55 protein-coding genes and 3 tRNA genes (1 of these 58 running past the window's edge) are annotated in these 57,671 nt (G+C 43.9%); 34 read left to right on the top strand and 24 right to left on the bottom strand.

Annotated features, from left to right (window positions below):
- Positions 1 to 230 carry the 5' portion of a gamma-glutamyltransferase gene (ggt, locus tag L876_RS0100705; RefSeq protein ID WP_037427686.1) on the bottom strand. Its footprint begins 1,507 nt before the window's first position, so only the first 230 of its 1,737 coding nucleotides appear in the window; the start codon lies at positions 228 to 230; the stop codon falls past the left edge of the window.
- A 77-nt stretch (positions 231 to 307) separates the two neighbouring features.
- On the opposite strand from ggt, the gene L876_RS0100700 reads away from it, so the two are divergent.
- Positions 308 to 1,480 (top strand): GNAT family N-acetyltransferase, encoded by a 1,173-nt coding sequence (locus L876_RS0100700; protein ID WP_028762014.1) that lies wholly within the window; start codon positions 308 to 310, stop codon positions 1,478 to 1,480.
- 11 nt (positions 1,481 to 1,491) lie between these two features.
- Here the strand turns inward: L876_RS0100700 and L876_RS0100695 are convergent, their stop codons facing one another.
- The 3 genes from L876_RS0100695 to L876_RS0100685 all read right to left on the bottom strand — a co-directional run bounded on the left by L876_RS0100695 (position 1,492) and on the right by L876_RS0100685 (position 4,525).
- Positions 1,492 to 2,109: a LysE family translocator gene (locus L876_RS0100695; protein ID WP_028762013.1), complete on the bottom strand. Its 618-nt coding sequence runs from the start codon at positions 2,107 to 2,109 to the stop codon at positions 1,492 to 1,494.
- Positions 2,110 to 2,227: 118 nt separating this feature from the next.
- The gene (gene hppD, locus L876_RS0100690) at positions 2,228 to 3,268 is read right to left on the bottom strand and encodes a 4-hydroxyphenylpyruvate dioxygenase (RefSeq protein ID WP_028762012.1); all 1,041 of its coding nucleotides are present in this window, start codon (positions 3,266 to 3,268) and stop codon (positions 2,228 to 2,230) included.
- Positions 3,269 to 3,364: 96 nt separating this feature from the next.
- Positions 3,365 to 4,525, bottom strand: a complete 1,161-nt coding sequence (locus L876_RS0100685; protein ID WP_028762011.1) for a homogentisate 1,2-dioxygenase — start codon at positions 4,523 to 4,525, stop codon at positions 3,365 to 3,367.
- A 153-nt stretch (positions 4,526 to 4,678) separates the two neighbouring features.
- On the opposite strand from L876_RS0100685, the gene L876_RS0100680 reads away from it, so the two are divergent.
- Positions 4,679 to 5,596 (top strand): LysR family transcriptional regulator, encoded by a 918-nt coding sequence (locus L876_RS0100680; RefSeq protein ID WP_028762010.1) that lies wholly within the window; start codon positions 4,679 to 4,681, stop codon positions 5,594 to 5,596.
- 225 nt (positions 5,597 to 5,821) lie between these two features.
- Positions 5,822 to 6,178 carry a DUF6508 domain-containing protein gene (locus tag L876_RS0100675; RefSeq protein ID WP_028762009.1) on the top strand — a complete coding sequence of 119 codons (357 nt, stop codon included), beginning with the start codon at positions 5,822 to 5,824 and terminating at the stop codon, positions 6,176 to 6,178.
- Positions 6,179 to 6,241: 63 nt separating this feature from the next.
- Here L876_RS0100675 and L876_RS0100670 read toward each other — a convergent pair whose 3' ends face one another.
- A complete protein-coding gene (locus L876_RS0100670; protein ID WP_028762008.1) occupies positions 6,242 to 7,234 on the bottom strand; it encodes a cytochrome-c peroxidase in 993 nt (330 codons plus the stop codon).
- Positions 7,235 to 7,450: 216 nt separating this feature from the next.
- Positions 7,451 to 7,681: a PGPGW domain-containing protein gene (locus L876_RS0100665; RefSeq protein WP_051412825.1), complete on the bottom strand. Its 231-nt coding sequence runs from the start codon at positions 7,679 to 7,681 to the stop codon at positions 7,451 to 7,453.
- Between the two features lie 331 nt (positions 7,682 to 8,012).
- On the opposite strand from L876_RS0100665, the gene L876_RS0100660 reads away from it, so the two are divergent.
- Positions 8,013 to 8,717, top strand: a complete 705-nt coding sequence (locus tag L876_RS0100660) for a substrate-binding periplasmic protein (protein WP_245687032.1) — start codon at positions 8,013 to 8,015, stop codon at positions 8,715 to 8,717.
- A 51-nt stretch (positions 8,718 to 8,768) separates the two neighbouring features.
- On the opposite strand, the gene L876_RS0100655 is transcribed toward L876_RS0100660, so the two are convergent.
- A complete protein-coding gene (locus L876_RS0100655; protein ID WP_028762005.1) occupies positions 8,769 to 9,176 on the bottom strand; it encodes a YccF domain-containing protein in 408 nt (135 codons plus the stop codon).
- A 202-nt stretch (positions 9,177 to 9,378) separates the two neighbouring features.
- Here L876_RS0100655 and L876_RS0100650 point away from each other — a divergent pair, with 202 nt between their 5' ends.
- A complete protein-coding gene (locus L876_RS0100650; protein ID WP_028762004.1) occupies positions 9,379 to 10,311 on the top strand; it encodes a pyridoxal-phosphate dependent enzyme in 933 nt (310 codons plus the stop codon).
- Between the two features lie 147 nt (positions 10,312 to 10,458).
- Here L876_RS0100650 and L876_RS22865 read toward each other — a convergent pair whose 3' ends face one another.
- Positions 10,459 to 10,632, bottom strand: a complete 174-nt coding sequence (locus L876_RS22865) for a hypothetical protein (protein ID WP_139151924.1) — start codon at positions 10,630 to 10,632, stop codon at positions 10,459 to 10,461.
- Between the two features lie 456 nt (positions 10,633 to 11,088).
- Between L876_RS22865 and L876_RS0100640 the strand changes: the two genes are divergently transcribed.
- Positions 11,089 to 12,711: a mechanosensitive ion channel family protein gene (locus tag L876_RS0100640; protein ID WP_028762003.1), complete on the top strand. Its 1,623-nt coding sequence runs from the start codon at positions 11,089 to 11,091 to the stop codon at positions 12,709 to 12,711.
- Positions 12,712 to 12,820: 109 nt separating this feature from the next.
- The gene (locus tag L876_RS0100635; RefSeq protein ID WP_028762002.1) at positions 12,821 to 13,759 is read left to right on the top strand and encodes a chemotaxis protein CheV; all 939 of its coding nucleotides are present in this window, start codon (positions 12,821 to 12,823) and stop codon (positions 13,757 to 13,759) included.
- Between the two features lie 67 nt (positions 13,760 to 13,826).
- On the opposite strand, the gene L876_RS0100630 is transcribed toward L876_RS0100635, so the two are convergent.
- Together L876_RS0100630 and L876_RS0100625 are read right to left on the bottom strand one after the other, a co-directional pair.
- Positions 13,827 to 14,471, bottom strand: a complete 645-nt coding sequence (locus L876_RS0100630) for a hypothetical protein (RefSeq protein WP_028762001.1) — start codon at positions 14,469 to 14,471, stop codon at positions 13,827 to 13,829.
- A 46-nt stretch (positions 14,472 to 14,517) separates the two neighbouring features.
- Positions 14,518 to 14,877, bottom strand: coding sequence for a DUF2750 domain-containing protein (locus L876_RS0100625; protein ID WP_028762000.1), 360 nt, complete (start codon positions 14,875 to 14,877; stop codon positions 14,518 to 14,520).
- A 257-nt stretch (positions 14,878 to 15,134) separates the two neighbouring features.
- Between L876_RS0100625 and L876_RS0100615 the strand changes: the two genes are divergently transcribed.
- The 4 genes from L876_RS0100615 to L876_RS0100600 all read left to right on the top strand — a co-directional run bounded on the left by L876_RS0100615 (position 15,135) and on the right by L876_RS0100600 (position 18,158).
- The gene (locus L876_RS0100615) at positions 15,135 to 16,322 is read left to right on the top strand and encodes a lytic murein transglycosylase (protein WP_028761998.1); all 1,188 of its coding nucleotides are present in this window, start codon (positions 15,135 to 15,137) and stop codon (positions 16,320 to 16,322) included.
- Between the two features lie 63 nt (positions 16,323 to 16,385).
- Positions 16,386 to 17,261: a WYL domain-containing protein gene (locus L876_RS0100610; RefSeq protein ID WP_028761997.1), complete on the top strand. Its 876-nt coding sequence runs from the start codon at positions 16,386 to 16,388 to the stop codon at positions 17,259 to 17,261.
- A 111-nt stretch (positions 17,262 to 17,372) separates the two neighbouring features.
- On the top strand, positions 17,373 to 17,855 hold the full coding sequence (locus L876_RS0100605) for an FKBP-type peptidyl-prolyl cis-trans isomerase (RefSeq protein WP_028761996.1): 483 nt from the start codon (positions 17,373 to 17,375) through the stop codon (positions 17,853 to 17,855).
- 78 nt (positions 17,856 to 17,933) lie between these two features.
- Complete coding sequence (locus L876_RS0100600) at positions 17,934 to 18,158, top strand: DUF3389 family protein (RefSeq protein WP_028761995.1); 225 nt, start codon at positions 17,934 to 17,936, stop codon at positions 18,156 to 18,158.
- Here the strand turns inward: L876_RS0100600 and L876_RS0100595 are convergent, their stop codons facing one another.
- On the bottom strand, positions 18,159 to 19,151 hold the full coding sequence (locus L876_RS0100595) for a glutathione S-transferase family protein (protein WP_028761994.1): 993 nt from the start codon (positions 19,149 to 19,151) through the stop codon (positions 18,159 to 18,161). It lies immediately after the preceding gene.
- 167 nt (positions 19,152 to 19,318) lie between these two features.
- Between L876_RS0100595 and L876_RS0100590 the strand changes: the two genes are divergently transcribed.
- From L876_RS0100590 to rplY, 12 genes are all read left to right on the top strand, one after another.
- Positions 19,319 to 19,990 carry an alpha/beta hydrolase gene (locus L876_RS0100590; RefSeq protein ID WP_028761993.1) on the top strand — a complete coding sequence of 224 codons (672 nt, stop codon included), beginning with the start codon at positions 19,319 to 19,321 and terminating at the stop codon, positions 19,988 to 19,990.
- A gap of 346 nt (positions 19,991 to 20,336) precedes the next feature.
- Complete coding sequence (ushA, locus tag L876_RS0100585; RefSeq protein WP_028761992.1) at positions 20,337 to 22,052, top strand: bifunctional UDP-sugar hydrolase/5'-nucleotidase UshA; 1,716 nt, start codon at positions 20,337 to 20,339, stop codon at positions 22,050 to 22,052.
- A 352-nt stretch (positions 22,053 to 22,404) separates the two neighbouring features.
- Positions 22,405 to 23,049: a UvrY/SirA/GacA family response regulator transcription factor gene (gene uvrY, locus L876_RS0100580; protein WP_028761991.1), complete on the top strand. Its 645-nt coding sequence runs from the start codon at positions 22,405 to 22,407 to the stop codon at positions 23,047 to 23,049.
- Between the two features lie 31 nt (positions 23,050 to 23,080).
- Entirely contained in the window at positions 23,081 to 24,910 is a 1,830-nt protein-coding gene (gene uvrC, locus L876_RS0100575) for an excinuclease ABC subunit UvrC (RefSeq protein WP_028761990.1), read from the top strand.
- Positions 24,911 to 24,957: 47 nt separating this feature from the next.
- Positions 24,958 to 25,515, top strand: a complete 558-nt coding sequence (pgsA, locus tag L876_RS0100570; RefSeq protein WP_028761989.1) for a CDP-diacylglycerol--glycerol-3-phosphate 3-phosphatidyltransferase — start codon at positions 24,958 to 24,960, stop codon at positions 25,513 to 25,515.
- A 139-nt stretch (positions 25,516 to 25,654) separates the two neighbouring features.
- Positions 25,655 to 25,730: transfer RNA gene (locus tag L876_RS0100565), tRNA-Gly, on the top strand.
- 29 nt (positions 25,731 to 25,759) lie between these two features.
- Positions 25,760 to 25,833 (top strand) — tRNA-Cys (locus L876_RS0100560).
- A 37-nt stretch (positions 25,834 to 25,870) separates the two neighbouring features.
- Positions 25,871 to 25,956: transfer RNA gene (locus L876_RS0100555), tRNA-Leu, on the top strand.
- Positions 25,957 to 26,098: 142 nt separating this feature from the next.
- Positions 26,099 to 26,701: a type II secretion system protein gene (locus L876_RS0100550; protein ID WP_282705580.1), complete on the top strand. Its 603-nt coding sequence runs from the start codon at positions 26,099 to 26,101 to the stop codon at positions 26,699 to 26,701.
- A gap of 109 nt (positions 26,702 to 26,810) precedes the next feature.
- Positions 26,811 to 28,199 (top strand): L,D-transpeptidase family protein, encoded by a 1,389-nt coding sequence (locus L876_RS0100545; protein ID WP_028761987.1) that lies wholly within the window; start codon positions 26,811 to 26,813, stop codon positions 28,197 to 28,199.
- Between the two features lie 90 nt (positions 28,200 to 28,289).
- Positions 28,290 to 28,838, top strand: a complete 549-nt coding sequence (mepK, locus tag L876_RS0100540) for a peptidoglycan L,D-endopeptidase MepK (RefSeq protein ID WP_028761986.1) — start codon at positions 28,290 to 28,292, stop codon at positions 28,836 to 28,838.
- 123 nt (positions 28,839 to 28,961) lie between these two features.
- Positions 28,962 to 29,252, top strand: a complete 291-nt coding sequence (gene rplY, locus L876_RS0100535) for a 50S ribosomal protein L25 (RefSeq protein WP_028761985.1) — start codon at positions 28,962 to 28,964, stop codon at positions 29,250 to 29,252.
- Positions 29,253 to 29,305: 53 nt separating this feature from the next.
- Here rplY and L876_RS0100530 read toward each other — a convergent pair whose 3' ends face one another.
- The 4 genes from L876_RS0100530 to sodB form a co-directional block, all read right to left on the bottom strand.
- Complete coding sequence (locus L876_RS0100530) at positions 29,306 to 30,829, bottom strand: SpoVR family protein (protein ID WP_028761984.1); 1,524 nt, start codon at positions 30,827 to 30,829, stop codon at positions 29,306 to 29,308.
- 8 nt (positions 30,830 to 30,837) lie between these two features.
- Complete coding sequence (locus tag L876_RS0100525; protein WP_028761983.1) at positions 30,838 to 32,106, bottom strand: YeaH/YhbH family protein; 1,269 nt, start codon at positions 32,104 to 32,106, stop codon at positions 30,838 to 30,840.
- Between the two features lie 49 nt (positions 32,107 to 32,155).
- Entirely contained in the window at positions 32,156 to 34,090 is a 1,935-nt protein-coding gene (locus L876_RS0100520; protein ID WP_028761982.1) for a PrkA family serine protein kinase, read from the bottom strand.
- Between the two features lie 238 nt (positions 34,091 to 34,328).
- Positions 34,329 to 34,913 (bottom strand): superoxide dismutase [Fe], encoded by a 585-nt coding sequence (sodB, locus tag L876_RS0100510; RefSeq protein WP_028761980.1) that lies wholly within the window; start codon positions 34,911 to 34,913, stop codon positions 34,329 to 34,331.
- Positions 34,914 to 35,144: 231 nt separating this feature from the next.
- Here sodB and grxD point away from each other — a divergent pair, with 231 nt between their 5' ends.
- Entirely contained in the window at positions 35,145 to 35,495 is a 351-nt protein-coding gene (gene grxD / locus L876_RS0100505; protein WP_028761979.1) for a Grx4 family monothiol glutaredoxin, read from the top strand.
- 79 nt (positions 35,496 to 35,574) lie between these two features.
- On the opposite strand, the gene L876_RS0100500 is transcribed toward grxD, so the two are convergent.
- The gene (locus tag L876_RS0100500) at positions 35,575 to 36,813 is read right to left on the bottom strand and encodes a uracil-xanthine permease family protein (protein WP_028761978.1); all 1,239 of its coding nucleotides are present in this window, start codon (positions 36,811 to 36,813) and stop codon (positions 35,575 to 35,577) included.
- Between the two features lie 195 nt (positions 36,814 to 37,008).
- On the opposite strand from L876_RS0100500, the gene L876_RS0100495 reads away from it, so the two are divergent.
- Entirely contained in the window at positions 37,009 to 38,115 is a 1,107-nt protein-coding gene (locus tag L876_RS0100495; RefSeq protein WP_028761977.1) for a DUF2066 domain-containing protein, read from the top strand.
- Between the two features lie 70 nt (positions 38,116 to 38,185).
- The gene (gene hda, locus L876_RS0100490) at positions 38,186 to 38,896 is read left to right on the top strand and encodes a DnaA inactivator Hda (protein WP_028761976.1); all 711 of its coding nucleotides are present in this window, start codon (positions 38,186 to 38,188) and stop codon (positions 38,894 to 38,896) included.
- A gap of 36 nt (positions 38,897 to 38,932) precedes the next feature.
- Here the strand turns inward: hda and L876_RS20825 are convergent, their stop codons facing one another.
- From L876_RS20825 to bepA, 5 genes are all read right to left on the bottom strand, one after another.
- Positions 38,933 to 40,687, bottom strand: a complete 1,755-nt coding sequence (locus L876_RS20825; RefSeq protein WP_345939956.1) for a PKD domain-containing protein — start codon at positions 40,685 to 40,687, stop codon at positions 38,933 to 38,935.
- A gap of 5 nt (positions 40,688 to 40,692) precedes the next feature.
- Positions 40,693 to 40,854 carry a hypothetical protein gene (locus L876_RS23225; RefSeq protein WP_345939955.1) on the bottom strand — a complete coding sequence of 54 codons (162 nt, stop codon included), beginning with the start codon at positions 40,852 to 40,854 and terminating at the stop codon, positions 40,693 to 40,695.
- 185 nt (positions 40,855 to 41,039) lie between these two features.
- Positions 41,040 to 41,411 carry a DUF2069 domain-containing protein gene (locus L876_RS0100480; RefSeq protein WP_028761975.1) on the bottom strand — a complete coding sequence of 124 codons (372 nt, stop codon included), beginning with the start codon at positions 41,409 to 41,411 and terminating at the stop codon, positions 41,040 to 41,042.
- A gap of 14 nt (positions 41,412 to 41,425) precedes the next feature.
- Positions 41,426 to 41,773 (bottom strand): arsenate reductase (glutaredoxin), encoded by a 348-nt coding sequence (arsC, locus tag L876_RS0100475; RefSeq protein WP_028761974.1) that lies wholly within the window; start codon positions 41,771 to 41,773, stop codon positions 41,426 to 41,428.
- A gap of 87 nt (positions 41,774 to 41,860) precedes the next feature.
- The gene (bepA, locus tag L876_RS0100470) at positions 41,861 to 43,318 is read right to left on the bottom strand and encodes a beta-barrel assembly-enhancing protease (protein WP_028761973.1); all 1,458 of its coding nucleotides are present in this window, start codon (positions 43,316 to 43,318) and stop codon (positions 41,861 to 41,863) included.
- A 196-nt stretch (positions 43,319 to 43,514) separates the two neighbouring features.
- Here bepA and L876_RS0100465 point away from each other — a divergent pair, with 196 nt between their 5' ends.
- The gene (locus L876_RS0100465; RefSeq protein ID WP_028761972.1) at positions 43,515 to 43,742 is read left to right on the top strand and encodes a sulfurtransferase TusA family protein; all 228 of its coding nucleotides are present in this window, start codon (positions 43,515 to 43,517) and stop codon (positions 43,740 to 43,742) included.
- A 31-nt stretch (positions 43,743 to 43,773) separates the two neighbouring features.
- Positions 43,774 to 44,868, top strand: coding sequence for an AI-2E family transporter (locus L876_RS0100460; RefSeq protein WP_028761971.1), 1,095 nt, complete (start codon positions 43,774 to 43,776; stop codon positions 44,866 to 44,868).
- Positions 44,869 to 44,908: 40 nt separating this feature from the next.
- Here the strand turns inward: L876_RS0100460 and L876_RS0100455 are convergent, their stop codons facing one another.
- Positions 44,909 to 45,799 carry a LysR family transcriptional regulator ArgP gene (locus L876_RS0100455; RefSeq protein ID WP_028761970.1) on the bottom strand — a complete coding sequence of 297 codons (891 nt, stop codon included), beginning with the start codon at positions 45,797 to 45,799 and terminating at the stop codon, positions 44,909 to 44,911.
- A gap of 167 nt (positions 45,800 to 45,966) precedes the next feature.
- On the opposite strand from L876_RS0100455, the gene L876_RS0100450 reads away from it, so the two are divergent.
- Positions 45,967 to 46,530: a LysE/ArgO family amino acid transporter gene (locus L876_RS0100450; protein ID WP_211237639.1), complete on the top strand. Its 564-nt coding sequence runs from the start codon at positions 45,967 to 45,969 to the stop codon at positions 46,528 to 46,530.
- Between the two features lie 147 nt (positions 46,531 to 46,677).
- On the opposite strand, the gene bcp is transcribed toward L876_RS0100450, so the two are convergent.
- Positions 46,678 to 47,145, bottom strand: a complete 468-nt coding sequence (bcp, locus tag L876_RS0100445; protein ID WP_028761968.1) for a thioredoxin-dependent thiol peroxidase — start codon at positions 47,143 to 47,145, stop codon at positions 46,678 to 46,680.
- 9 nt (positions 47,146 to 47,154) lie between these two features.
- Positions 47,155 to 47,697 (bottom strand): glycine cleavage system transcriptional repressor, encoded by a 543-nt coding sequence (locus tag L876_RS0100440; protein WP_028761967.1) that lies wholly within the window; start codon positions 47,695 to 47,697, stop codon positions 47,155 to 47,157.
- Between the two features lie 240 nt (positions 47,698 to 47,937).
- On the opposite strand from L876_RS0100440, the gene dapA reads away from it, so the two are divergent.
- The 5 genes from dapA to L876_RS0100415 all read left to right on the top strand — a co-directional run bounded on the left by dapA (position 47,938) and on the right by L876_RS0100415 (position 56,808).
- Positions 47,938 to 48,822, top strand: a complete 885-nt coding sequence (gene dapA / locus L876_RS0100435) for a 4-hydroxy-tetrahydrodipicolinate synthase (protein WP_028761966.1) — start codon at positions 47,938 to 47,940, stop codon at positions 48,820 to 48,822.
- A 3-nt stretch (positions 48,823 to 48,825) separates the two neighbouring features.
- Positions 48,826 to 49,944, top strand: a complete 1,119-nt coding sequence (gene bamC / locus L876_RS0100430; RefSeq protein ID WP_028761965.1) for an NlpB/DapX family lipoprotein — start codon at positions 48,826 to 48,828, stop codon at positions 49,942 to 49,944.
- 156 nt (positions 49,945 to 50,100) lie between these two features.
- Positions 50,101 to 52,473 carry a bifunctional diguanylate cyclase/phosphodiesterase gene (locus tag L876_RS0100425; RefSeq protein WP_028761964.1) on the top strand — a complete coding sequence of 791 codons (2,373 nt, stop codon included), beginning with the start codon at positions 50,101 to 50,103 and terminating at the stop codon, positions 52,471 to 52,473.
- A gap of 157 nt (positions 52,474 to 52,630) precedes the next feature.
- Positions 52,631 to 53,716: an efflux RND transporter periplasmic adaptor subunit gene (locus L876_RS0100420; RefSeq protein ID WP_028761963.1), complete on the top strand. Its 1,086-nt coding sequence runs from the start codon at positions 52,631 to 52,633 to the stop codon at positions 53,714 to 53,716.
- Complete coding sequence (locus tag L876_RS0100415; RefSeq protein WP_028761962.1) at positions 53,713 to 56,808, top strand: efflux RND transporter permease subunit; 3,096 nt, start codon at positions 53,713 to 53,715, stop codon at positions 56,806 to 56,808. The genes L876_RS0100420 and L876_RS0100415 overlap by 4 nt, the downstream gene beginning before the upstream one ends.
- Positions 56,809 to 57,671 lie beyond the last annotated feature (863 nt).

Below are 57,671 nucleotides of genomic sequence, written 5' to 3'. Positions count from 1 at the left end.
ACCGCGACGGCTGCATCGACGGCATTACCGCCTTGTTTGAGAATATCGACACCAACATGGGTTGCCAGCGCTTCTTGGCTTGATACCATGCCATGTTTAGCCCAGATGGGTTGGACAGTGGCACTATTACTGTATATTGATGATTCGTTAGCGTGAACAAATTGCCCTGAGATTAGCGGCAAAGAGAGAGAGATGGCGATAATGAGGGTCTTAATTGGGCGCACAATCATTCCTTTGTATCTTGATTTGTTACTAAATGTGCCGATTAATGCTGTTAAAAGCAAGGTGTTGTCGTAAGGAGTTATGGGTGTCAGTGGAATTTAGTTTTCAATACGTTAATCAGATTGAGCAGATTGGTAAGCAGGCTTGGTCTAGCTTAATGGGGCAAAGTAACCCGTTTACCCGCTATGATTTTTTACACTCGCTTGAGGTGAGTGGTTGTGTTGGTGGGGCGAGTGGATGGCAACCTATGCACGTTAAAGTGACCCATGCAGGGCAAAGCGTTGCAGTAATGCCCTTGTACTTTAAGACTCACTCCTATGGTGAATATGTGTTTGATTGGGCGTGGGCGCAGGCTTATGCCCGACACCAGCTCGATTACTATCCAAAACTTGTCAGCGCGATTCCATTTACTCCCGTTTGCGGTAAGCGGATAGCCATCGCGCCAAGTGTGCAGGTGGGGGAACAAACACTGTTACTGCAGCAGTTAAGTCACTATTTAGATGGCTTACTTGATAAACTAAGTGCATCAGGTTGGCATAACCTATTTCATGATAGCGAGGCCCAGCAAAAGTTCAGGAAGGCGAGTCACCTTACGCGCCTCGGTACCCAATTTCATTGGCACAATCGTGGTTATAGTGACTTCAATGACTTTGTTGCCACCATGAGTAGCCGCAAGCGTAAAAATATCCTTAAAGAGCGTCGTCAGCTAGACGATAAAGGGTTGAGTTTCCGCTTTGTTAAGGGTGAGGATGTCACAGAAAGTGACTTACTGCACTTTGTGGCGTGCTATCAAGCGACCTACGATAAACGCTCTGGTCACAGTGGATACCTAAATCATGCTTTTTTCAGCCAATTGCTAGCTTCGATGGCGGATGCCATCTTGTTGCTTATTGTTGAGCAACAAACGTCGCATGGCGTTATTCCTATTGCCGCAGCCCTCTATTTTACCTCAGCGACCACACTTTATGGGCGTTATTGGGGCAGCTTGGTAGAGATGGATGGGCTGCACTTTGAAACCTGTTATTACCAAGGGATTGATTATGCGATAACCCATGGGGTTCAGATATTTGATGCAGGCGCCCAAGGAGAGCATAAAGTCTTGCGTGGATTTGAACCGGTAGCAACCTACTCAGCACATGAAATCAAGCATCCTGGTTTTCGCGTCGCTATTGAGGATTTTACCCAACAAGAGCGACAGCAAATTAACCATTATATGGCGCAATTGCGGAAAGTCTTACCGTATAAAAAGGGCGACTAACAGACTCTGCGTTAACCTAGCGCCAACCATAAGCCAACACAGATCATTAAACTCCCTGCTATGCGGTTCATCCACTTGATGTTATCGCCTCGACTTAAAAACAGTTTAAGGGTTTTTCCGCCGCTCGCATAAGCAAGCATGCTGAAGAACTCTGTCATCATAATAATTGACAGTAATACCATTAATTGTGGTGCAATCGCTTGGTCAACGCTGATAAAAGGGGGGAGCAGCGAGATCATAAAGGCCCAGCCTTTTGGATTAGCAATTGCGGTGACAAAGCCTTGAGTTATTAGCGCTCGATTACTGATCTGACTGGAGGTATTGTCAAGGTTGGCCATTTTCCCTTTGGCCCGCCACATGCTAATGCCGATGTAACCAAGATAGAGCCCACCGACCCATTTTAAAATATCGAAGAGTTGTGGATAGTTCAGCATCATACTGGCGACACCCATTACGGCGGCAATCGCCACGAGGGCAACGCCTGCTAGCTCACCAACCATCATCCATAAGGTTCGGCGCACACCGATACTCATACCGAGAGTCATGGCCAGTGTCATACACATACCTGGTGTAATTGAGACGAAAAAAAAGGTCGGTAAAAATACCGCAATGAGAATATGTTCTGACATGAAAGCGTTAGGCCAGTGAGTAGATAATTAAGTGTGCTAGTGTAGAGGTTTATTGTTGTGCTGCAATAAAAAAACCAGCGCGATGCTGGTTTTTTGAGGTTGGATCACTGGGTGATTGTTAGAGTACGCCGCGACGCACCTGATCACGCTCAATCGATTCAAATAGGGCTTTAAAATTACCTTCGCCAAAACCGAGATTGTTTTTACGCTGGATGATTTCGATAAAAATTGGACCAAATAGATTTTTGGTGAAAATTTGCAGTAAGTAGCCATCTTCATCGCCATCTACCAGGATTTGATGATGCTTGATGCGATCTCTGTCTTCAGTGACTTGAGGCAGCTTTTCAAAGATAGTGTCGTAATACTCTGGAATTATGTCCAAGGTTTGAATGGAGCTTCCTTCCATGGCATCCAGTGAGGCAACTATGTCGCGGCTACGGAACGCTAAGTGTTGGACACCTGGGCCATCGTACTCTTTTAAGTACTCATCAATTTGGTTACGATCATCGCCTTTGCCTTCGTTAATTGGAATGCAGAAACTACCATCTGGCGAGCGCAGGGCGTAAGAGATAAGAGCTGTTTGTGAGCCCTTAATGTCGAAGTAACGCACTTCTGTAAAGCCAAAAATGTCTTTGTAGAAGTTTGACCAATATTCCATGGTGCCCTTATGGACATTATTGGTGAGATGGTCGACCTCAATGAAGCCTTTCTCTTGGGTGATGATAGGCTCATCTAACGCTTCAAAATCAGAAGTGTAGATATTGTTGTCATCGCCAAACGTATCGATAAAGTAGATAAGGCTGTCACCAATGCCATAGATAGCGGGATAGGGAAGATCTTTCACCTCATCTGCTGCGGGTTTAGCCCCACGGGCTACAGCACCTTCAAAGGCAAAGTTGGCATCTTCTACACGCCAGCCCATAGAACTAATGGCTGGGCCATGCGTTTTGGCAAACTGGGCTGAAAAGCCCTGTTTTTCATTGTTGAGTAAAAAGTTAATATCATTTTGTTTATAGTAAACAATATCTTTCTGCTTGTGTTTTTTAAGTTTTGAGAAACCAAAGTCGATAAAAACTTTATGCATAAAATCTAGATCTGGTGTAGCAAATTCAGTGAATTCGATACCAAGTAGACCCAGTGGGTTTTGTTCGCTTGCCATGTAATTATCCTCTTTCAACTTATTGCAACCAAGGACACTCTTCGGTGTCACCTCTGGTGTTATATTTATTAGATGTTCAGCACTGGCTGAACGCTTTTACTCTTCTAGCCAGGAACGGTTGTAATCTTTGCTCATGCACGCATTGACATGCTGGGTCAGTTGCAGTGGTGCAAAGGTGTCCACCATTACTGCATACTCATAGGTTTCAGTTTTGCCCACTGAGGCTTCAGTACGACCAGGTTGTGGTCCATGCGGCACGCCTTTTTGATGTAAGGTCATGTAGCCCGCTTCGATACCTGTGCGACTCATAAAGTCACCGTCGACATAATAGAGCACCTCATCGCTATCAATATTGCTGTGATAGTAAGGCGCTGGAATTGACTGTGGGTGGAAGTCGTAGGGGCGCGGGACAAAATTGCAGATTACGAAATTATGGGCGGTAAAGACCAAGTGGTCGGAAGGCGGTAGATGGATCTGACCGACCTTTGGCGCGTAATCTTGAATATTAAATGCCCAGGGATAAACGCAGCCGTCCCAGCCCACTAAATCGAAGGGATGCCATTCAAGTGTCGTTAATTGGTATTTATTACCAAATTTACAGATCAGTGAAAACTCACCTTTTTCAACCACCGCTTGTTGCAAACTCGGTACTCTAAGGTCTCGCTCGCAATAGGGAGCAGATTCGAGCAGTTGACCATATTCATTTCGGAAGTGCTTAGGCACTTCAATCATGGAAAATGATTCAATCACGAATAGACGAACCGCTTGATAGTTATCGAATTTCAATTGATACGTAGTGCCGCGAGGGATCACTAGGTAGTCCCACTTCTTAACTGCTAAGGTGCCATATTCACTGTATAAAGTGCCTGCCCCCTCGTGGACAAAAACCACTTCGTCTGCATAGGCATTACGGTAAAACGCTTCTGTGTCTTCAGTTACCTTGGCCGTATACATGGCAACATCGGCATTGTGAAAGATCTTATTGCGTGCAGAGAAGAAATTACCTTCGCAGTCGGCTTGTTTTGAATCGAGCTTGTAGTTTTGGATAAGCGAATCTTCCCAAGTCTCACCATGATTGAGCTGATAAGGCGCAACCTGCAATGCTTTGGTGGGCATATTGTGATGATATTTATTGGAGTAAATATTGGAAAAACCGTGGGTCGAAAACAACTCTTCGCGATAAAGCTCACCATTCTCTTTTTTAAACGTGATATGGCGTTTATGTGGGATCTCTCCCTGTCTTACATAAAATGGCATCGCTTAAGTCCTTGGGTGCTCTGCTGGCACACTTATCAATTTGTGATCTAGGTATCAATTTAGTTGCTAGAATGAACAAAAAAAAGAATAATAAATAGCTTAACTCCATCTAATTTATAGATGGTGGTATTTGCTTTACAGTGAGTGATGCGTATGAAGATTGATGTTGAAGCGTTTAAAGTACTGGAAGTTTTAGTGGAAGAGGGCAGTTTTGCTAAGGCTGCAGAGCGATTGCATAAGGCTCAGTCGGCGGTCAGTTATCAAGTAAAAAAGCTAGAGCAACACTTAGGTGTAAAGTTATTTTGTCGTGATCAGTACCGGGCGGAATTAACAGCCGAGGGCAAGGTCATTCTGGCAGAAGGACGAAGATTGCTACAATATCTCAATAATATCGAACATTTAGCGAGTCGATTCAGTGAAGGGTGGGAGCCTAAGCTTGAAGTTGTAGTTGATGGGTCTTTGCCTATGGAACCCATTATGAGTGCACTAAAACAGCTATCAGAACATAATATCCCGACCAAAATTCAGTTAAACATGGAGTTCTTGGGCGGTGTACAGCACAGATTTGAGCGTGATAAGGCAGATCTGATGCTGGTAAAAGACTATCGGACCGGCCCCAATTATCGCCCCAAGTCGTTACCGGAAATTCGCAGTATGTTGGTCGTATCTGCACAGCACCCACTTGCGAGTGCGACTGATGTAAGCTTGTATGAGTTACTGCAACATGTGGAGTTAACCATCGAAGATTCTTCGCCCGCCAAGCACAACAGTGATGAGTTGCAGTTTGGTGGAGATAAGGTGTTTTTTCTGTCGGGGTTCATTATGAAAAAAAATGCACTGCTGATGGGATTGGGCTTCGGTTGGATGCCTGAGTTTCTTATTAAAGATGAACTTGCTCTGGAAAGCCTTGTTGAGTTGGATTTCTTAGGGGGCAGCCGCTTCAGCTTTACCCCCCAATTAGTGTCGACTATGGACCGCCCGTTGGGCCGTGCTGGTCGTCTATTTACCGATCTGATATTAAAAGAGTTTAGCCGATTTCATAATCTACCCACAGGCTCGACAATCAGCTAAGTAGATTGATAGCTATAAGATAAGTCCTCACTTACGTCTTATTGATAGATTTCCTTAGATAGAGTCTCTCCTGCAATCGTTAAGCGTGTGTTCAGTAAGCGTTCCATACACTTGTCAGCAACTAAGTGGTATGGGTTATGCAGATTAAATATATTGGCGAGCGACCGTCAATTTAGCCGTTTAAGGATAGGCTTAATTGCGATCTGCAATAATGAGGAGATCGATATGAATGGGTTATCATCAGTCCAGATGGCAAACATCAATAGTCAATATAGAACCAAGCTGACACCTGGAGAACATCTGGTCTTGGCCGAGCATTTATATGGTTTTATGGAAGCGATGGATCATAATGGGTTGCTACTCGCGCAGTTAAATTGGGATGAGTGGTATCAGCATAGCTATCTCGTCGATAGGCCTGATTATATAGGCGATGCAAGCTTTTATGAATGTCAGTTGTTGTTGACTGCAATGGCGCGTTTAGAGCGCTTTAGCCCTGGGGTGCTTAATAACATGCGCCGCCAAGGTGTGCTAATTGCGATTGTAGACCGTTTGACTCAGCTAAGTTATCAAGTCGCCGTATAAATGGTGTAAACGAGGTTATCCCGACATTGGCAATAACCTCCACGTGTTTTTAGTTAACCTAGACTAGTTAGTAAACGGCAGTGGTCTTGGAGTATTAGCATTGGACGGCGGTAAAATAGGTAAGGTAATTTGCGGCTGCTCACCTGTAAGACTTTTTAAGAAGCTGACCATCTCTTTGGTTTCTTTTTCTGTCAATGCTGCACCAAGTTGGATGTCGGCCATTGTATTAACTGCTTCTTCTAAGGTCCAAGTTTCACCATCGTGGAAGTAGGGGTAGGTTAGTTCAATATTTCTTAGGGTTGGCACTTTAAACACGTGCTTATCCGATTCCTTACCGGTTACAGCGATGCGACCTTCTGCTGGGTTATTCGTGTGGAATGGCTTAACAAGTCCCATTTTCATGTACATAGTTCCTCCAACCGCAGGGCCATTATGGCAACTGCTACACCCCTTATCTTTAAACAGCTGGTAACCTGCTTGCGCACTTTCACTGATCGCCTCTTTGTCACCTTCAAGGTACTTGTCAAAAGGGCTATTTGGGGTGACTAAGGTCTTTTCAAACTCAGCAATGGCATCGGTGATATTGTCAATATTTACGCTATCTTTACCATAAATCGCTGCAAAACGGCTCTGATACCCTGGCATAGAGTCGATGGTAGATACGGCCAATTCGTGGGTAAAGCCCATCTCTTTGGGATTTGCAATCGGGCCTGCTGCTTGCTCTTGCAGATCTTTTGCTCTGCCGTCCCAAAATTGGGCTAAACCATATTCAGCATTGAGGACCGTGGGAGAGTTAATAGGGCCCTGTTGCCAGTTGTGGCCAATAGAGGTTGGCAATGCATCAACGCCACCTAACGAAAGGTTGTGGCACGAGTTACAAGAGATGAACCCAGATTTAGATAGGCGTGGTTCAAAAAATAGCATTTTACCTAACTCAACTTTTTCAGGCTGAGTGATTTTGGCTGGTTCGATTATTGCGATGGGCTCTTGGGCAAACAAAGAGTGGCTGGCCAGTGTGGTGATTACGGCAATACTAAGTGTACTAAGTTGCTTCATCTAAAAACCTCATATAAATACATGCTAAATGTAGGGTTATTAACTTGAGGCTAGTGTAGATTTTTTAACTGAGTACTTATAACGTATTGTTTAGATTGAGACTATCGCTATTTTGGATTGAGGTTATACGATTTAGATCACAGACAGGGGTTATCACTAAGGATAGGCTCATTGCAGTACCTCACGCTTATGGGGTAATGTGTGATATTGACCGCTTTATGGCTTTCGGTAGCGATAATCCCTAATCTTCTTATCAAGCAAATTGGCGCTATGGCTCATGAAGCGCTGACTCTTTTTTAGCCAACGTTTTGCCCATGAGTATTCTAGACTCAGCACTGCTAGCCCGATAGGGAGTAATAACCAAGCAGGCCCTGGTAAGACGATCAAAGCCGTACCTAACAGGGTTAATCCGCCTCCCACAATCGTAATAACTGTTTTTCGTAACATGTTTACCCCTTGTAATGCAGATATTAACTATACTTGTTGTGCATCATTTTTCCCCATATTGCGAATCAATATTTGTAACAAAAGGATTTATGGGTCAACGTTAGTTATAGTGTTGTGCTTTTTGAAAGAGCCTGCAGTATAAGTGGCAATGGTTCAATTGCTTGCTGGTGGAGTTAATTAGATTATTAAAGAAGGAGGGTTACTGTATCTCTTTTATGAAAGATGACTTTAAAAGTAAATAGAGGAATTAGACATAGTGAATGCTACTTTTACTGTCGATAGCAGATCTGTTTTGTGGATGATATTGTGCCTCATCACGAGTGGGCTATTGATGTTGGTAACAGCAATCCACAGTCGCGCTGACACCTTAGTATTATCGTCTTTAAATTGGCCGCCATATAGTGGTGAGACACTTAAAGGCGGCGGCGCAAGTGTTGTGGTCGCACGAGCCGCATTGAATGCCATGGGACATGAGTTGAAAGTCGATTACTATCCATGGAGTCGAACAATCCGCGTTGTTAATCGTGAAGATTCCATCTATATGGGCTATTTCCCCGAATACTACCATCCAACCGATCAGTTTGTTTTTTCCAGCTCCATGGGCGAAAGTCCCTTAGGGATAATAGAGCATCATCTGTTCCCTATGCAATGGTCCAGGATTACAGATCTTAACCGCTACACCTTAGGTGTCGTAAGGGATTACGTTAATACACTGGAGTTGGATGAGATGATCGACTCTGGCCGGCAACCAGTCGAAACGGTTAGTTCCGATGAACACAATATTCGAAAAGTAGCTACAGGGCGCATTCCTGGAGCTGTGATGGATCTCTATGTGTTTAACTATTTAGTGGCGCAACCACATTTAGTGGGGTTAGGCGAAAAACTGCAAATAAATAAGCAACTGCTTGATACAAAAAAGCTTTATGTGGCATTTAAAAATAGCGATGAGGGCATTAAGTGGCGTGAGATATATAACGAGGGTTTGGCGCGTATCGATATCAACCAGGTGGTCGATGAATATCTTAAGTCGCTATGAATGGCCGCGGTTGGCAGCCATTCATGTCGCGAATATTTTAAGCAATTAAGATCATGCTTTGGCTGTGATGGTTTGACCTATAGGCGTCAAACTTAACAGCGCCAGTTTTAAATGCGCTATCCCAAACGGGATGCCTATAATGGTAACAAAACACGCTAACGCATGGGTGATATGCCCAATTGCCAACCAAATCCCAAAGAATAAGAACCACACAATATTACCGACTAAACCCAGTGGACCTGTGCCTATATCTTCCACACCTGTGAGTGCCTTTCGGTTAATATTATCCTGTCCAAAGGGCCAAAATGCCATCTCGCCAATGACGAAACAGGCTCGGCCAAACGGAATGCCTATAATACTAATGAAGCAAAGTAGTCCAGCTAGCCACCAAGCTAAGCCCATGACGAACCCGCCTAAAATAAACCACGCAATATTAAATATTAATCTTAGAATTGGCATATCAATTTCCTATTTCCCTTATCTACTTAAGTGATAAGCAGATAGCGTGCCAACTGTTAAGTTGCTGATTATTGTTGTTATAATTGCTTTTTACGGATGAGCTATTGTTAAGGTGTGACATATTATGCCTAAAGTTAGTCAGATTGCTCATCGATCCATATACAGGGTAAAATGGCCGTCTCATCTAAAGACGCTCAAGATAATGAAGTTAGCTAATACCCCTATCCATAGCATCAACGTTGACGGATATCGAGTTTTCGTTAAACGCGACGATCTGTTGCACCCCTATTTTTCTGGTAATAAAGCGCGCAAATTTGCCCATTTTTTGCAGCATGAGTTTGACGGCATATGCCGGCTGATTGGCTACGGCTCTCCTCAGGCTAATTCGCTCTATTCAATGTCAGCGTTAGCGCAACTAAAGGGTTGGCGTTTGGACTTTTATGTCGATCACATTGCCAGTCACCTACGTGATAATCCAAGTGGCAATTATTTGGGTGCGCTTAATAATGGCGCCAATATTATCGATTTAAGCTTATGCAGTGATCGGCAAGGGCGTGCTGCATTAGATTACATAGAGCAGGAGATCCTGCCCAATCAGCAAAATACTCTATTTGTGCCTGAAGGTGGTCGATGTGCTTATGCTGAGTTTGGCGTTCGGCGGTTAGCGATGGAATTGAACGAGTGGAAAAAACAACAAAATTTGGCAGAACTTACCGTTTTCCTTCCTTCTGGCACTGGTACTACAGCGTTATTTTTGCAAAAGAGCTTTTACGAACTTGCCTCCAGTATCAAAGTTGTCACCTGCGCTGTTGTTGGAGATTGTACTTATTTGAATGCTCAGTTTACCCAACTGTCAGCAAATCTATCCCATCACCCACATGTGGTCGCATTGGCAAAACGTTATCATTTTGGCAAGCTCTATCGAGAGTTTTATGATATTTGGAACAAAGTGAATAAAACGGGAATTACTTTTGAGTTGCTTTATGATCCACTAGGCTGGCTTAATTTAACCCATTACATGGCCGAGAATAGTCATGAAACTATTGTATATTTGCATCAGGGAGGCTTACTGGGCAATGAGTCGATGTTGCCAAGGTATCAGAGAAAGTATCCATTGAGTGGTAAAGCTGATTAATCTACCCGGCTCAGGTTAGTATCTGTGAAAGTGATACAACCTGAGACAAGTGATTTGCTGAGTCGTTGACAGATGATGTCAATCCTACTTGTTGCAACAGCAACCTTCGATACGGTGAGAGGAGGTGTATCGAATAGCGGTGGTTAGTTATTTATTGCTAGACAGCAACCATTTCATAAATTGAAGTGCTTCGACACGCTTAGAAAATGTTTGCTTGTTTTTACCTAAACTATCGGTGAAAGCGATAGAAGATTTGTTCAAGGAAATAGAGGCAACGGGAAAATTAACCGTGATCTCATGTCCATTCATTTTGTACGACATAGGTCATACTCCTATAGTGTTGACTGTTTGCTTAACAGTTTAAATTTAATAATAAAATATCCTTAGCTTATGCAAAAGATGAGTTAAAAACATTTGAGATAACCCATTTCCCTTAAACTAATCATCAGCATTTCAATGGTGACTGGCTTTGCTCTTTGTCTAGCCACCGAGATACTGGGATGTACACAGTAAATCATGGTTTTATGACAATGATATGACGTATTAAGGGGACTGCTGGATTAGTTGGATGCGATGACAATGGTCTAGCGAAACAAGAATACAGGACAGGGAGTCTCAAACTTCCAGCCAGTATACCGACAAGCATTCGCTTGTCAAATAGTTTTGATGGGAGACTTATAAGGTTAGTGTTTTTGCGCAAATGCGTTGTTTAGTATCTTTTGTTATCTGTAATAAATGCTAGAATTCATAGGCTTTTGTTAATTTTTTGAGGCTAGGATGCATAACAAATTTTTTTTTGGGTGGGTTTTATTCCTATCAGCTTTTGCTTTGGTAGCTAATGCTGCTGAACCAACAAGTGTTGTACAAGCTTTGCAAAAGGCATCGACGGACACCACAGAACAAGAGTTTTTAGACGTTGAGCCACACAAGTATAATTATAAAGACGCACTCCGCCGCGACACGCCTCGCGGTGCCCTAGAAGGTTTCACTCAAGCGACCTATGAACAAGATTTTGAAACGGCGGCCAAATATCTCGATTTGAGGTACTTGCCAGACGGTTTGTCTGCTGACAAAGGTCCTGAATATGCACAAAAACTGCAGGCGATTATTGACCGGAACATGTGGATTGATTTGGAGCTTATTAGTGATACTCCACAAGGCGTCACAGGAGACCAATTACCGAGTTATCGAGATCTATTTGGTCGGGTCAAACTACAAAGTAGTGAAATAGCTCTTTATTTACAACGTGTGCCAGGCGCGAATGGATCGATTTGGAAAATTTCCAATGCAACGGTGGCTAAAGTGCCTCAGTTATATGGCAATTTGGGCTACGGGCCATTAACTGAGTGGTATATTGCACACCTACCAGAAGGCCGAGTTTTTAAGGTCAATATATGGGAGTGGGCATTAATCGTGACCTACTTAGTGGTAGCATTTTGTATCATCATCCCAATTACATGGTTGTTTAAGATACTGATACTCCGTACAGAGTATCATTTAAAAACTGAACTCGCCTACATTGTTGCTGGTCCACTGCGCTTCTTCCTTGCTGTGATGGCTGTTAGAACCTGGCTAAGCCATGGCACCATATCTACTGCCGCGCTCGAAGCGATTGATACTGGCATTTTAACGCTCATCTCAATTATTTGGTTAGTCTGGTCAGGAGTGGGGATAATCCAAGCTGGTCTTAAGCAACGTATGCTCGACAAAGGACAAAAGCAGGGGGCATCACTTTTAAGACCGCTAACCAATTTTTTACGAGTAATTTTTGTTGTGCTTGCAGTGCTGGTGTGGCTTGAGCACCTTGGTTTTAACGCCAGTGCAATCATCGCTGGGATGGGGATTGGTGGCATTGCAATTGCGCTTGCTTCTAAGCAGTCAATTGAGAATTTCATTGGCACGATTACCTTATACTCCGCCGCGCCAATTAAGGTGGGTAATGTCTGTAAATTTGGTTCAATTAAAGGCACTGTTGAAGAGATTGGTCTGCGTTGCACACAGATAAGAACGCTAGACAGGACACTTATCCATGTACCTAATGCAAAGTTGGTCGAGATGGAAATTGAGAATATTTCTGAGCGGGAGAAAATTCGTTTTAAAGCAGATATCCGATTAGACTATTTGATGACCAATACCGAACAATTGAAGGCGATTATCAAAGACATTAAAGAGATGCTCGAGGCGCATGAGTTAGTGATGGATTCGCCATTAAGAGTGACATTTAAGGGCTTTGGTCTGCATGGGTTGCAGGTTAATATTTTTGCTTATGTTGGTACTAAGAGTTTGCCTACTTACCAAGTTGCTTCAGAAGAGCTTCATCTCGGTATTATGGATATCGTGATCAAACATGGATCCAGAATCATACCTGTGGCACCTGTAGCATTAAATACTAGTCAGTAATAAAGAGATTCGTCGACTGTGATTGAACAGTGATAAATAGCGTCAATAAAGGGCTATACTTGTTAAAGTTATAGCCCCCAAATACCCTAAAAATTTAGTGAGAAGTGTTATGGCCAGAGTGTTAGAAACGGTTGATCAAAGGACACAACTTGTCGGCGAAAATCGTTTGGAACTATTATTGTTTCGCATTAATGCGACACAATTGTTTGCCATAAATGTTTTTAAGGTTAAAGAGGTTGTTAAACTTCCGCCACTCAGCGCTTTACCTGGCAGCCACAGTAGCATAAAGGGAGTCGCCAATATTCGTGGAACCTCAATACCTGTGATTGATTTAAGAGCGGCCATCGGTTTTCAACCTAGGGTTGATGATGGCGATGCAAATTTGATCATTACTGAGTATAACCGAAGCATTCAGGGGTTTATGGTCGGGCGAGTCGAGCATATTATCAATATGACTTGGGGTGATATTATGCCACCCCCAAAAAGTACCGGTGCCCATAACTATCTTACCGCCATCACCAAAGTTGAAGTAGAGGGCGTCACACAGCTGGTGTCTATTATTGATGTTGAAAAAGTCCTTGCTGAAATTATCCATTACGATATTTCACTCTCTGAGGGCGTTTTAGACCAGGAGCTCGCGGCGAACATGTACGGCCGTAAAATCCTCATTGCCGATGACTCTTCTACTGCTAGACGACAAGTGAAGGAAACGCTTGAGCCGTTAGGGATTGAAGTGATTGAGACGTCTGATGGTTTGCAAGCATTACAGGTACTGCAGAAGTGGTGTGATGAAGGTAAAGATGTTTACAATGAGATTTTGATGTTGATAACTGATGCAGAGATGCCAGAGATGGATGGTTATCGTCTGACTCATGAGATCCGCAAAGACAAACGCATGAACAAACTTTATATCACTCTCAATACATCCTTAAGCGGCAGTTTTAATAACGCCATGGTAGAAAAGGTTGGCTGCGATAAATTTATTTCTAAGTTTCAACCCGATCTACTGGTAGGTGTTGTACAAGATAGATTACGTCAAGTGGTGTAGGACTGACGTTTAGGTTTAGCTTGGCATTAGGCTTTATCGAATGACAATGCAAAGTGAAACAGACAAGTTAATCGTTTAACTCGTTACTCATATCCGCCAGTACCTGTCGCTTCACCGCTTTGGTTGAAACGATATTGATCCGACAGATTCTGACGGCATAGCCAAATCGTTCTCGGCCTACTAAGCTCACTAGATCCTGCAAAAATAGTTTGTCTAAGCCTAGCATGTTGCTGTAGTGCTCCACTGCGCTTGAGATTGATGTGTAATTGACACCGTCAAACATGAAGCCAAGATCGTACTGACTGGCGTCTAAACTGACACCATTCAGACTCAATGGCCACCCAGAGGCTGATACTCGCTGTTTGGCGACTTGGTACATAAACCATGCACTCTTTTTAAACCCTTCAAATACTTTACAAGAGAACTCAGATTCGGCTAACTCCTGTTCAGTCCAATTTTCACCTATGGCCAAATGTTTGGCATAGCGTCGCATAAGTTCATCTTTGACTGCCATTTGACAGTCCCAAATTGAGGTTAACGGAGCTTTTGATGCAAATGATAGACACTCTTTACAGCAAGGAAGGGAGAGTGATGGATGTGGCGTGTAGTGGTGCGCTTGATAGTTAAATATCGCATTGCATGGTTCACTGCAAAACCAACAGGTGTGGCGTTGAGTGAACGGGATATCAATCAATGGAAATAATGCAGACAAGGTTTAACCCTTGTCTGCTATTGGCGTATTTGGCACCGGATGAAACTTATTCTTTTTCGATATCAACTAATGTCTTGGCCACTGCAATCGGGTCAAGTTCTAGGCATTCTTGTTCGGCTACCCAGTCAACACCAATGAGTACGCCATCATCATGAAGGTCGCTCACCCAATACTCAAGAAATTCTTCTAGGCTAATTGATACTGGCTGATAGTTCTTCCACTCTTCAGTGCAGTGTATTCTTGCTAGATCTTGGCTTGACCATAACGGCATGACGTCAGTTTCTTCATACTCTGAAGAGTCGCAAACTACCCAACCTTCACCAGTTTCGTCCTGAAGACCCCAAACGGCTTGGTGCTCTTTTACGTTTTCAATAAAACTTACTAAAACGGGATTGCTGTCAGTCATGTTCGATCTCTTTGAAGTTTGTTAAAAAAACGCCCCATTATACGTCAAGTAATGAGTCAGCCAAGTGATAGTTTAGTAAAAAAGCGCACTAATTGGCCGCTTACAGATAAAAGCCTAGCAGGTGAATTAAATTGCGATAAAAAATCTAGTATAAACAGTACCAATCGTTATGATGTCTTATCGCTATCTCTTTTTAAGGTTGGTCAGTTTCAAGGTGGCGAGTATAACCAACCGCTGATTATCTAGGAGTATCCAATTTGAAAACATTGCTCACTATCGCCTCTGCACTCTTGGTTTCTGGGGTGAGTAGCCTTAATGCGACGGCAAATGAATTTGACAGTTGCGTGGCCTCATTAAAAGAGAAAGCGACGCAAGCGGGTGTCTCCCAAACGACCATTGAACAGACTTTGGGGCAGGTTAAGTATGTCACTCGAGTGATTGAGCTTGATAAGAAACAACCTGAATTTAGTCAAACCTTTGATAACTATTTCACTAAGCGTGTTACGGATTGGCGCGTGAAAGAAGGGCGCCGACTGCTGAAAGAACATCGCGTCTTGCTAAAACAGTTACAGCAAGAGTACGGCATACCGCCACAATATTTGATGGCTTTTTGGGGGTTAGAGACAAACTTTGGTTCTTACAAGGGTAAAATGCCTGTTATTGATTCATTGACTACCTTGGCGTGCGACCCAAGACGCAGCAACTACTTTACTGGCGAACTCATTCAGGCATTAAAATTAAAGCAAGCTTATCAGTTTGATACCAAAGATATGGTAGGTTCATGGGCGGGGGCGATGGGTCATACGCAGTTTATGCCTTCTGCCTATGCAAAATACGCTATTGATGCCGATGATGATGGCAAAGCAGATTTGTGGAACAGTACTACTGACGCATTAACATCGGCCGCCAACTTTCTCAATCAGTTAGGCTGGGTGCGTAATGAACGCTGGGGCAGAGAGGTTCGATTGCCTGCAAACTATGACTTTAGTCAACTAGGACGTAAACAAGCGCAGCCACTTACACAGTGGGCGACAACGGGTATTACCCAGGCCAATGGACAACCATTGGCAACGCCTGATATGCAGGCGTCCTTATATGTACCTGCTGGCCATGCAGGTCCCGCATTTCTTGGATACAGCAACTTTGATGTGATTATGCGCTGGAATCGTTCTGAATTTTATGCAATTGCGGTGGGCAACTTAGCCGATAGGATTAATGGTGGGGCGCCGCTGACAGTGGCACCACCAAAGCAAGATAATATCAGCCGCGAAAGATTAAAGCAGTTACAAAGTGCGCTTAATGACAAGGGCTTTGATGTTGGTAAGCCCGATGGTGTGTTAGGGACCAATTCTCGTGCGGGTTTGCAAGCTTATCAACGCAGTGTCGGCTTAATTGCTGATGGTTTCCCTAGCGATCAGACGTTTAAGTCGCTTGGAATACAATAGTTCCTGCAGGGTGTGCTCTGTGTGGTGTAAAAACGTTTCGTTATGGTGTCGAGGTATTAGCTCATGGATGTGATGGACAAACTGTCTCATGGTCAACGTCAGCGATTGGCGTTTATTGATTTTAGTTTGCAATACTTTGCGCAGGTTTCGCGTCAAGATCTTATTGCAAAGTTTGCTACAGGTTTAGCGGCTGCAACACGAGATCTTGCCAGTTATAAGGCGTTAGCACCCCAAAGCATGCAGTTGGTTCATCAAACTAAACGTTATCATCGCTGTGATACATTTAAGCCTCTGTTTGACCACGATCCGGAAGTGATTTTGCATGGGCTTGCTAACGGATTTGGTGATGGTTTGTCACATCCTGTTGAACCCAGCCAAATCTGTATTGCCGCCGTTCAGCTTATTCACCCTAATACAGAGATCATTGCCGCGCTGATGCGGGCCATACAGCATCAGCGTGCGATCGCAATGACTTATGTGTCGGTATCTTCAGGTGAGACACAGCGAGAAGTGGTACCCCATACATTAGTTAATAATGGTCAGCGTTGGCACGTAAGAGCATTTGACCGTCATCATCAGATTTTTACAGACTTTGTCGTGACGCGAATAAAATCTGTCGGGGTGTCAAGCATTGAGCCCTACGATCATGAACTTGCCGCGCTAGACCAACATTGGCAGCAACTTGTGGAATTGGTGTTGATTCCTCACCCAAGTCTTAAGCATGGAGAAGCTATTGCACTAGACTATCAAATGCGTGATGGGCAGTTAGTCATCAGTAGTCGTGCCGCGTTAGCGGGCTACTTATTACGTCAATGGAGCGTTGATTGTTCTATAGGACATCAAATTCGCACTGGCGTTTGTCAGCTGGCCCTAGATAACACTGATGTGTTGGCGAAAATCGAACATTTGGCTATTGTGCCTGGTGCCAAGGTAAGATAGCGCCAGCTTGTTTAAAGAGAGGCTTGAGGCGCAATAATAGCGCTAGAGCAACAGCGCAACATTTGTTAAGCTGCGTCGCAATTAAATTTGATAGAGATTCAAGGAAATCTGATGAGCATTAAAGATGATATGGTTGTTCAGTTTAACTACACCCTTCGTGATGAAGCGGGTGAAGTATTAGAGACCAATGAAGGTTTAGACCCAATTGCGTATCTTCATGGCCATGACAATATGATGCCAGGAGTTGAAAATGCGATCGCTGGACGCGAAATTGGTGACAAATTCTCGGTTACCTTACCTCCTGAACAGACTTACGGTGTTCGTAATGAAGATGCAGAGCAGCGTGTTTCTGTTAAACATCTGCAAGGCGCAAAAGTGTGGAAAGCGGGCATGCGTGCACTGATTAATACTGATCAAGGACAACGCCAAGTGACCATCATTAAGGTGGGCAAGTTTATGGCCACCGTCGATGTAAACCACCCATTAGCGGGTCGCGAGTTAACGTTTGATCTTGATGTTGTTGACGCGCGTGATGCTACCGACGAAGAGATTGCCCATGGTCATGCCCATGGTGTAGGTGGTCATCACCACTAAGCGAGTAGGTTAATGATGTGATATAAACCCAAACAGTTGTTTGGGTTTTATTTTTTGTGCCTTCACTGGAGTCGTTTTATGGTGTTAGATTTTACGCAAGGCAAGCTTATTTTATCCCCTTTTGAGTTGCAGATTAAGCTAACGGCCTTACCGGTGACGCTTTATGCAATGGCCGAAGATATTAAGCTAATTAGTGATGCATTGATGATCGTAGCCGATGCTGGCGCGGTACGTTGGCACTGTAAACTTGACTCATTGACACAGATGGAGGTTGTTGCGACCGAGCTTGGGCTTGATCTGTAACTAACCGCGATTATGTGCCGATAATAGATCCAGTTGCGGACCGTTTGGTACAACCCTTGTGGGGTTGATTTGTCCATGGCTGAAGTAATAATGCTGCTTTATATGTTCAAAGTTTACCGTCTTGGCAATATTTGGATACTGATATAACGCCTTCATATAGTGCTGAATTGCACTCATGTCAGCAATACGATTTCGATTGGTTTTAAAGTGGCCCACATAAACTGCGTCAAAGCGGATTAAGGTGGTAAATAGCCGCCAATCAGCCTCCGTTAAGGTGTCTCCTACCAGAAACTTTTGCTTGCTGAGTAACGCTTCGACTCTATCTAATGCACTAAAAATTTTGTCAAAGGCGGTATTATAGGCAGATTGTGTGGTCGCAAAGCCACAGCGATAGACACCATTATTAATATCGCTGTAGATCCATGCATTGATCTGGTCAATCTCATTTCGTAATGCTTTTGGGTAAAAATCTAATTCGTTACCCGTCAACGTATTAAACTCACTATTAAACATTCTGATGATTTCAGATGATTCGTTACTGACAATGGTGTTTAAGGATTTATCCCACAATACAGGCACGGTTACGCGGCCACTGTAATCTGGTTTGGCTGTTTGGTAAATCTCATATAAGAAATCTTTGCCATTGAGTCTGTCGCTTTCAGCGCCGTTAATATGGCTGGCTATCTCACTCTGCTTAGGGCCGCTAAACTCCCAGCCGTTGGCAAGCATATGGGGTTCTACTGTGGTCACACCGATATGGGATTGCAATGCTTTGAGTTCTCGGAAGATCAGTGTCCTGTGTGCCCAAGGGCAAGCCAGAGACACATAAAGATGATAGCGCTGGGATTCAGGCGTAAACCTTGGTGTTGGCTTGCCGTCACTTGGCGCACAGATCTGTTGACGAAAAATGGCGTCTTCTCGTTCAAAGTTCCCTTCATTTTTATCGGTAGAGTACCACTTATCGACCCACTTGCCGTTTTGTAAAAGGCCCATTATCGCTTCCTGTTATCACTGTTGAAACCTAGTTTAGGTTGCAGAATGTCGATATAAAAGCACATATTAGCGGTTTAATCATTCGATGTTTTAGAACTGTTGGGGTCGCTGCAGTTATCCTGCTATGATCTGCGCCATCAAAAATTTTGCCGTTTAAAGGAAGATAAATGTCGAGCCAACCATTAGAGCGAATTACGATAGAACCCCAGCAGCAAGCCAAGTCTTGTGTGATCTGGTTACATGGCCTCGGTGACTCCGGCGCGGGTTTTGCGCCAGTAGTACCGTTACTCGGCCTTCCAGATACCATAGGAGTTAGGTTTGTTTTTCCTCATGCGCCAAGCATTTCTGTCACCATTAACCAAGGTTACGTGATGCCAGCTTGGTATGACATCAAAGGAATGGAGCTTGAAAACCGAGCCGATATGGCTGGTGTACAGCTATCTGAAGTGGCCATTAATGCGCTCATTGATGAACAAATGGCATTAGGTATTCCAGCGAATAAAATTGTATTAGCAGGCTTTAGTCAAGGTGGCGTAATGAGTCTGTTTACTGGCCTACGGTACCCTCATGCCTTAGCGGGCATCATGGCGCTATCCTGTTACTTACCCACAGGTACGCAACTCCCCGATCAATTGAGTGATGCTAATCGTAATACACCTATCTTGCAGCAGCATGGCGAGCAAGATGATGTGGTGCCAATGCAAGCAGGTAAGCAGGCTTTTGACCTGATTTCTGCCGCGGGGTATCAAACCCAGTGGCAGACGTATCCAATGGCGCACAGTGTTGTTCCTAATCAGTTACAAGATATTGGTAAATGGTTGCTTGCGCGTCTCAAATAAGTTGGTTTTAAGTTTTTGCTTATTTTAAGGACTGTATATTAATTGGCGGCATTGTTCTGTAATTAGGAAGGTGTCGCCTTTTTTTTATTATTTTAAGTTGCTGATATTCAATGAGTTGAATCAAAATAAATGCTATCTAAATCATGGTAAATGTCATCAATAACTTGTTGCTATGGTGATTACTTTCATCAAGAAAACAATTAATGTTAATACTTTGCTTTAAGTTGCTGTTTTTATTTGGAATAGTCACATTTTATGTAACTTGTTTTGCTATATTCATCGCGGTTTAACCTTCTGATGCCAATTCAATATTTGGTGATTAATAATGATAACTAGGGTTGATGTGATGAATAGTAAATGGCTTAAAAGTATATTAGCAACCACTGTCTTAGCAGTGTTGGTTGGTTGTAATAGTAGCGATGATAAAGTAGAAACGGCATGCGAAGCGGCGGGAGATGGCTGTAAAACCTTTACGCTTATTCATACTAATGATAATCATGGTCGTTTCTGGCAAAACAGTAATGGTGAGTACGGCATGGCGGCGCGCAAGACGGTGATTGCGAAAATTCGTGATGAAGTTGAGCGTAATGGCGGTGAAACGATTTTACTTTCTGGTGGCGATATCAACACCGGTGTCCCTGAATCCGATATGCAGCAAGCTATTCCTGATTTTGTTGGTATGAACCTACTTGGCTATGATGCGATGGCAGTAGGTAATCATGAGTTTGATAACCCACTGAGTACCTTAGATATGCAGCAAACGTTGGCGAATTTTCCAATGCTTGCGGCGAATATCTATTACAAAGATAGTAATGAGCGCTATTTTGAACCGTATCGAGTATTTGAGGTAAATGGGTTAAAGATTGCCATTATTGGCTTCACGACAATTGACACCCCCAAAGTGACCAACCCTGAAAATGTAGGGAGTTTAACCTTTACCGACCCTCAACTCGAATTACCTAAAGTATTAGCTGAGATTGAGCAAAATGAATCCGTTGACATGGTGTTTGCACTAACCCATATGGGGCACTATGCCGATGGTAATCATGGTACAGAAGCACCGGGAGATGTGATGCTGGCGCGCTCTGTTGAGCAAGGCAAGTTACAAGCTATTATTGGTGGCCATTCGCAAAACCCAGTGTGTATGGAGGGTGATGAGTATGCCGACTTCACGCCAGGTGATACCTGTAAACCTGACTTTCAAAATGATACCTTTATCATGCAAGCTCATGAATGGGGCAAGTATGTCGGGCGTGCTGATTTTGAATACATGGACGGTAAGCTGACGTTAGCCAACTATCAGCTGATCCCTATCAATTTAAAGGTTGAAAATGAGGATGGGGATCTAGAGTACGCCACCCAAGAGATCACGCCTGATTCATTTGTTTACGAGACCTTAAAGCCTTATCAAGAACGCGGCCAAGAACTGCTCGATGTCGTTATTTCTCATACCGATGGCCGTTTTGAAGGTGACCGAGAGGTTGTTAGGGCGCAACAAACCAACTTAGGTCAGTTATTAACAACCGCCTACTCACAATTCATTACTGACAATTTTGCGGTAACTGCTGACTTTGGGGTGATGAACTCAGGCGGGATACGTGCATCGATTGAGGCGGGGGATATCTCCTATCGAGACGTGCTAACGGTACAACCTTTTGGTAATTTTGTCTCATATGTGACCATGAGTGGTGAAGAGGTTGAAGATTACCTTGCCGAGATAGCGGTTAAAACAGGTGGTGGGTACCCACAACTCAACTCAGTAAGAATGGATGTTGATTGTGACGCTGGTAAGGTTGATATTGCACAACTAGGGGGGAGGGCGTTCGACTTAGCACAAAACTACACGTTTGCGCTAATCCACTTTAGTGCTGCGGGCGGTGATGATTACCCTGTCATCAATCAGCATCCAAATTATATCGATACGCAGCTTACCGATGCATCAGTGTTTCGTGAATATTTTGTCAACCATCCCAATTTGAAGGTCGCAGACTATGCACCCGTTGACGGTCAGCTTCAGTTTCACAAGGGGGGGGCATTAGTTAATAGCTGTGCAGGCAACTAAGCTTGATCTAATACATTGATTGTAAGTGCCTAGAGTAGAATGCTCGTGCTGTGATGACTTTCGTTTTCAGGTGACAGATATATGTTTATGTAAGGCAGCCTCTGTGTTGCCTTTTTTCGCTTTAGGCTTTCTCTATCGTTTCATTTCATGTTTAGGTGTCCAGCAATTGTATATAAGCCTGTGATACCTGCTGATTATTTGTGCATAAATAAAAATATAGTTCACTTATAATTCATAAGCTTATACAAAACCACATTATGCTTTCTTATTCGCAACAATTGGGATAAATTACTTTGTGTTATCCTACGTAAACCAATGTCGGTTTAGTATTCGCTATCAGGGTAGAGTTAAGTTGATATCTGTATATTTGGTTGATGATCATGAATTAGTTAGAACGGGCATTCGTCGTATTCTCGAGGATGAGCGTGGCATTAAAGTGGTGGGCGAAGCTGGTGATGGCGAAGCTGCAGTGCAGTGGTGTCGTAACAATGAAGCCGACGTGATTCTGATGGATATGAATATGCCTGGCATTGGTGGACTTGAGGCGACCCGTAAGATTTTACGCTATCAGTCCCATGCTAAAATTATTGTTTTGACCATACACAGTGAAGATCCCTTCCCAACTAAAGTGATGCAAGCGGGCGCGTCAGGATATTTGACCAAAGGGGCGACGCCACCTGAGGTGATTCAAGCGATTAGACAAGTTGCCCACGGTCAACGTTATTTGTCGCCAGAGATAGCCCAGCAGATGGCCTTAAGTCAATTTAGTCAAACTGAAGAAAACCCTTTTAAATCGCTGTCCGAAAGAGAGTTGCAGATCATGATGATGATCACCAGTGGTGAAAAAGTCAGTGATATCTCCGAGCAACTTAATTTGAGTCCTAAAACAGTGAACAGCTATCGTTATCGCCTGTTCGCGAAATTGGGGATCAGTGGTGATGTAGAGTTAACGCGGTTAGCGATTCGCTACAAAATGCTCGATACTGGCCAGTTTTAACTGACTAAAGCTAAACAGACAAGCATAGCGAATGACTGACTCTTTTAATGCGGCACTGTTTCTTAAATCGGTTTCCTCTTCTGCAGGCGTCTACCGCATGTATGATGCTCGCGGAAGCGTTATTTATGTTGGCAAGGCTAAAGATTTAAAGAAGCGTCTCAGTTCCTATTTCAGACGCAACCTACCTAATGTAAAGACTCAAGCCTTAGTCTCCCACATCGCTAATATTGATGTGACATTAACCCACAGTGAAACCGATGCACTGATCCTTGAGAATGATTATATTAAGCAGTACATGCCCAAATACAATGTGCTACTGAGAGATGATAAGTCGTATCCCTATATTTTTTTAAGTGGCCACAAACATCCGCGACTCGCCTACCACAGGGGGCCTCAGCGCGAAAAGGGCCACTATTTTGGGCCTTATCCCAATGGTGGGGCCGTGAGAGAAAGCCTGCACCTAATGCAGAAACTGTTTCCCATCCGACAATGTGATGATCTCTATTACAAAGCTCGCTCTCGTCCCTGTTTGCAATATCAGATCGCACGCTGCAGTGGTCCATGTGTGGCAAAGGTTTCTGATGAGGAGTATCAAGAGCAGGTCAAGTTAGCGACCCTTTTTCTAAAAGGCAAAGATCAGCAAGTGGTTGGCGAGCTAGTAGGGAAGATGGAAACAGCCTCACAATCCCTTCAGTTTGAAGACGCTGCGCGGTATCGTGATCAGATCAGTGCTCTGCGGCGGGTAGCCGAGCAGCAAGAAGTTTCAAACGATAGTGGAGACATGGATGTAATTGGTGTCTATTACTCCTCTGGGATTGCCTGCTTTCATCTGTTGTTTATTCGCAGCGGAAAAATATTTGGTAGTCGTAGCTATTATCCTGCAATACCCGATAAAACTGAGTTGTCAGAAATTTTGCGGGCATTTATGCTGCAATTTTATCTCAACTTTGACAGTCAACGCACTTTGCCCAAAGAGATTATTGTTAGCCATGCGTTTGATGATATTCATGAACTTGAATTGGCGATAGAGCAAGCATTATCAAAAAGCGTTGCGATAAAAACCAAAGTACGTAGCGAGCGAGCCAGCTTTTTACGTATCGCCGAAACCAACGCTCATCATGCAGTTGAAACGCGTTTATCCCATCAAAATACCGTAGAAGAGCGCTTTTTATTGTTAGAAGAAGCCTTGGAGCAAAGCCAAGCCATTGCGCGTATGGAGTGTTTTGATATCAGTCATACGATGGGAGAAAGTACCGTAGCCTCCTGCGTTGTATTTAACCGTCAAGGGCCGAGTAAAGCTGATTATCGGCGTTATAACATTAACGACATTACGCCAGGGGATGACTACGCAGCTATGAAGCAAGCCATCTCAAGGCGCTTTGATAAGATTGATGCCTCAGGGAAAATTCCTGACATCTTGTTTATTGATGGCGGAATAGGGCAGCTCCGAATTGCGCAGAAGGTGGTTAATGAAAAATTTGTTCACCTTGATGTGGCCCCCACGTTGATTGGTATCGCCAAAGGAGAAGGGCGAAAACCTGGACTGGAAACGTTAATTTATGGTGAAAATGAGATAGCCTTTAATTTGCCAGCAGATTCTGGTGCGTTGCACTTAATTCAACATATTCGTGATGAATCCCATCGCTTTGCCATCACGGGTCATCGAAATAAGCGTCAGAAAACCCGCAATACATCAAGCCTTGAGTCTATTGCTGGCGTCGGGCCCAAACGGCGTAAAGCACTGCTCCAATATTTGGGGGGATTGCAACAAGTTAAAGGGGCTAGTGTGGCTGAATTGGCAAAAGTACCAGGTATTAGCTTAGAAATGGCACAAACAATACATGATGCATTGCGAGGGTAACAAAATTAAGGCAAGATTGGCGCTGCTTTTAAAAAATTGGTTTTATGATGCCGTTTAATGTTCCGATAGCACTTACTCTTTTCAGGTTGCTTTTATTACCTGTTTTCGTTGTTCTTTTTTATACGAGCTACTCTTGGTCGCCATTTGCTGCGGCATTTGTTTTTTGGTTGGCAGCGGTCACCGATGCGCTAGATGGCTATGCAGCGCGTAAATTAAAACAATCGACTCGCTTTGGTGCTTTTTTAGATCCCGTCGCCGATAAGATAATGGTTACTACAGCCTTAGTGTTATTGGTGGCTGAATACAACCATATTTGGTTAACGTTACCTGCATTGTTTATGATTGGCCGTGAAATCGTGATATCTGCATTACGTGAGTGGATGGCTGAGATTGGCAAGCGCGGCGCAGTAGCAGTATCCTGGATTGGCAAATATAAAACGGCTGCACAGATGGTGGCAATTGTTGGGCTTATTTGGCGTCCTAATGAATTTTTGACTTATACAGCGATTGCACTCTTTTATGTTGCCGCAATACTGACTTTTTGGTCTATGGTCAGCTACATAATGGCTGCTTGGAGTGATTTAACCGACGAATCGCACAATTAAAATGCAATGCGATCACTAAGTGTTCAAACGGTTGGTTAATACAAAATATGGCGTTGACACTGAGGCGTAAATCGGTAGAATGCCATTCCGCAGTCAGGGGAAACATAGCGTTTAATATGATTGCAGTTGGATACAAAAGGCGACATTAGCTCAGTTGGTAGAGCGATACCTTGCCAAGGTATAGGTCATCGGTTCGAACCCGATATGTCGCTCCAATCTTTTAGATTGGTTAGGTTATTCAAAAGGCGCGATGGCAGAATGGCTATGCTGCGGATTGCAAATCCGTCGATCTCGGTTCGACTCCGGGTCGCGCCTCCACTTTAAGTTTTAACGCAGTAGCGATAAAACACACATTGCCCGTGTGGTGGAATCGGTAGACACAAGGGATTTAAAATCCCTCGCTGAATAAGCGTGCCAGTTCAAGTCTGGCCACGGGTACCATCTTAAGATGACAAAAAAGCCTCAACGTATGTTGAGGCTTTTTTGTTGGTTGCCACGATGAGTAATAGTAGCCTTAATGGATGTTTGTTATTAGCGCTTTGCTGGTTAACTTAACTGCCCAATCCAACTCATTTGGCGTATAATGTATATCTTTGTTAGTGACGTGGGTTCTATGGCCTTGTATAAGAGAAATGGTTTTACCCTTATCGAGTTAGTTGTCGTTATTGTTATTCTCGCCATCTTGGCGATTGTTGCTCTGCCTCGCTTTATCAACCTCGGACAAGATGCTCATGACAGTGTCGCAAAAAGTGCGTTTGGATCATTTAGTACGGCGGCCTCGCTTTATCATAGTTGTTGGTTAACGGCAGGGGCAGTCGGTGCAGTGACAGATCTCGCTTGCTTTGGTGAAGGTGATATCGACTCAACGGTTACAGGTTTCGCACTCGGTCGTGATACACAAGGATCTGGAAGTAACGGTCAACAGCTTCAAGGTGATTTTTGTAGACAACTTTGGCAAGGGTTATTAGATAATGACGACTTTAAGCTAGCCCGGCACGAGGATGCCTCTTTTGGTGGTGATACAGATATCATCTATTGGTACTCAGGTGGCCTAGTTTCCGATCCAGGTACGCGTTGCTACTTTAACTATATTGCTGATGATCGCACTAAAGGCGCCAAGAATTGGCAACTCAGTTACTACCCTTATACAGGGAAAACTATCATTAGCCGTGTAACACTTGGCTAAAATCTTAAGTTTTTGTATAAACAGAGATAGTTAACTGACTTCTAAAATACATCTTTAGTTGTCTAGGCCAGAATTGAATCTATGCACCATAATATATCTAGGAGGATTTATGGTGCGATGGATGATTTTAAGTTTGGTGTTGCTCGTCAGCTTTACGTCAACGGGTGACGAGCGGTTGGCCGCTGCAAATAAACTGCTGTTAAACCAGCTCGATTTTATTTTGCTAGCGAGCCCCAATGACGAGATGCGCCAACTAAAAATAGAGCTGGCTTCAAGCTCCCCTGAGAGTATTCAACAAGCCAGTGCTACTATTGCAGGGTTTTGGCAGAATAATGCCATTGAAACGCGATTTGACTCACAAGTTCATTTTCAAGACCCCTACACTCAAGCCCTTGCTACAGAGCCGCAGGTCGATAACTATTTACAAGTAAGTAACCGTCTGAAGTATTTACTATGGTTGGAAGAAAACCAGGCTTGGCCAGCGATTGCACCAGGAGTTTGGTTACATTTAGGCGACCAGCATATCGATATTCCAATGATCTCAAAAAGGCTCAACTTATTGGGCGATCACCCTCAAGCAGATACTGACAGTCGAACATTTACGGAATCATTGCACCAAGCCGTTCTTCGGTTTCAACGACGTCATGGATTAAAACAGGATGGTATTATTGGGCCTGCGACTGTGAGGTGGTTAAACTGGAGTCCTTTTAGGCGGGCCCAAGCGTTAGCCAGCAACTTTGTTGAGCAGCATCGCTATCTTGCCAGTGTCGAATCAACCTACTTACTCATTAATATTCCAGAGTACCAAATGGTATTGGTCGATCACGGCAACATAGCACTAAGCTCTAAAGTGATTGTTGGCAAACCCTATCGACAAACGCCATTGATAAAAGGTCAAGTGAGTAACTTAGTGCTTAATCCCAGCTGGCGCGTGCCAAGACGATTACTTAAATACGACCTGTTACCTAAAGTAAGAGAAGATGGTAGTTACATTACGGCTAGAGATTTTGAAGTGTTCGACTATTCTGGGGAGAAAGTGACTAAATCTGATGAGGAGTGGCGAGATATCGCTAAGGGGCCATTTCATTATCGGTTAGTGCAGAAACCTGGTGAGAGTAATACACTAGGAAGATACAAGTTTTTCTTTGCTAATCAATATAATATTTATCTGCATGATACGACAGATAAACATCTTTTTGCTAAAGACATTAGAGCGCTATCTTCTGGCTGTATTCGGGTTGAGAAAGTTGAACAATTAGCCAACTGGATGGCGTCTCATTTGGTAAGGGATAAGCAGACTTGGGTTGACATGCAAATTGAGCGAACCAAGACTCAGTGGTTTGCGTTCGATGAGAAACTTCCGTTACATCTAGTCTATTGGACATCATGGCTAGACAGACAAAACACGCCTCAATATCGTGACGATATATACAATAAAAATCAACGTACTAATCAGTTAAACAGCAACACAATACGCGCGCAAACCCAGGTACCTTAAGGGACTCCTGCACAATCATCACTTGATCTTGTTTGCATTTCAGTTTAGTTTGTTGGCTGTTTTGTTTAAAAAGTAGTCGGTGGTATTGATTTGACAATAGTTTGTCCTGCACGTAGGCAGTTGATGTTAGGCCTAGGTGGCGTTGCGATGTTTTCAATGGTTCCTGCAAAAGTATATGCAAGTCGTTCTACAACTGGTGTTCGTAGTTTGGGCTTTTACAATAGACATACAGGGGAACGTGGGCAAGGAAGCTATTGGGTTGATGGGGATTACCAAAATAATACCCTATCTGATTTTGATCATATTCTGCGCGATCATAGACAAAATGAAGCGGCGCCAATGGATAGGCGCTTGTTTGACCTTTTGTTTTCGCTAAAACAAACACTTAATCTTGATAAAGAGTATCATGTTATCTCTGGCTATCGATCGCCAAAGACTAACCAGATGCTTGCCAATCGTAGCAATGGCGTGGCTAAGAAGAGTTATCATATGAAAGGGATGGCAATGGATATTGCGATACCCGATGTGAACCTTAAAGATCTTCGTGATGCGGCCATTTCACTTAAACTTGGCGGTGTTGGCTATTATCCTAATTCGGGCTTTGTGCACGTGGATACTGGGCCGGTAAGAAGTTGGTAAGCCATTGTCGTGTATTATTTGTGTACTTAAGATTGATGTGCTAGTATTCGCTCGCTTTAAATGAGGTCATCATTGGTCGAAAATGATGACCACCTAAAATTATTTTTAATAAGTGAGTCTATTATGTCTTATACAATCGCCGCACAAACCCGCACTGCAGTTGGGAAAGGTTCGAGCCGCCGCCTACGTCATGCTGGTAAAGTTCCTGCTGTTATCTACGGTGCGGGCAAAGAACCAATTTCTATTGAATTCGAACACAAAAACATCATCAATATCCAAGCTAACGAAGATTTCTACAGCTCAGATATCACTATCGTTCTAGAAGGCGATAAAGAAGTTAAAGTTCGTGTTCAAGCACTACAACGTCACGCGTTCAAGCCACAAGTTGAGCACGTGGATTTCACTTTCGCTTAATAGCGAATTGAAATAGAAAAGCGCCTATATGGCGCTTTTTTTATATTCGAAAATCATGGTTTATCTTCAGATTGCTTGTCTGGACATTGGGCTATGATTTTGGTCTCACCAGTTTCGTTAACCTCCTCTAATGTCACATCAAACCCCCAAAGCCGGTGCAGATGCTTTAATACTTCATTACAGCTTTCATCCAATGGAATACGGTCATTGGGGACATGGCGTAAGGTAAGAGAGCGATCGCCTGTCACAGCAACATCTTGCACCTGAATATTGGGCTCAAGATTTGAAAGATTATATTGTTGTGATAGTGCGTGACGGATCTCTTGGTAACCTTGGTCATCATGAATCGCGGAGACAGAGAGATAGTTTTTTCTGTCGTCATCTAAAATACTAAACAACTTAAACTGGCGAATAATGGTCGGCGACAAGTATTGGCTAATAAAACTTTCATCTTTAAAGTTTTCCATGGCAAAGTGCAGCGTGTCGAGCCAATTACTACCTGCAATATCAGGAAACCAACGTTTATCCTCTTCGGTAGGGTGTTCGCAGATCCTGCGAATATCGACAAACATATTAAAACCTAAGGCGTAGGGGTTTATACCGCTATAATAGGGGCTGTTATAGCTAGGCTGTGCGACAACATTGGTGTGATTTTTAAGAAATTCGATCATAAATCGATCGCTCACTAAGCCATCATCGTAAAGGTGATTGAGAATGGTGTAGTGCCAAAATGTTGCCCAACCTTCATTCATCACCTGGGTTTGTTTTTGCGGGTAGAAGTATTGCCCCATTTTTCTGACAATACGCACGATTTCACGCTGCCAGGGTTCAAGCAAGGGGGCATGTTTCTCAATAAAATAGAGAATATTTTCTTGTGGCTCTGCGGGGAAATGGCTTACATGCTTTTCATTGGAAGCGGCTGGCGATAAAGGAATTGTGCGCCAGAGGTCATTCACTTGGCTTTGAAGATATTCTTCGCGCTCTTTTTGGCGTACTTTCTCCTCTTTTAACGAGATTTCACTGGGGCGTTTGTAGCGGTCAACTCCGTAACTCATGAGCGCATGACAAGAGTCTATGATCAGTTCCACTTGCTCGGCGCCAAAACGCTCTTCACATTCTCTGATATAATTTTTAGCAAATACCAAATAGTCAATAATTGAGGTGGCATCGGTCCAAGTTTTAAATAAGTAATTGCCTTTGAAAAAGCTATTGTGACCAAAACAGGCGTGAGCCATTACTAGTGCCTGCATTGTGATGGTGTTTTCTTCCATAAGATAGGCTATACAGGGATCTGAGTTAATGACAATTTCATAGGCCAAACCCATTTGGCCGCGTTTATAGCCTTGTTCTGTCTCGATAAATTTTTTGCCAAACGACCAATGTGTGTAACCAATGGGCATTCCTATGCCAGCGTAGGCATCCATCATCTGTTCTGCTGTGATCACTTCGATTTGATTTTGATAGCTATCAAGACGATAGTGGGCTGCAACTCGTTCAATTTCGGTCAAATAGGACTGTAAAAGGTCAAAGGTCCAATCCGGCCCATCATCTAGCACTTTGTTTTTATTCGATTCCATAGCGCCCCCTATACTGCTTGTTTCTTAAAGAGATCCCTAAATACCGGATAGATATCTTCTGCTTGTTTGATGTGCTGTACTGCAATATTGTCATGGACTTTCTGTAAGGCTTCATACTCACGCCATAGGGTTTGGTGTGCGCGGTTTGTGATCTCGATGTAGCTAAAATAGCGCACCACAGGTAACAATTTTTTTTCTAATAGTTCTCGACAAGTCGGCGAGTCATCGGCCCAGTTGTCGCCATCCGAGGCTTGGGCGGCGTAGATATTCCATTCGTTCTCAGGGTAGCGCTCTTTTTGAATCTCATGCATTAATTTTAAAGCACTGGATACAATAGTGCCTCCAGTTTCTTGGGAGTAAAAAAACTCATGTTCATCAACCTCTTTGGCTTGAGTATGATGACGGATATAGACGACATCTAAGTTTTTATAGGTACGTGTTAAGAAGAGATATAACAAGATGTAGAAACGTTTCGCCATATCTTTAGTGGCTTGGTCCATTGAACCGGAGACATCCATTAGGCAAAACATTACCGCTTGAGATGAGGGGACTTCACGCTTGGCAAAGTTGTTATAGCGCAAGTCGAAGGTATCAATAAATGGCACTCTGGCTATCTGTTTTTTGAGCTCCTCAATGCCTTGTTTGAGCGTCAAGATCTTCTCAGCTTGTGCGCCTGGAGTAGATTCAAGTGTTTCTAGTTCAGCTTGAAGCTCGGCCAACTTAGCTTTTTTAGATGATGACATTGCGATTCGCCGCGCCAACGAAGAGCGCAGAGAGCGTACGATATTGATATTTGCTGGCACGCCATCATTGGTAAATCCAGCGCGATAAGTTTGATATTCCACCAACTTATTTAAACGATTATTCTGCAAGTTAGGCAGTTCAAGATCTTCAAAAAGTAGCTCTAAGTATTCGTCTTTAGAAATTTGGAATACAAAATCATCTTGGCCTTCTCCTGAGTTTGAAGCATCACCTTGGCCACTACCTTGACCACCGCCTTGAGGAGGCCGATCGACTTTATCACCTCGAGAAAACTGGTCATTCCCGGGATGCACTCGCTCGCGCACACCACCACGACCTTGGTGAAAAGTGGGTTCGCTGATGTCTCGAGTCGGTATACCAATCTTTTCACCCTTATCGACGTCAGTGACACTACGGCGTGTTACCGCATCGCTCACCGCTTTCTTTATCTGTTGCTTATATCGATTGATGAATCGTTGTCGGTTTACCGTACTCTTTCCTTTTGCATTAAGCCTTCTATCAATAAAATTAGCCATGCGCACCTCCCAAAGACTAGTGGGGAGCATGCTCCCCAAACTCTGCCTATCACGATGATTTACGTACGCGTAAATACCACTCAGATAACAGTCTTACTTGCTTTTTGGTGTAGCCTTTCTCCATCATTCGATTAACAAAATCATCGTGTTTTCGTTGATCATCGTTAGAGGTTTTGGCGTTAAAGGAGATAACGGGCAGAAGATCTTCTGTGTTGGAGAACATCTTCTTTTCGATGACGGTACGCAGTTTTTCGTAGCTGGTCCAAAGTGGGTTGGAACCGTCGTTATTGGCCCGTGCACGCAGGACGAAATTAACGATTTCATTACGAAAATCTTTCGGGTTACTGATCCCTGCTGGCTTCTCTATTTTCTCCAACTCGGCGTTTAGTGCTGAGCGGTCAAATAATTGGCCAGTTTCAGGGTCGCGATACTCCTGATCTTGAATCCAAAAATCAGCGTAGGTGACATAACGGTCAAAGATATTTTGCCCATATTCAGAGTAGGACTCTAAGTAAGCGGTTTGAATCTCTTTTCCGATAAACTCGATATATTTGGGCGTTAAATAACCTTTTAAAAACTCTAAATAACGTTCAGCCATTTCACTTGGGAATTGTTCTTGCTCTATTTGACGTTCAAGCACATAGAACAAGTGGACTGGGTTAGCGGCAATTTCACTGTGGTCAAAGTTAAAAACTTTGGATAAGATTTTAAAGGCAAAGCGGGTAGACAATCCCTGCATCCCTTCGTCTACGCCAGCATAATCGCGATACTCTTGATAGGATTTTGCCTTTGGATCTGTGTCTTTAAGGCTTTCACCGTCATAAACTCGCATCTTAGAATAAATAGAAGAGTTATCAGGTGTTTTTATCCGTGATAGAACACTAAATTGGGCAAGGGTTTCTAAGGTATATGGTGCGCATGGCGCTTGAGATAATTCAGAATTAAACAGGAGTTTTTCATAGATCTGTATCTCCTCTGAGACGCGAAGACAATAGGGCACTTTGACTATATATACCCGATCTAAGAAGGCTTCGTTAGTTTTATTGTTTCTAAAAGTAGTCCATTCTGATTCGTTAGAGTGAGCCAAAATGATGTCGCTAAAGGGCAGTGCAGAAAGGCCTTCTGTACCATTGTAGTTGCCCTCTTGTGTAGCTGTGAGTAACGGGTGTAATACCTTAATCGGGGCCTTAAACATCTCCACAAATTCCATTAAACCTTGGTTTGCACGGCACAGTGCACCAGAGTATGAATATGCGTCGGCATCATGTTGGGCAAAGTGTTCGAGTTGGCGAATATCGACTTTACCGACAAGAGATGAAATATCCTGATTGTTCTCATCACCTGGTTCTGTTTTGGCAATACCCACTTGATCTAAAATTGTAGGGTAGACTTTAACGACTTTAAATTGGGTAATGTCACCACCGAATTCATGTAAGCGTTTAACAGCCCATGGCGACATGATAGTTTTTAGATAACGCTCTGGTATCTGATACTCATTTTTGAGAATCTCACCATCCTCTTCAGGATTGAATAAGCAAAAAGGGTGATCGTTTACCGGACTACGTACCCCATTGGCACTTAACACATAAATAGGGACATGCTGCATTAAGGCTTTGAGTTTTTCAGCAAGAGAAGATTTACCTCCGCCGACAGGCCCAAGCAAATATAGGATCTGTTTGGATTCTTCTAAGCCCTGAGCCGAGTGTTTAAGGTATGCGACTATCTGTTCAATCGCTTCTTCCATTCCATAAAAGTCTTTGAATGCCGGATAGCGTGAGATAAGTCTGTTAGAAAAGATGCGACTTAGTATTGGATCTTTGGACGTATCGATGACTTCTGGATCACCGATTGCGATTAATAAACGCTCTGCAGCCGATGCATACGCGATGCGATCCTCTTTACATATGGCAAGAAAGTCTTGCAATGAATACTCTTCGTCTAATTTCTTTTCATAGCGTTGTTGATAATGCTCAAATATGCCCATTTTCCACCCCCTGAAAAGCCAACAATTAGTGCTAAGGAGCAACTGATAATCAGTTACCTACCTCTAATAATAGACGGGAAATGTGAGCTGAGTATGAAAAATCATAATAAAAACAATAACAAAACGTTGCAAATGCAACTATTGCAACTGCAGGCGGGTGACAAATGTTGGATCTATTAGTCGGTGAGAAATAAAAAAGGGAGCCGATAAGGCTCCCTTTTTAATGCGAAATTTAAGATTAACCAGCAAAGTTGCTGTTAACAAATTCCCAGTTAACGAGTTCCCAGAAATGTGCTAAATAGTCAGGACGAACGTTACGGTAATCGATGTAGTACGCGTGCTCCCACACGTCAACTGTCATCAGTGGCGTAACGCCTGCATCTGTTAGCGGTGTAGCGGCATTGCTGGTATTAACGATAGCAACGCTACCGTCTGCGTTCTTAACTAACCAAGTCCATGCGCTACCAAAGTTGTTCACTGCAGCGTCGGTGAACTGAGCTTTAAACGCATCAAAAGAACCGAAAGCGGCGTCGATAGCAGCTGCGATTTCACCTGTTGCAGCACCGCCACCGTTTGGTGATAGGCAGTTCCAGTAAAATGTGTGGTTCCAAATTTGTGCTGCATTGTTGAAAATACCGCCAGTAGAGGTCTTAATGATCTCTTCTAGGCTCTTCTCTGCAAGTTCAGTACCTTCAACTAGACCGTTTAACTTCACGACGTAGGTGTTGTGATGTTTACCATAATGGTACTCAATGGTTTCTTGGGAAATATGGGGCTCGAGCGCGTTTTGTGCATAAGGAAGTGCTGGTAATTCAAAAGCCATGTGTATTCTCCATTGACATTCATTTGTCTTTTATATGTTTGCTCACTGCGCCACATTCTACCTGATAAAATTGTGATGTGAATCATTGTTTGGTGGATTTTTTCGATTAATGCAATCGATACAGTAAACAGATAAATAACCCTGAAAAAAGTAGGTTTTCGTTCTGTTCCAACCTGACGTACAATAGGCGAAACTGTTTAAGACGTTTAGCTGTTATATTTAGGAATAAACATGGACACAAATGAAACTGTAGAAAAGATCAAACAACAAATTGCTGAAAACCCAATCATTGTTTATATGAAGGGATCACCTAAGTTACCGAGCTGTGGTTTTTCTTCTCAAGTTGCACAGATCATGATCAATTGTGGTGCGCAATTCGCATTTGTTGATATTTTACAGCACCCAGATATTCGCTCAGAGCTTCCTAAGTATGCAAACTGGCCAACCTTCCCACAGTTATGGGTTGAAGGTGAATTGGTTGGTGGTTGTGATATTTTGACTGAAATGTACCAAAAAGGTGAGTTACAAACGCTTATCTCTGAAACTGCAGCAAAGTATCCTGCGGCCGAAGATCAAGCATAATCGCTGCCTAAAAGTCGATTTTTTACCAAAAAAAGCCCTTCAATAGAAGGGCTTTTTTGTTCATTTATACTAATTTATATCAGTTTGGATTCCCTGATTCTGTTGCCGGTTTTGGTAACGGAAGCAGTAGATTCATGGTAATTGCAACGATACCGCATAAGCTGATACCAGTCAGACTAAAGGACCCGATACCAAAAGCCATCCCACCTATACCAAATACAAGCGTGACGCCAACAATACAGAGATTTCTAGGTTCGCTTAAATCGACTTGATTCTTGATTAACGAATTTAAACCTACCGCGGCAATAGAACCAAATAAGAGGCACATAATCCCTCCCATCACTGGCACGGGGATAGTCTGCATTAAGGCGCCGAGTTTACCGACAAAAGCTAGGGTAATAGCGGTGATAGCGGTCCAAGTCATAATACGTGGATCAAAACTCTTTGTTAATGTTACAGCGCCCGTGACTTCGCTATAGGTGGTATTTGGTGGCCCACCTAGCGCGGAGGCAGCAATGGTTGCGACACCGTCACCGCATAAGGTGCGATGTAGGCCTGGTTTCTTCATATAATCCTTACCCGTGACATTTGATATCGCCAAGATGTCGCCAATATGCTCAACGGCGGGCGCTATTGCCACTGGGATCATAAAGGCAATAGCATGCCAATTGAATTCTGGGGCGACAAAATTGGGGATAGCAAACCAGCTGGCGTTGACAACAGGGGAGAAGTCGACAATGCCAAACGATAGGCTGAGGCCATAGCCAACAATAATTCCGGCAAGAATTGGCATAAGCTTAGCGATGCCTTTAGCAAAAATAGCCACCGCGATAGTGGTCAATAATGAAGCGAGTGAGATAATTAACGCTTGATTAGCGCCTACTAAAGTTAAGCTGCCGTCACCACTTTTGCCCAATGCCATATTGACGGCAACGGGCGCTAGCCCAAGGCCGATGACTATAATCACAGGGCCAACCACAACTGGTGGAAGCAGACGTTTAATAAAGCCGTCGCCACGAACCTTCACCAAACTGGCTAGGATGATGTACACACAACCGGCCGCCATCAGTCCGCCCATGGTTGAAGGGATCCCCCAGGTCTGGACGCCATAAAGGATGGGAGCAATAAATGCGAATGATGAGGCTAGAAAAATGGGTATTTGACGTTTGGTGACTAACTGGAAGAGTAGGGTACCGAAACCAGCGGTAAACAGTGCTACATTGGTATCTAATCCCGTTAGTAAGGGCATAAGTACTAATGCACCGAAGGCGACAAACAGCATTTGTGCGCCCTGTAGGGGTATAGCTAAACGATTCATTATTATTCTCTTTTTTAAGGTAAACCGCTAAATGTTACCTGCTTGTTGTTACATTTGCATCTGTGTCGATCACATTTACTTAAAGACGCTCGCGTGCGAGCCAAAAAACACCATGCTTCTCACATCGGGGGAAGGCATGTTTTTACAGAGTATGTTACACTTGCGCCATTCTTTGCGGTTATAGATTTTATACGGATGTTCAGGACGACTTTTTTAGTTTCATTGCTGTTAAGTGCTGCAGCATTATCGGTGACAACCAGCGCTATGGCTGCGGAAGTGTCTCAATTAGATGAAAGTTTCGTCAAGGTCGAAGACCGGGCGGTTAAGACCAGAAATGAGGCGTTAAAACAGGCTTTGCAAAATGTGATCTTGAAGAATTCTGGCAGCCAAAGCGCGTTAATGGCACCGAGTATTGCATCGAGTATCAACAAGCCTACCTCTCTTATTCGTCAGTACGGCTATAAAGAGATTGATGGCGAACAGTATCTTCATGCCTCTTTTGACCATCAAAAAATTATTCGCTTACTTCGTGATGCACAATTGCCTGTCTGGGGCCAGCAGCGTCCGCTTACCCTAATTTGGCTCAGCCTCGATGCTGATGGTAGTCGTAAGATTTTGAATGACTCATCGACCGATGAAAGCCGTCAAACGATTACAGCTACGGCCAACCAAAGAGGATTACCCGTGTTGTTGCCGCTGATGGATCTCGATGATTCTATGGTTATCGCTGCAAATGATGTACGTGGTATGTTTAATGATGTGGTTGCATCCGCATCGCAGCGTTATAACACCGACTACTTTGTTATGGCATCCATTGAACCCAGCGCCGATGGATTATTGAACTACAATATGGCGTTGTACCCCAGCGTATCAGACGAACCGTTATTCGCGCCTTTAATCCAAGATGAAGGTAAAGTTGCTGATGCTGATAGCGCGATGGGGGCAATACTGTTGGCATTGAGTGAATATTATGTGGGCCAATATGCCGTCGCGGATAGTGGTGAGGCATTACAGACTCAAATTACTTTTATCGACATTACAGATCGTAAACAACTTGTGGATATCGAAAAGTATTTGCAGCAGTTAAGTGCGGTAAAGAGAGTCTCTTTGACGACATTACGGGGTGTGACGGCAAAGTTTTCACTGGATCTGTTTGGTTCAGAGGACGATCTTCAACGGTTGATCAACCTTGAATCAAAGATCAGGCAACAGGTTGTTCAACGCCCTATAGCGAATGAAAGTTTAGATCCGTTACCAGTGTCACAGACTCAATCTACCAACTATATTTGGTTAGGAAATTGATGATAAGGTGCTGCACCTATTTGTCGGCAATTGCCGTTTCTATTTTATGAGTGAATTTGAGACATAATTAGTGGTATCTAACTCACCCTTACAATTGTCATTACCTGTCTATCTGCCCGATGATGAAACCTTCAACAGTTATTATCCGGCAGCAGGTAATGATGAGCTTATTCAAAGCTTACAAGGCTGTGCCGATGGTAGCGCCAATAACGCTGTTTATGTTTGGGGCCCGGTAAAGTCTGGTCGTACACATTTAATGCACGCGACTTGCGCCCATGCTAACGAACTTAATCGTAACAGCTTCTATCTACCCCTTGGTATTCATGCGAGCATCTCGACCGATCTTCTAGAAGGTTTAGAGCTAGTTGACTTAGTTTGCATCGACGATATTGATGCAATTGCTGGACATCCATTATGGGAAGAAGCACTGTTTGACCTTTACAATCGAGTCGCTGAACAGGAAAACTGCGCATTAGTGGTAAGCGCTAGTGCTTCTGCGGTCGATAGCGGCTTTGTTCTGCCGGATCTTATTTCAAGAATGCAGTGGGGCTTGACCTATCAGCTGCAACCTATGGCAGATGATGAAAAGTTGGTTGCGTTACAGCGACGGGCGGCAATGCGGGGGCTCCAGCTGCCTGAAGATGTTGGCAGGTTTTTGCTCAATCGATTGGCACGCGATCTTCGAACACTATTTGACGTACTTGACCGACTTGATAAAGCCTCGTTAGTCCATCAACGTAAATTGACGATTCCTTTTGTCAAAGAGATGCTAAGACTATAAAAAAGCGCTGATTAATCAGCGCTTTTTTTAGTCTATTCACTTATGGCGGTCGCCGCTCAATTGTAGCGGCGGTTCAGCTAACAGTAACGTCGATGGACTCGACTGTTTTGCTTTGACTTGACTCACGGTTTGCTGGGCTGTCAGCGATAGGTTTTGTTGCCAAGTTTCACCGGCTCGCATCGCTATAGGAGCGGGTAAGTTGGCGACCCATTGCTGGGCGTTCAACTCTGGCAATATACGATCAATGACGAGTACCGCGCGGTCGGCCAATTCTACTTGGCCAATACGACCACGTTGCCCCCAGTCGACAACAATGCTGCTGGCGGTTGCATTATCAGGATAATCTGTCACACCAACATCTCGCTGAATTTGGTAGCGATGACTCATCATTGCTTCTTCAAATAGCATTGCGGCATCTTCGCGTGTTGTTGAATAGGCATAGAAGTCACTGGCTCTATCATTAGAAAAGAACTGGCTAATATCACTGGGTTGGTAACTTTTTTGTGTCTCAGACGCACTTTCACCTCTAAACCTGACATCGGCAAGACTAAACATCTCTTGGCTGACTAATGGGTAGGCGCCTTCTAGTTGATCTGATACTAATAACTTGCTATCGCTGCGACGCAAGTAGTCGTCGTACAGTCTTGGTCCTTGAAGGAGCGCATGACTACTACGCGGAAAGAAATCATTAGCATGGGCCAACTCATGTAGTAGCAATGACGCAAAGTCTGGTGCAGCTGCTTGCCAATTGCGGTCAACACGTTGTTCTCTTGATACAAGATAAGAGGTGTATTGGTTATCTTTGACATAGCGCCAGGGCATTAAAAAATTGAGGTCACTGCCAAAACCACTACGATAATCGGGCGCTTCATTGATGGTATCTCGCTCAAATTTAGTTAGCCATAAATCATTGGGGTCGAGGTAGATAGCACCGGTGGCAACCCAGTAAAAAGAGGGGCGGATATCATAGCTAATGACCACAGCGGTAACGGATTGAAGCAATCGTGCAAAATCGCTGTTTGGATCAAGGCTTGTGAGAAATTCGGCAAAGTTGTCTCCCATCCATTGATGGGACACCAGAACTCTATCCAAGATTAATTGATTATCCAAGTTTTGGTTTAATTGTCCAATGAGAGGCAGTTGGTTGATGTTACACAGACTGGTTAACTGGTTTGAGTAAACACAGCGCTGTAATGTTTGTGCGTAAGGAGAGTCGCTGTTATAGGCGAACGTTCGTGCGACGGGTTCTTCGAAAAAGGTTGAGGTAATGGGTGCCTCTTTAGTGATAAGCAAATGCACATCGTCTGACACACTTTGACCATCAACTTGGGCTGTTGCACGAATAATGCTGACAGTATCTGCCGGTACGTTAGGCGCCGTAAACAGTGCTCGTTCGTTATTCGACAGATCCAAACTGATATTAGGACCCGCAGCGACACACCAACTTAATGCTGATGGCACTTCACCATTGATGCGATCGATACGTACGCTGACATTATTGCCCTGAACCACTTGATGGTCGTTACGCAGACGTAACACCGGAGTCTCGTCGGTCACAGTGATCGGGATACTCTCGCTATAGGTCTGACCGGTAGATGTTACCGTGAGTTCAAACTGGTATTCTCCACTACTGCTGGCTTCAAATGAAAATATGGGAGAGCGTTGACTGGTTAATTCAAGAACTGGTCCTGCCGTCTGTTGCCAAAAATATTGATGTTGACGACTGTCTTGGTTACCTATTTTTCCGATAAGTGTACTCGGCTGACCAACTTGGTAACTAGGTTCGGTCAAAAAGATTAACCCTGAATCTGTGGTGTTAACATTAAGCGTTGATGAAACATTACAGCGGCCGAGATCGGGGAGGGGACTTCTGGGTTACCACTATTATCAGAGCTACTACCACCACATGCGGTAAGTGTTAATGCCGAAAAGAGGATTAAATACAGGGGTTTACTCATTGACACTGTCTCCGCTGTCTTTATGTTCTTGTTAAGATTCGAGTAATCTTTACTAAAATATAACATGTGAACTAGATCACAGGTAGTCAGGCAGAGATAAATCGGTGTAAAGGGTGGCGTTGATGTAGGGCACAACAGCGCTATGAAACGATAAAAAAAGCGCCAATTGGCGCTTTTTTAATGGCCTATTTTTTGCGTTTCTTGAGTCCGAGACCTAACTCACGTCCGCGGATCCGCGCATAGAAAGGTAAGCCTATCAGCAACACACTCAGCAAGGCGACTTCGACAATGGCGAAAATCAGCGCAGTGTCTGTGACGTACAGCAGAGTTAGTCCATGCAGCATATAGAGACAAACAATAAAGCTTGCCCACGCATAGGTATAAGGATTACCAGTTAAAATACCTTTAAGCGGTGCTAGTAGCGGTAAAATCCACAGCAGGCTAAACACCATCGAATATTCACCGGTCAAACCTTGATTACCAAACCAAGCTATCATGAGGAACAGTAATGCGACATAGGTAGCACGGCATAATTTAAACAGAGAAGTTGAGCTCATAAAAACGCTTAGCCTTATAAAATTGCGAGAACGCTTTCAGGAGGACGGCCAATAGCTGCTTTTCCGTTAGCGAGTACAATTGGTCGCTCAATCAGTTTTGGGGTGTCGACCATAGCTTGCAATAACTGCTCGTCGTCTTGAATATCGGCTAAGCCTTGTGCCTTGTACTCATCTTCTTTAGTGCGCATCAATGCACGAGGTGAAATGGCCAATTTTTCGATGATGGTGCGTAATTCCAACTTAGTGAGTGGTGTTTTTAAGTATTCGATGATCTGAATATCACAGGCGTTTTCTTCAAGTAACGCCAAAGTTTGGCGGCTTTTTGAACAGCGTGGGTTATGAATAATGCTTACTTGAGTCATAGGATGTCTGCTTGTTGTTAAAAAGTGCCGACATGATACTTCAAAAGGTGAGCGTAGTCACAAAGAGTTCGCTCACCTTACTAACTGTTAAAGCTGTTCTATGGCACGTTTCGATTGTTTAAACTGACGAATCCGAGCTTCGATACGCGCTAATTGCAATGGATCGGATTCAGATAATCGATAGGCGAAATTAAGTTGATCAATTGCCCCATCATAGTCAGCTGCCAAGGCCATTGATTCCGCTTTCGCATAATGTTCCATCGCCTTGTTGCCCGATTTCCGGTACGCATCACTGAGCAATAGCAAAGGCAACTGATTCTGTCTATCAAGGAAAATCATATCTTCTAAAATCGGTATCGCCTTAGACGCCTGATTATTTTCAATATAGGTGTTTGCCAAATTGATGTTGATGACTTGCGATGTGGGTTTAAGTAGACGTTGCTTTTTCAATAAGCTGATGGCTGCTTTATGTTCCCCACGAGCGAGTAACAGATCTGTTTTAGTATCGATATAAAATAGGTTATTCGGATCTTCACTAAGCAGCTCATCAATGATCTGTTCTGACTCTGCTTCCTTCTCTGATCTCAGTAACGCCAACGCTAAGCCATACTGTGCCGCTTGCTTAAACTCATAACTACGTTTCTTTAATTTATCGGTAAAAAGCGCCAACGCTGCTTCTTCGCTGTAACTTGAAAAGCGTACCTGAATACGCGCCTTTGCCAGCTGAAAATCAATATTATCAGGTATATACCTGTGAGGATATTGTGCTGCGCGGTTACGGGCTTCTGCGATACGTGATTCGGGCAATGGATGAGTCAGCAGCATTTGTGGCGGCTTAGAGGTGAAGCGGTACCGAGTGGCGAGTTTAGCGAAGAAATCTGCTGCGCCATTAGGGTCAAATCCGGCATCTACCAATATTTGCATACCAATACGGTCGGCTTCTTTCTCATGTAAACGGGTGTAGTTAATTTGTGCCTGGGTGGCTAACGCTTGGGTGGTTGCCAACGCTGCCATACCAGCCTGAGGGGCTGCAATCGTCAATAAAATTGCCCCAAGTAGACCAGCCATGGTCGCCGCTGAACTCTTTTCCTTGGCTTCTAATGAGCGCGCAAGGTGACGTTGGGTAACGTGAGTAATCTCGTGACCAATCACTGAGGCGAGTTGACTTTCATTATCGGCGTTAAGAAAAAGCCCAGTGTGTACGCCAACATGTCCACCAAAAAATGCGAAAGCATTAATCTCATCATTTCTAAGTAGGAAAAAATAAAAGGGGGTTTTAACCCCCGTTGCATGGGCCACCAACTTATTACCCAGTTCAGTCATGTATTGATTTAATACCGGGTCATTTAGGAGTGGCGCTGAAGAACGGATGACACGCATATACGCATCCCCATAGGTATTCTCTTTTTCTAAACTGAAGGTATTGACCGCTGCCGTGCCAAGGTCTGGTAGATCGCTGTTGGCAAAACTCATCGGTGCAATAGAAAAGTACGCCAGTGATAGGGCACCAGCGACCAGAGACTTTGCTGCTTTAATTTTAGTCAAACTAATCCTTAGCCTGTGAAGATAGATACAATACAAAATATTGGAGTAACTAAAGTTGAATTAGTTCACCGAACATCGCCATGCCAAGCGGATTTTACTATGTCCTTAATGTCATTGGCGTAAACACTGATTGATATCTTGTGGTTTACTTTGAGACTTAGGATAATAGCGCAAGTTTGTCTTTAGCAAGTTCATTATGACTTTTATTGATTTAACCGCCTATCGTTGCCCGCTAGCCTTAGTTAAACTTAAGCTTGCTTTAAAGGGGCTTGACGATATGGAAAGGGCTCAGATTTCTCTTGCCGATGCAGGCTCGCGCCGTGATGTGCCTCGTTTTTTAACAAAAGCGCAGTACCAAATTCAGGAACTGCGTAATGATGAACAGATGTTAGTGTTGGCTGTGGTTAAGACCGCTAACGCCTAATATTTGTCGAAAACCTATTTGGGAATGGTGGATGTTTAGTTTATTAACGAGTTGGTATAAAGAGCGATTTAGTGATCCACAAGCGGTCACATTAGTGTTTATTTTGGTGGCTATTGCTCTGGCTATCTATTTTGCGGGTGGACTACTGGCTCCCTTGATTGTGGCGTTGGTCTTGGCTTTTCTACTGGAATGGCCTGTGGCGCAAATGGTAAAAGTGGGTATTAATCGCACTACAGGTGCATCATTAGTCTTAGTGCTTTTTATTGGCATAATGCTGCTGCTTACCTTTGGTTTAGTGCCGAGCGTGTGGAAGCAAGGGGTGTCATTAGTCTCAGATCTACCCTCTATGTTAGATAAGGGGCTTATAACCATCAAAGGCTATGTGGAGCAATATCCACAATTTATGAGTACGACTCAGCTCGATACCATGGTCAGTGAACTAAAAAAGCTACTAGATACCCAACATATTTTTGACCTAGGTAAGCAGCTAATTGGTTACTCAGCCTCATTACTAGTGTTAATGGTTTACGCGATTTTAGTACCACTGCTGGTATTTTTCTTTTTGAAAGATAAAGATTTTTTAATTAAGGGTAGCAAGCGGTTTATTCCGACTAACCGTGATCTAGCCCGTAAAGTTTGGCTGGAGATGAATCAGCAGATCTTTAACTATATTCGTGGCAAAGTCATTGAAATAGTCATCATTGGCGCCGTTAGTTATATTTTCTTTGCGATTATGGATCTGCGCTACGCAGCATTACTTGGGGTGCTAACAGGCTTCTCTGTGCTGATCCCTTATGTTGGCGCTACCTTGGTCACTTTGCCCATTGCTTTAGTGGCTTTCTTTCAGTGGGGCGTGAGCCCTGAATTTGGTTATTTGATGTTAGGTTACGGCATCATTCAGGCATTAGATGGCAACCTATTGGTACCTATTTTGTTTTCTGATGCGGTGGACCTACATCCTGTGTTCATTATCGCCGCAGTGCTTGTATTCGGAGGTTTGTGGGGGGTGTGGGGAGTATTTTTCGCGATTCCACTCGCATCATTAGTCAAAGCCGTGATAAATGCATGGCCGCAGTCGGCAAAGGTATCTGAAGAAAAGCCCAATAAAGAGCATACGGTGTCGTAAAATATGACCCATGAAAAAGGCGCCTTAGGCGCTTTTTTTGTTATTGGATTAAAGCTTGTTTAGCCGTGGCGGCTAGGGCGCGATATACCAAAGTGGTTTGTTTCGCTTTAATGTTCCAATGTTGCCAGTATAGAGGGACTGCCATCAGTTTTTCTGGACAAAGCGCCCTGAGGCGGCCGTTTTCAAGCAGTGGCTTAGCTTGTAAATGTGCCACAAGACCATAACCCATCCCCAATAAGATGGCATCTAAAAAGCTTTCCGAGGAGGGGATCTTGTGTTGTTGCCATCTACCGGGTGCAATTGAGAAATGATCGCCTAGAAATTTTTCATGCAGTTTATCTTTAGTGGAAAAAACCACTGCCGGGGCTTGCAGTAAGCTCTGCTTATTAACGCCTGCTGCAAAATGCTTATCAATGAACTCATCGGTTGCTACACATAAGTATTCCATTTGGCCCAAGTACTCACTGCTGCAACCTGGCAAAGCGACCGCTGTGGTGGTGACGCAGCCAACAGCTTCGCCTGTTTTGAGAAGATAATGGGTATATGACTCATCATCAACTATCAACTCCAGTAACCAATTATGCCGTTTGAAAAGTTGGGCCAATGCCGGTAAAAACCAGGTCGCCAAACTGTCGGCATTGACCGCTATTTTAACAATCGTGGGCAAACTTGGGTCGTCAGCATCAATTTCGGCGCTGAGCTCGCTTTCTAATAGTTGGATTTGTGCAAAATGGCGCAGTAATCGCTTGCCCATTGGCGTTGCTTGCACTGGTGTTGATCTTACCACTAAGGCTTGGCCGACTTTCTCTTCCAGCTGTTTAATTCGTTGCGATACCGCCGATTGGGTAACAAATAACACCTTTGCAGCGCGTTCAAATCCACCTTCTGAGATCACAACACTCAGCGCCTTAAGATGCGCTTGATCTAGCATACTAATCACCTGTCGACATTATAAGTTAGGCTAATGATACATTAAAAACATTAGTTATATTTAATTGCCTGTTTTGGTTATTCTCGCTTTCTACTTTTTAGGGCGAGTGTTGGGAGAAGGTTGTGCAGGCGTTTATTCAGGGGATTGGTGTTGGTGGTAGTTTGATTATGGCTGTGGGAGCCCAAAATGCCTTTGTGTTAAAACAAGGGTTAAAGCGCTCACATTCGCTGCCTATCGCTGCATTATGCTCGCTTATTGATGCGTTAATGATCACCGCGGGTGTTGCTGGACTTGGGCATCTCATTTTGGCGTTTCCACTGATAAAAGATATTGCCAGTATCGGAGGCGCAGTTTTTTTAGTGGTATATGGTGCCAGGGCGCTACATTCATCGTTTATTCCCCAAGCACTGTCAAGCGAATCGGAGCTGAAGGGCGATACATTGCGGGCTGCAGTCCTGACGACACTTGGCATAAGCTTACTAAACCCGCATCTTTACTTAGACACTGTGGTTTTGCTCGGCAGTATTAGTACCCAATTTGATGGGGCTGACAGGCCGTTGTTCGGCGCAGGTGCTGTACTAGCCTCTTTTGTGTGGTTTTTTGGCCTAAGCTTTGGAGCAAAGTATCTTTCACCGCTTTTTAAAAAACCGAAAGCTTGGTGTTATCTCGATCGTTTCATTTGTTTGACGATGTGGAGTATCGCTGTTGCGCTAATTTGGCCTTATCTGTAACGATTAGTACTAAGTTTGACAGAAGGGATTTGTCGATATTTTCTGTTAAGTCATATGACATTATGATTTATTGGCTTATATCGATTGGGGTAAAACGTAAAAAGCCAGCTATACGCTGGCTTTTTAATTTGTTACGGTTTTGACAGGTTAAGATTTAATATGATTAAGCACGACGTCATGGTGCTCTTTGGTCTTAAACTTATTAAACACATGGGCGACTTTGCCATCTTGGCCAATTAAAAAACTGAGTCTGTGGATACCGTCATAGATTTTACCCATGAATTTTTTTTCACCCCAAACACCAAAAGCATCGGCGATAGCATGATCTTCATCGCTCAAAAGTGAGAAATTAAGTTCATGTTTATCGGCAAAACGCCCCAATTTGGCCACAGGATCTGGACTAATCCCCAATACAGTAACGGTTAAATTGTCTAACTCACTTTTGCTGTCACGTAAGCCACAGGCTTGCACTGTGCACCCTGGTGTCAATGCCTTAGGGTAAAAGTAAACCAGTACAGGCCCATTTTTTAGTGAATCGGTCAGTGATACGGTATCACCATGTTGGTTTTGCAATGAGAAGTTTGGCGCAACATCGCCCTGTTGTAACGTATTCATTATGTTTCCTTATATCTGTGTTTCTTTATCTTGCATACGTTTGATATGGCATGTTAGATCCATCTCTTTTGCAAGTTCATCGATACTGAGTTCAAGTTTATCGATATCCACTTTCTCAGGTACATTGATGGCTAAAAAAACATTTTGCACAGGTTGGCCTTCACTGGTTTCTTCTGCATGAGAGCGAACGGCGGCGAGGTCTAGTGAGCGATCGGCAAGGAACTGGGTAATGCTCTTCATCGTGCCGCGCTGGTCTTGGCCGTTGAAGGTCACTTCTAGGCGTGAGACATAATTGGCTGCAACGTGTTTAGAACTGCGTTTCATCACAGTGAGCAAGCCTAGTTCAACACTCAATGCTGGCAGGGTGGTCTCCATTTTGGTAATAGATGCCCAAGAACCCGAAATCATCATGATCAAGGTAAATTCACTTCCAAATAATGCCATTCTGCTGTCGACAATGTCACAGTCGCATTCACTGGCTAGGCGTGCAAATTTACTGACGATACCTGGACTATCAGAACCCAGTGCAGTGACGACTAGATGATTGGACATGAAATTCCCCCATAAAACAGTGCTGGTTGTATAAATAAACGGCGATTAAACATGGTGACGTTTTGCGGAGCGCTATGCTAACACATGTTAACAGTTTTGCGATCCCCGTCTTAATAATCAAGTCGACAATTGCCTAGGATCAGCGAAACAATATATTCCAATAATTCTCAAGATACTTATGCTTGTTTTTACGAGTGAGCATCAGTACCATAGCGAGTCCTGAACCCTTGGGGAAGTCACATGATAAACGGAAGCATTGTAGCCTTAATCACACCAATGAATAGTGATGGCTCAGTCGATTATGCAAGTCTAGAGAAGCTCGTTGAGTACCACATAGCCCAAGGTACCGATGCGATAGTTGCCGTAGGCACCACTGGCGAATCAGCCACTTTACCGCTGTCAGAACATATCGCGGTTGTCTCTCATACGGTTAAGTTTGCCGCTGGACGAGTCCCCGTAATTGGCGGGAATGGCGCCAACGCCACAGCAGAGGCGATAGAGCTTACTAAAGCACAATCCAAGATTGGGGTGGCCGCCATGCTTGGTGTGACCCCTTATTATAACAAGCCAACGCCTAAAGGCTTAATTGCCCATTATAAGGCTGTAGCGGCTTCGACCGATATACCACAGATCCTTTATAATGTACCCGGTCGTACGGCTGTGGATATGTTACCAGAAACGGTCGCCGAACTTGTTAACGTTGCTAATATCATTGGGGTCAAAGAGGCCACTGGTGATTTGAGCCGAGTTGCACGCCTTAGAGCACTGTGTGGTCAAGACTTTAAGCTGTACAGTGGTGACGATGCCACATCAAGAGAATTTTTACAGTTAGGCGGCGATGGTGTCATCTCAGTCGCTAACAATATCGTACCCAAACAATTTAAAGCGATGTGCGAAGCGGCCTTGAAGGGCGATAGCGTAAAGGCGCTTGCTGTTGAAGCTGAAATCAAATCGTTATTCAGTGCGCTATTTTGTGAGGCGAACCCCATCCCGGTTAAATGGGCCGCACATCGAATGGGATTAATCAATAATGGACATATTCGTTTGCCATTAACGGAACTTTCACCCGAATATCATGGTCTGTTGCTAGAAGCGATGAAAAATGCCCATATAGAGGTTCAATAATAGATGCTAAAGCAAGTAACCCCGATAATATTGATTGCAGCGGTGACCGCTTGTAGTTCACCGGTCGATAGACGACAAGCAAATGGCAATGATGAGTATGCGACATTAACCTCACAAGCCAAGCTGGTTATACCTGAAGGATTGTCAGAACCTGTTTATAGTAGCGAGTATGACATCCCCAATTTAAGTGCCAAAGCAGATACCGAACTCGTTGGTAAAAGGTTAGATATCCGTCCGCCGCTACAAGTCTTGCCAATGGCTGAAGGAACTCATGTTGAAGAGTCTAGCGACAGCATTAAGGTTGTTGTTGAATCTATCGATAATGATATCAACTTAAGAGATGAGCTGTTCGGCATTCTCAAAAATTACTTTACGAGTCAATCTATCCCTATTCTAAAAGAGGATCCGGAAGCCGGAACGATTGAGACGGATTGGATTGAAAATCAAGAAGTGATTGACTCAAGCCTATGGGGTAGTGACGAAATCTACCTAGTGCGTCAACGTTATCTGTTTACGGTTGACGTGCGTCCACATGGTCGCAGTGGTGCATTGAGCATTGAACTGATTGATCATGAAGAAAGCTATGACGGTAAAGATCAAGAGATTTTGCTGAGTGGTGAAGATAAGCGCCGTTACACCATAGATATGCTCAACAGTTCAATCGCATACATGAGTGTAAAACGGTCACAAGCTATTAAGGCTAAACGTTTGCGTGAAAGCTTAGGTATTGAGGTTGAGTTGGTTAAGGCGCCAGAAACGGTTGAAGGTGAAACGCCTCAGGCCAGTTACTGGTTAGCACAAGCCCCTTATACCCGCACATGGGATCGTTTACGCATCGTATTGCCAGAAATGGGCTTTGAAATTGTCGACATGGACAGCAACAAGGGCTTGTATTACATCAATGTTAACGATGATTCTGGTTTCTGGAGTTCGTTATGGAATGAAAAGAAACTGCCTGTAAAAGAAGGTTCATATCGTTTACGTATTGAGCAAAGCGACGAGAATGTCACAACACGAATTTATCTCAATAACATGGCTGATGAGCCAGTAGACAATGAGGTTGTCGAAGCCGTTTATGATGGGTTGTCTGAGCTGATGAGCGAAGATCGTAAAGTCAGATAATCTCTCCACATCGCAAAAAAGAGGCCTTAAGGCCTCTTTTTTTTACCTCAATATTAGTTAGTTTTCTGTTGACTCAACATAGCGAGATGAAAAGTTATGCCATATAGTTGATTGAGCGAGTGTTAATCGTTTGGTTGGACAAGATATGGGGACTCAATGACATCATCAGTTCATCTTAAGGATATCGAAGCAAAGTACCTCAAAATAGTCAGTGAATTTGCGATCGATATGTTGTCACTCAATGGTGTTGATAACATCTTGTGGCATTTGGCGCGTAATGTGGTATCTCAGTTAGGTTTTGACGATGTAGTCATTTACCTGGTCGATGAACAACGTCAATGCCTGATACAAACCGCTAGTTTTGGTGCGAAGAACCCAAAAGATAAAGAGATTTTATCACCAATTGAGCTGAAAATTGGTGAGGGAGTTGTAGGGCAAGTCGCCAAATCTGGCATCCCTATTATTATCAGTGATACGCGTTTATCACCCCACTATGTGGTGGATGACGCCCCTAGGTTGTCGGAACTTGCGGTGCCGATGATCGTCGAAGGCGAAGTGATTGGTGTCATCGATACCGAACACCCAAAGAAGAATTTCTATAATGAACAGCATCAACAAACCTTGTACGCGCTGGCCACCATTACCGCACTAAAAATTCACAAAGCCCGCACCCTGTTGCAATTACAAACCACCATTGAGGAGCTTGAGTACTCAAGTAAGATCCAGGATACCTTATTTGAAATCGCAGAGATCATCTTTGAAACGGATTCGATTCATGATTTTTATGCACGCCTACATCAATGTATCAGCCGACTAACGTTTGCAAAAAACTTTTATGTAGCAATTTTAAGTAAGGAGGGCACTTCGCTATCGTTTCCTTATCATATAGATGAATTTGACCATGTTGAGCAAGATACTGAGATCTACATTGATGCTGCAAGCCCAAGTATTACCGGCCACGTGCTACTAAAAAATAAACCACTGCTACTTAATCAGCTTCAGCTAGCTCATATGGTTGCGGCAGGGGAAATACATATAAACGGAACGGTTCCTAAGGCGTGGCTCGGTGTCCCTTTTGGTGACGAGCACTTCCGCGGTATCGTTGTCGTTCAAAACTACAGTGACAGCTACGCATTCCAGCTAAAAGATAAACAGTTACTGATGTTTGTCGCCAAGCATATCCGCAATGCTATTGAGCGCATGAACGTTAAATCGCGTATGGAATTTCTGGCACTGCATGACCCATTAACCGCATTACCTAATCGTATTTTATTTTCTGACAGGTTTAATCGATCCCTAAAAACATTGGCCTCTAATTCTGGCAAAGGTATCGCTATCCTCTATATTGACCTAGATAGATTTAAGGGCGTTAACGATACCTATGGCCATCACTTAGGCGATGAACTGCTTAAGGCGGTGGCAGCACGACTCAAGCTAGTACTGCGGCCTCAAGACACCTTATGTCGGTTGAGTGGCGATGAGTTTGCGGTATTGCTAGAAGATATTAGTAGCGCAAACGAGAGTGAAACCATTGCCACTCAGCTGTTGCAGGCGATGTCTAGGCAGCAGGATTTAGGCGGTATTAGGCTAAAAGTGACCGGTAGTATTGGCATAGTTAACTGTTTTGATGCTGATGCAACACCTGCACAACTGCTTATTTATGCCGATGAGGCGATGTATAAAGCAAAACTATTGGGCCGGAACCGTTGCTATAGCTATCACGGAGATGGTGATAGCTTGTTGTCTACGACCTACAAGTTTGAAACTGACTTTACCCAAGGGTTAGCAGAAGGTCAGCTGTTTTTAGAGTACCAACCCCTTTATCACTTAAAAAACGATGAAATTCTAGGGGCTGAAGCGCTCATTAGGTGGTGTCATCCCAGTCATGGAATGATTGCCCCCATTCGTTTTTTACCTGAATTACAAAAAGCGGGGCTGCTGGATAAGCTCGACCTATTTGTAGTCGAACAGGCCATGAGTTTTTTGGCCAGCCAACAAGCTCATCTTCCCCCGGCGTTTAAACTCAGCGTTAATGTGTCAGGTGCTGGGCTTAACTCTATCGCTTTAATGGCGCTGTTTGACCGTTATTTCAGGTTTCAGCCAGTATTACTTGCCATGTTGAGTGTCGAGATAACCGAACAAACCATTGTTAGTTCGGTTGAAGAAACACGTTCCACCATCGAACGGCTGCACGGTATGGGCGTCACTATCTCGTTAGATGACTTTGGTACGGGTTATTCTTCGCTGAGCTACCTGCATCAATTTACGTTTGACCTATTAAAGATAGACCGTTCATTTATCAGTCATATGGACTTGACTTACGATAACCAAATAATTCTAGAAACCATCATTAATTTAGCCAAAAGCCTCAACATTAAAACGGTAGCAGAGGGCATTGAAACTAAAGAGCAGTACCGCCATATGCAAGCATTAGCCTGTGATTATGGCCAAGGCTATTACATGAATCGTTCATTAGTGGCAGCTGACTTTATGAATGAGCTTAAACACTCGCCAATATTTGTACACTGAGTCGGTTATTTATGTTTGCAGTGATCGATTAATTTGAATCTAGCGTAAGATTCTCCGTTGTGTGCTTGTTAAGTTTGTAAGCAAAAGTAAAACACCTTGAAGCGCCGTAATTACTCGGTAAACTACCGTTAACAAATTGACGTTCAATGGAATATTGATGAAAAAAATTATAATAATCTCAATACTGTTGCTGGCAACCGCTGCTGGCTATTATCTGTCAAATCCTGCCAAAGAATCCCGCGTAGCGAAACCTAGACCCACTCCTAATGTGGTGGTTGCGACTGCGGCATTGCAACCCATACGTGATGAAGTTGAAGCGCTGGGCACAGGCAAGGCGAATGAGTCAATCACTGTGACGCCTAAAGTAACCGATATGGTCACCGAGCTGAACTTTGATGATGGACAGATTGTTGAAAAAGGTCGCTTGTTAGTGCGTTTGCAAGATCGTGAGCAGATGGCTCGCGTTACGGTTGCTAACGTCAAAATGAACGATCACAAACGAGAATTGGCCCGTATCAGTTCGCTAGTAACCAGCCAAACGGTTGCCGCACTTGAGCGAGATAGATTACAAACACTGATTGATACGGCTAAAGCAGAACTTGAGCAGGCGGAATCAGCACTCAAAGACAGACGTATCCTAGCGCCATTTTCTGGCCGACTAGGCTTGCGCCAAGTCAGTCAAGGCAGCCTAGTGACCCCAGGTACAGTGATCACCACCTTAGATGATATCTCAACTATTAAACTGGACTTTTCTGTACCCGAACGTTTTCTCGCAGCGTTGGTGATAGGTAAAGAGGTTGAGGCAAGCGCCGTTGCCTATGGTGGTGAGCTGTTTAAGGGCAAGGTTGTCTCGGTTGATAGCAGAGTGAATCCGGTAACTCGCGCTGTAGTTGTTCGCGCAGAAATACCTAATCAAGATTTACGTCTGTTACCAGGCATGTTGATGAAGGTGAAATTAATTAAACAAAGCCGTGAAGCATTAATCATCCCCGAGGCTGCCATTATTCCTATCCAAAGTGATCACTTTGTGTACCTCGTTAATGAGGAAGGTGTGGTTGAGCGTCGCCAAGTTAAATTGGGTTTACGCAAGCGCGGTTGGGTTGAGATAACAGACGGCATCGCTGTGGGTGAGCAAGTGATGATCCGTGGCATTCTTAAAGTTAGGCCAGGTGATAAAGTTAAAGTACAAATGAGTGAACATTTTAGTTTCTTAGAACAAGCTAAAGTGGAGCCTATAGCATGATCTTGACCGATTTGTCGGTAAAACGGCCGGTCTTTGCTTCCGTTATTAGCATTTTACTTATTGCCTTTGGTTTAGTCTCTTTCGACAAATTACCGCTCAGAGAATACCCCAATATCGATCCGCCTATCGTATCGGTTCAGACTAACTATCGCGGCGCAAGCGCAGCTGTGGTGGAAAGCCGGATCACCCAGTTAGTGGAAGACAGGATCAGTGGTGTAGAAGGAATCCGTAATATTAACTCTTCAAGTCGCGATGGCCGCTCGTCGGTGACTCTTGAGTTTGATGTTGGCCGAGACATTGAAGCGGCAGCCAATGATGTTCGTGACCGAATTTCTGGTTTGCTCAACAATTTGCCTGAAGAAGCCGATCCCCCAGAGGTGCAGAAAGCCAATGGTGGTGATGAAGTGATTATGTGGCTGAACTTGGTTTCAGATCAGATGAATACGCTGCAACTCACTGATTATGCAAGACGCTATTTAGTTGATCGCTTTTCGGTCATCGACGGTGTGGCCAATATTCGTATCGGTGGCGGGAAGGTATATGCCATGCGGGTGTGGATTGACCGCCAAGCACTAGCAGCACGTAATTTAACCGTGGCCGATATCGAACGGGTATTGCGCTCTGAAAACGTTGAACTTCCAGCAGGTTCAGTGGAGTCTCAGGACAGACATTTTACTGTTCGTTTAGAGCGCTCATTTAAGAATCCCGATGATTTTGCCAACCTAGTGTTAGCAGAGGGCTCTGATGGCTACCTGATTAAGCTTGGTGATGTGGCTCGGGTTGAGATTGGATCGGAAGAGGAGAGAATTACCTTTAGGGGTAACCGAGAGGCGATGATTGGCCTAGGTGTGTCGAAGCAGTCAACGGCCAATACTCTAGAGGTCGCCCGCGCCGCCAATGCTCTGGTGGACAAAGTCAATCCTACGCTGCCAGCCGGTATGGAGATAAAGCGCTCCTATGATAGCTCAGTCTTTATTGAAGCCTCAATTAACGAAGTCTATCAAACTCTGTTTATTGCTATGTTCTTGGTGATTATGGTGATTTACCTGTTTTTAGGCAGTGTACGGGCAATGTTGATCCCCGCGTTAACGGTGCCAGTTTCCCTTATGGCAACATTTATCGTGCTATTTGCCTTGGGTTATACCATTAATCTACTGACCTTACTGGCGATGATCTTAGCCATAGGTATGGTGGTGGATGATGCCATTGTCGTGCTTGAAAATATCCATCGACGTATCGAAGAGGGTGATTCACCGTTGAAGGCTGCCTATCTAGGCTCACGGGAAGTCGCCTTTGCGGTGGTCGCGACGACTTTGGTATTGGTGGCAGTATTTATGCCGATCACTTTCCTCGAGGGCGACTTAGGTAAGTTGTTCAAGGAGTTTGCTGTCGCCATGAGTGCCGCGGTGATTTTCTCAAGTATTGTTGCCTTGACGCTAAGTCCAATGATGTGCTCAAAACTGTTAAAGCCTGCTGGGCAAGACCCTTGGCTAGTACGTAAAATTGATGCGGGCATGGAACGCTTGGCCAATCTCTACCAATACACGCTGCTTAAAGCGATGAAGCATCCTTTTGTGGTCAGTTCCTTGGTCATTATTGCGTTGGGATCTAGTGGATATTTGATGACTCAGGTGCCGCAAGAATTTGCTCCGCGCGAAGACAGGGGATCGATGTTCCTGATTGTTAACGGGCCACAAGGGGCAAGTTTTGAATATATCACTCCTTATATGGATGAAATTGAAACGCGTCTTATGCCATTGGTTGAAAGTGGCGACATTAAACGCTTACTGATCCGAGCGCCCAGAGGCTTTGGCCGTAGTGCTAATTTTTCTAACGGGATGGCAATTATTGTGCTTGAAGATTGGGCGACAAGGCGCAGTGCATTCGAGATCATTGGAGATATTCGTGGTCGGCTGTCAGACTTAGCGGGCGTTCGAGCCTTTCCGGTGATGCGTCAGGCCTTTGGTCGTGGTGTGGGTAAACCAGTGCAGTTTGTTCTCGGCGGACCCAGTTACGAAGAGATTGCCAAGTGGCGCGATATCATTTTAGAAAAAGCCAAGGAAAACCCAAATTTGGTGGGGCTTGATCATGATTATCAAGAAACTAAGCCTCAACTAAGGGTGATCATTGATAAGGACCGTGCAGCAGATTTAGGTGTTTCAATCTCTCATATCGGACGCACATTGGAGTCGATGTTGGGCTCACGATTAGTGACCACCTTTATGCGTGATGGTGAAGAGTACGATGTCATCATTGAAGGTAATCGCGATAATCAAAATACTGCTACCGACCTAAGCAATATCTATGTGCGCTCCGATAGAAGCAAGGAATTGATTCCGTTAGCGAACTTGGTGACCGTTGAGGAGTTTGCTGATGCAAGCCAGTTGAATAGGTATAACCGTATGCGTGCCATTACTTTGGAAGCTAACTTAGCTGATGGTTATAGTTTAGGTGAGGCGCTCGACTATCTAAATGATTTGGCTTATACCTACTTGCCAGCTGAAGCTGTCATTAGTTATAAGGGGCAATCGTTGGACTACCAAGAGTCTGGTAGCTCTATGTACTTTGTGTTCATCTTAGCCCTAGGTATCGTATTCCTTGTACTTGCAGCGCAGTTTGAAAGCTACATACATCCAATTGTCATCATGCTTACTGTGCCGCTAGCGACATTGGGTGCCTTGATTGGTCTATGGGCCACAGGGCAGAGTTTAAACATCTACAGTCAGATTGGCATCATCATGTTGGTTGGTTTAGCAGCTAAAAATGGTATTTTGATTGTCGAGTTTGCTAATCAATTGCGTGATAAAGGGATTGAATTCACTGAAGCGATTATTCAAGCGTCGCGCCAGCGTTTAAGACCTATCTTGATGACAGGCATCACGACTGCAGCGGGAGCAATACCTTTGGTGTTAGCTGAAGGAGCTGGCGCAGAAACCCGTTTTGTAATCGGTGTTGTTGTGTTATCGGGCATCATTTTGGCGACCTTCTTTACCTTGTTGGTCATCCCCGTAGCCTACTCACTGATCGCTCGTAACACCGGCTCACCGGAGGCGGTTGCGCAAGCATTAGAAAAAGAGTTGAAACAAAACTAAACAAGACAGATAAAAACCAAGGGCCAACCTAGTGATAGGTTGGCCCTTTTATTTTCGAGGGGCGCTGTGTATTAGCCAAGCGATTCACATCAGGCTACCTGAGCAGTTCACTTTGCTTTCCAATTATCTATTTAATTATCGATAGAGAAGTTGGCCAGTATTTTTAGGCAACTTGTATTTTTTCTATCACGGTTGAAACACCTGTTACGCCTAGCAGGGCCGCTAGTTGATGCTGAACTGCGATAGGTTCATTTAATTAACTCGCTGGATTATCTTTAGCCAAGTTATCTAGACCAAAAAGCCAAATATTATTGTCATTGCCAAGGGTTATAGCTAAAGTCACGAGTACACCACCATTGCTGTTATCCAAACGCCTGTTGATAGTGGCCGGATTGAATCATCTTTAGTCTATCACTGGATTGCAATGAGAAAAATGGCTGTAAATTGAATTATAGTTAGTTAGGTTACAGGGTAAAAGGGCACCTACTATCACGTATATAGACATTAAAAGGCCTCATGCCGTTTAATACATGTTTAAAGGGATGGAGAAGAGTAAGGCGGGTAAGTCATGGTTCGTGCATTATTTGGCTTTTCTTATTGCGTTAAGCCTAGTTGATACCATTTATTCCTCTTTGGGCATTGGTATTGAGTCAAACTCAACGCTTATTTTTATCTCTTTGGTGTTAGTTAAAGCTGTCGTCATTATCCTGTTTTATTATCCCATTTTTAAGTTTTTCGTCTGGTTGTATTCTTAATTAAAGATACTCGGCTACCAAACACCAAACACCAAACACCAAACACCAAACACCAAACACCAAACACCAAACACCAAACACCAAACACCAAACACCAAACACCAAACA

This window comes from Shewanella colwelliana ATCC 39565 (genome assembly GCF_000518705.1).
In the GTDB taxonomy this organism is placed as follows: Bacteria; Pseudomonadota; Gammaproteobacteria; order Enterobacterales; family Shewanellaceae; genus Shewanella; species Shewanella colwelliana.
This window is presented reverse-complemented; position numbering and strand designations above follow the sequence as displayed.

What these genes read in the sequence shown, in the direction of transcription:
- L876_RS0100660 (WP_245687032.1), top strand. Translation starts at nt 8,013, where the DNA reads ATGTTGGTAACAGCAATCCACAGTCGCGCTGACACCTTAGTATTATCG.
- L876_RS0100675 (WP_028762009.1), top strand. Translation starts at nt 5,822, where the DNA reads ATGAATGGGTTATCATCAGTCCAGATGGCAAACATCAATAGTCAATAT.
- L876_RS0100415 (WP_028761962.1), top strand. Translation starts at nt 53,713, where the DNA reads ATGATCTTGACCGATTTGTCGGTAAAACGGCCGGTCTTTGCTTCCGTT.
- L876_RS0100655 (WP_028762005.1), bottom strand. Translation starts at nt 9,176, where the DNA reads ATGCCAATTCTAAGATTAATATTTAATATTGCGTGGTTTATTTTAGGC.
- L876_RS0100625 (WP_028762000.1), bottom strand. Translation starts at nt 14,877, where the DNA reads ATGACTGACAGCAATCCCGTTTTAGTAAGTTTTATTGAAAACGTAAAA.
- dapA (WP_028761966.1), top strand. Translation starts at nt 47,938, where the DNA reads ATGATAAACGGAAGCATTGTAGCCTTAATCACACCAATGAATAGTGAT.
- L876_RS0100610 (WP_028761997.1), top strand. Translation starts at nt 16,386, where the DNA reads ATGGATGTGATGGACAAACTGTCTCATGGTCAACGTCAGCGATTGGCG.
- L876_RS23225 (WP_345939955.1), bottom strand. Translation starts at nt 40,854, where the DNA reads ATGAGTAAACCCCTGTATTTAATCCTCTTTTCGGCATTAACACTTACC.
- L876_RS0100665 (WP_051412825.1), bottom strand. Translation starts at nt 7,681, where the DNA reads ATGTTACGAAAAACAGTTATTACGATTGTGGGAGGCGGATTAACCCTG.
- L876_RS0100635 (WP_028762002.1), top strand. Translation starts at nt 12,821, where the DNA reads ATGGCCAGAGTGTTAGAAACGGTTGATCAAAGGACACAACTTGTCGGC.
- L876_RS0100685 (WP_028762011.1), bottom strand. Translation starts at nt 4,525, where the DNA reads ATGCCATTTTATGTAAGACAGGGAGAGATCCCACATAAACGCCATATC.
- rplY (WP_028761985.1), top strand. Translation starts at nt 28,962, where the DNA reads ATGTCTTATACAATCGCCGCACAAACCCGCACTGCAGTTGGGAAAGGT.
- L876_RS0100550 (WP_282705580.1), top strand. Translation starts at nt 26,099, where the DNA reads ATGTATATCTTTGTTAGTGACGTGGGTTCTATGGCCTTGTATAAGAGA.
- L876_RS0100520 (WP_028761982.1), bottom strand. Translation starts at nt 34,090, where the DNA reads ATGGGCATATTTGAGCATTATCAACAACGCTATGAAAAGAAATTAGAC.
- L876_RS0100495 (WP_028761977.1), top strand. Translation starts at nt 37,009, where the DNA reads ATGTTCAGGACGACTTTTTTAGTTTCATTGCTGTTAAGTGCTGCAGCA.
- bcp (WP_028761968.1), bottom strand. Translation starts at nt 47,145, where the DNA reads ATGAATACGTTACAACAGGGCGATGTTGCGCCAAACTTCTCATTGCAA.
- L876_RS0100605 (WP_028761996.1), top strand. Translation starts at nt 17,373, where the DNA reads ATGAGCATTAAAGATGATATGGTTGTTCAGTTTAACTACACCCTTCGT.
- pgsA (WP_028761989.1), top strand. Translation starts at nt 24,958, where the DNA reads ATGCCGTTTAATGTTCCGATAGCACTTACTCTTTTCAGGTTGCTTTTA.
- sodB (WP_028761980.1), bottom strand. Translation starts at nt 34,913, where the DNA reads ATGGCTTTTGAATTACCAGCACTTCCTTATGCACAAAACGCGCTCGAG.
- L876_RS0100480 (WP_028761975.1), bottom strand. Translation starts at nt 41,411, where the DNA reads ATGAGCTCAACTTCTCTGTTTAAATTATGCCGTGCTACCTATGTCGCA.
- L876_RS0100500 (WP_028761978.1), bottom strand. Translation starts at nt 36,813, where the DNA reads ATGAATCGTTTAGCTATACCCCTACAGGGCGCACAAATGCTGTTTGTC.
- L876_RS0100460 (WP_028761971.1), top strand. Translation starts at nt 43,774, where the DNA reads ATGTTTAGTTTATTAACGAGTTGGTATAAAGAGCGATTTAGTGATCCA.
- L876_RS0100425 (WP_028761964.1), top strand. Translation starts at nt 50,101, where the DNA reads ATGACATCATCAGTTCATCTTAAGGATATCGAAGCAAAGTACCTCAAA.
- L876_RS22865 (WP_139151924.1), bottom strand. Translation starts at nt 10,632, where the DNA reads ATGTCGTACAAAATGAATGGACATGAGATCACGGTTAATTTTCCCGTT.
- L876_RS0100670 (WP_028762008.1), bottom strand. Translation starts at nt 7,234, where the DNA reads ATGAAGCAACTTAGTACACTTAGTATTGCCGTAATCACCACACTGGCC.
- L876_RS0100455 (WP_028761970.1), bottom strand. Translation starts at nt 45,799, where the DNA reads ATGCTAGATCAAGCGCATCTTAAGGCGCTGAGTGTTGTGATCTCAGAA.
- hppD (WP_028762012.1), bottom strand. Translation starts at nt 3,268, where the DNA reads ATGGCAAGCGAACAAAACCCACTGGGTCTACTTGGTATCGAATTCACT.
- bamC (WP_028761965.1), top strand. Translation starts at nt 48,826, where the DNA reads ATGCTAAAGCAAGTAACCCCGATAATATTGATTGCAGCGGTGACCGCT.
- L876_RS0100420 (WP_028761963.1), top strand. Translation starts at nt 52,631, where the DNA reads ATGAAAAAAATTATAATAATCTCAATACTGTTGCTGGCAACCGCTGCT.
- L876_RS0100650 (WP_028762004.1), top strand. Translation starts at nt 9,379, where the DNA reads ATGAAGTTAGCTAATACCCCTATCCATAGCATCAACGTTGACGGATAT.
- L876_RS0100530 (WP_028761984.1), bottom strand. Translation starts at nt 30,829, where the DNA reads ATGGAATCGAATAAAAACAAAGTGCTAGATGATGGGCCGGATTGGACC.
- L876_RS0100590 (WP_028761993.1), top strand. Translation starts at nt 19,319, where the DNA reads ATGTCGAGCCAACCATTAGAGCGAATTACGATAGAACCCCAGCAGCAA.
- L876_RS0100465 (WP_028761972.1), top strand. Translation starts at nt 43,515, where the DNA reads ATGACTTTTATTGATTTAACCGCCTATCGTTGCCCGCTAGCCTTAGTT.
- L876_RS0100440 (WP_028761967.1), bottom strand. Translation starts at nt 47,697, where the DNA reads ATGTCCAATCATCTAGTCGTCACTGCACTGGGTTCTGATAGTCCAGGT.
- uvrC (WP_028761990.1), top strand. Translation starts at nt 23,081, where the DNA reads ATGACTGACTCTTTTAATGCGGCACTGTTTCTTAAATCGGTTTCCTCT.
- arsC (WP_028761974.1), bottom strand. Translation starts at nt 41,773, where the DNA reads ATGACTCAAGTAAGCATTATTCATAACCCACGCTGTTCAAAAAGCCGC.
- L876_RS0100640 (WP_028762003.1), top strand. Translation starts at nt 11,089, where the DNA reads ATGCATAACAAATTTTTTTTTGGGTGGGTTTTATTCCTATCAGCTTTT.
- L876_RS0100525 (WP_028761983.1), bottom strand. Translation starts at nt 32,106, where the DNA reads ATGGCTAATTTTATTGATAGAAGGCTTAATGCAAAAGGAAAGAGTACG.
- grxD (WP_028761979.1), top strand. Translation starts at nt 35,145, where the DNA reads ATGGACACAAATGAAACTGTAGAAAAGATCAAACAACAAATTGCTGAA.
- L876_RS0100680 (WP_028762010.1), top strand. Translation starts at nt 4,679, where the DNA reads ATGAAGATTGATGTTGAAGCGTTTAAAGTACTGGAAGTTTTAGTGGAA.
- L876_RS0100695 (WP_028762013.1), bottom strand. Translation starts at nt 2,109, where the DNA reads ATGTCAGAACATATTCTCATTGCGGTATTTTTACCGACCTTTTTTTTC.
- L876_RS0100450 (WP_211237639.1), top strand. Translation starts at nt 45,967, where the DNA reads ATGGCTGTGGGAGCCCAAAATGCCTTTGTGTTAAAACAAGGGTTAAAG.
- L876_RS0100595 (WP_028761994.1), bottom strand. Translation starts at nt 19,151, where the DNA reads ATGGGCCTTTTACAAAACGGCAAGTGGGTCGATAAGTGGTACTCTACC.
- L876_RS0100545 (WP_028761987.1), top strand. Translation starts at nt 26,811, where the DNA reads ATGGTGCGATGGATGATTTTAAGTTTGGTGTTGCTCGTCAGCTTTACG.
- L876_RS0100600 (WP_028761995.1), top strand. Translation starts at nt 17,934, where the DNA reads ATGGTGTTAGATTTTACGCAAGGCAAGCTTATTTTATCCCCTTTTGAG.
- ushA (WP_028761992.1), top strand. Translation starts at nt 20,337, where the DNA reads ATGAATAGTAAATGGCTTAAAAGTATATTAGCAACCACTGTCTTAGCA.